The organism is Streptomyces sp. NPDC127106, assembly GCF_042677605.1.
Lineage (GTDB): Bacteria > Actinomycetota > Actinomycetes > Streptomycetales > Streptomycetaceae > Streptomyces.
The window spans coordinates 1-51,987 of the sequence record NZ_JBHXTC010000034.1 but is presented as its reverse complement, the minus strand read 5'-3'; the positions used below and the strand labels follow the sequence as shown (position 1 = coordinate 51,987).

General features: G+C 74.6%; 42 protein-coding genes. 24 read left to right on the top strand and 18 right to left on the bottom strand.

The genetic code is table 11. The features are described from left to right. Positions 1-120: 120 nt before the first annotated feature. The 3 genes from ACFVGY_RS25225 to ACFVGY_RS25215 all read right to left on the bottom strand — a co-directional run bounded on the left by ACFVGY_RS25225 (position 121) and on the right by ACFVGY_RS25215 (position 5,116). Entirely contained in the window at positions 121-1,404 is a 1,284-nt protein-coding gene (locus ACFVGY_RS25225; protein ID WP_385680998.1) for a hypothetical protein, read from the bottom strand. 354 nt (positions 1,405-1,758) lie between these two features. Continuing rightward, a complete protein-coding gene (locus ACFVGY_RS25220; protein WP_385680996.1) occupies positions 1,759-2,382 on the bottom strand; it encodes a DUF4291 domain-containing protein in 624 nt (207 codons plus the stop codon). Between the two features lie 187 nt (positions 2,383-2,569). Then, positions 2,570-5,116 carry a helicase C-terminal domain-containing protein gene (locus ACFVGY_RS25215; protein WP_385680994.1) on the bottom strand — a complete coding sequence of 849 codons (2,547 nt, stop codon included), beginning with the start codon at positions 5,114-5,116 and terminating at the stop codon, positions 2,570-2,572. A gap of 96 nt (positions 5,117-5,212) precedes the next feature. Between ACFVGY_RS25215 and ACFVGY_RS25210 the strand changes: the two genes are divergently transcribed. Together ACFVGY_RS25210 and ACFVGY_RS25205 are read left to right on the top strand one after the other, a co-directional pair. Beyond that, the gene (locus ACFVGY_RS25210) at positions 5,213-6,166 is read left to right on the top strand and encodes a hypothetical protein (RefSeq protein WP_385680992.1); all 954 of its coding nucleotides are present in this window, start codon (positions 5,213-5,215) and stop codon (positions 6,164-6,166) included. A 201-nt stretch (positions 6,167-6,367) separates the two neighbouring features. Further along, positions 6,368-7,045 (top strand): HAD family hydrolase, encoded by a 678-nt coding sequence (locus ACFVGY_RS25205; RefSeq protein WP_385680990.1) that lies wholly within the window; start codon positions 6,368-6,370, stop codon positions 7,043-7,045. A gap of 7 nt (positions 7,046-7,052) precedes the next feature. Here the strand turns inward: ACFVGY_RS25205 and ACFVGY_RS25200 are convergent, their stop codons facing one another. Further along, a complete protein-coding gene (locus ACFVGY_RS25200; protein WP_385680988.1) occupies positions 7,053-7,319 on the bottom strand; it encodes a hypothetical protein in 267 nt (88 codons plus the stop codon). Between the two features lie 187 nt (positions 7,320-7,506). On the opposite strand from ACFVGY_RS25200, the gene ACFVGY_RS25195 reads away from it, so the two are divergent. Beyond that, positions 7,507-7,890: a cold-shock protein gene (locus tag ACFVGY_RS25195; protein WP_046507938.1), complete on the top strand. Its 384-nt coding sequence runs from the start codon at positions 7,507-7,509 to the stop codon at positions 7,888-7,890. Positions 7,891-7,979: 89 nt separating this feature from the next. Here the strand turns inward: ACFVGY_RS25195 and ACFVGY_RS25190 are convergent, their stop codons facing one another. The 4 genes from ACFVGY_RS25190 to ACFVGY_RS25175 all read right to left on the bottom strand — a co-directional run bounded on the left by ACFVGY_RS25190 (position 7,980) and on the right by ACFVGY_RS25175 (position 11,631). Next, positions 7,980-8,861, bottom strand: coding sequence for a 1,4-dihydroxy-6-naphthoate synthase (locus tag ACFVGY_RS25190; protein WP_385680986.1), 882 nt, complete (start codon positions 8,859-8,861; stop codon positions 7,980-7,982). Continuing rightward, a complete protein-coding gene (locus ACFVGY_RS25185; RefSeq protein ID WP_385680984.1) occupies positions 8,827-9,573 on the bottom strand; it encodes a futalosine hydrolase in 747 nt (248 codons plus the stop codon). The genes ACFVGY_RS25190 and ACFVGY_RS25185 overlap by 35 nt, the downstream gene beginning before the upstream one ends. A gap of 16 nt (positions 9,574-9,589) precedes the next feature. Further along, on the bottom strand, positions 9,590-10,075 hold the full coding sequence (locus tag ACFVGY_RS25180) for a DUF2771 domain-containing protein (protein WP_385680983.1): 486 nt from the start codon (positions 10,073-10,075) through the stop codon (positions 9,590-9,592). A gap of 185 nt (positions 10,076-10,260) precedes the next feature. Next, entirely contained in the window at positions 10,261-11,631 is a 1,371-nt protein-coding gene (locus tag ACFVGY_RS25175; protein WP_385680981.1) for an MFS transporter, read from the bottom strand. Between the two features lie 381 nt (positions 11,632-12,012). On the opposite strand from ACFVGY_RS25175, the gene ACFVGY_RS25170 reads away from it, so the two are divergent. From ACFVGY_RS25170 to thpR, 4 genes are all read left to right on the top strand, one after another. Continuing rightward, positions 12,013-12,924, top strand: coding sequence for a DUF3027 domain-containing protein (locus ACFVGY_RS25170; RefSeq protein WP_385680979.1), 912 nt, complete (start codon positions 12,013-12,015; stop codon positions 12,922-12,924). A gap of 140 nt (positions 12,925-13,064) precedes the next feature. Next, entirely contained in the window at positions 13,065-13,268 is a 204-nt protein-coding gene (locus ACFVGY_RS25165; RefSeq protein WP_385681054.1) for a hypothetical protein, read from the top strand. Positions 13,269-13,406: 138 nt separating this feature from the next. Further along, positions 13,407-14,912: an SPFH domain-containing protein gene (locus tag ACFVGY_RS25160; protein ID WP_385680977.1), complete on the top strand. Its 1,506-nt coding sequence runs from the start codon at positions 13,407-13,409 to the stop codon at positions 14,910-14,912. Between the two features lie 190 nt (positions 14,913-15,102). Continuing rightward, complete coding sequence (thpR, locus tag ACFVGY_RS25155; protein ID WP_385680975.1) at positions 15,103-15,666, top strand: RNA 2',3'-cyclic phosphodiesterase; 564 nt, start codon at positions 15,103-15,105, stop codon at positions 15,664-15,666. 172 nt (positions 15,667-15,838) lie between these two features. Here thpR and ACFVGY_RS25150 read toward each other — a convergent pair whose 3' ends face one another. Next, positions 15,839-16,828, bottom strand: a complete 990-nt coding sequence (locus ACFVGY_RS25150; RefSeq protein ID WP_385680973.1) for an aldo/keto reductase — start codon at positions 16,826-16,828, stop codon at positions 15,839-15,841. A gap of 68 nt (positions 16,829-16,896) precedes the next feature. After that, on the bottom strand, positions 16,897-17,589 hold the full coding sequence (locus tag ACFVGY_RS25145) for a GDSL-type esterase/lipase family protein (protein ID WP_385680971.1): 693 nt from the start codon (positions 17,587-17,589) through the stop codon (positions 16,897-16,899). 76 nt (positions 17,590-17,665) lie between these two features. On the opposite strand from ACFVGY_RS25145, the gene ACFVGY_RS25140 reads away from it, so the two are divergent. Further along, positions 17,666-18,709: a WD40 repeat domain-containing protein gene (locus ACFVGY_RS25140; protein WP_385680969.1), complete on the top strand. Its 1,044-nt coding sequence runs from the start codon at positions 17,666-17,668 to the stop codon at positions 18,707-18,709. A gap of 332 nt (positions 18,710-19,041) precedes the next feature. Here ACFVGY_RS25140 and ACFVGY_RS25135 read toward each other — a convergent pair whose 3' ends face one another. Next, complete coding sequence (locus tag ACFVGY_RS25135) at positions 19,042-20,430, bottom strand: MFS transporter (RefSeq protein WP_385680967.1); 1,389 nt, start codon at positions 20,428-20,430, stop codon at positions 19,042-19,044. Between the two features lie 25 nt (positions 20,431-20,455). Continuing rightward, on the bottom strand, positions 20,456-20,893 hold the full coding sequence (locus ACFVGY_RS25130) for a MarR family winged helix-turn-helix transcriptional regulator (protein WP_385680965.1): 438 nt from the start codon (positions 20,891-20,893) through the stop codon (positions 20,456-20,458). Between the two features lie 174 nt (positions 20,894-21,067). On the opposite strand from ACFVGY_RS25130, the gene ACFVGY_RS25125 reads away from it, so the two are divergent. Next, positions 21,068-21,250 carry a ribbon-helix-helix protein, CopG family gene (locus ACFVGY_RS25125; protein WP_360634584.1) on the top strand — a complete coding sequence of 61 codons (183 nt, stop codon included), beginning with the start codon at positions 21,068-21,070 and terminating at the stop codon, positions 21,248-21,250. On the opposite strand, the gene ACFVGY_RS25120 is transcribed toward ACFVGY_RS25125, so the two are convergent. Further along, positions 21,243-22,703, bottom strand: coding sequence for an NCS2 family permease (locus ACFVGY_RS25120; RefSeq protein WP_385680963.1), 1,461 nt, complete (start codon positions 22,701-22,703; stop codon positions 21,243-21,245). The two genes, ACFVGY_RS25125 and ACFVGY_RS25120, sit on opposite strands and share 8 nt — an antisense overlap. Positions 22,704-22,851: 148 nt before the next feature. On the opposite strand from ACFVGY_RS25120, the gene ACFVGY_RS25115 reads away from it, so the two are divergent. Next, the gene (locus ACFVGY_RS25115; RefSeq protein ID WP_385680961.1) at positions 22,852-23,178 is read left to right on the top strand and encodes a DUF2530 domain-containing protein; all 327 of its coding nucleotides are present in this window, start codon (positions 22,852-22,854) and stop codon (positions 23,176-23,178) included. 150 nt (positions 23,179-23,328) lie between these two features. Further along, a complete protein-coding gene (locus ACFVGY_RS25110; RefSeq protein ID WP_385680959.1) occupies positions 23,329-25,761 on the top strand; it encodes an HAD-IC family P-type ATPase in 2,433 nt (810 codons plus the stop codon). Between the two features lie 45 nt (positions 25,762-25,806). On the opposite strand, the gene ACFVGY_RS25105 is transcribed toward ACFVGY_RS25110, so the two are convergent. Continuing rightward, positions 25,807-28,977, bottom strand: coding sequence for a sacsin N-terminal ATP-binding-like domain-containing protein (locus ACFVGY_RS25105; protein ID WP_385680957.1), 3,171 nt, complete (start codon positions 28,975-28,977; stop codon positions 25,807-25,809). A gap of 101 nt (positions 28,978-29,078) precedes the next feature. Next, positions 29,079-30,197: a phosphoserine transaminase gene (gene serC, locus ACFVGY_RS25100; protein WP_385680955.1), complete on the bottom strand. Its 1,119-nt coding sequence runs from the start codon at positions 30,195-30,197 to the stop codon at positions 29,079-29,081. Between the two features lie 84 nt (positions 30,198-30,281). On the opposite strand from serC, the gene ACFVGY_RS25095 reads away from it, so the two are divergent. Next, complete coding sequence (locus ACFVGY_RS25095) at positions 30,282-33,083, top strand: FAD-binding and (Fe-S)-binding domain-containing protein (protein ID WP_385680953.1); 2,802 nt, start codon at positions 30,282-30,284, stop codon at positions 33,081-33,083. 76 nt (positions 33,084-33,159) lie between these two features. After that, the gene (locus tag ACFVGY_RS25090; RefSeq protein ID WP_385680951.1) at positions 33,160-34,116 is read left to right on the top strand and encodes a DMT family transporter; all 957 of its coding nucleotides are present in this window, start codon (positions 33,160-33,162) and stop codon (positions 34,114-34,116) included. An 81-nt stretch (positions 34,117-34,197) separates the two neighbouring features. Here ACFVGY_RS25090 and ACFVGY_RS25085 read toward each other — a convergent pair whose 3' ends face one another. Beyond that, the gene (locus tag ACFVGY_RS25085) at positions 34,198-35,811 is read right to left on the bottom strand and encodes an alpha/beta fold hydrolase (protein WP_385680949.1); all 1,614 of its coding nucleotides are present in this window, start codon (positions 35,809-35,811) and stop codon (positions 34,198-34,200) included. Positions 35,812-36,152: 341 nt separating this feature from the next. On the opposite strand from ACFVGY_RS25085, the gene ACFVGY_RS25080 reads away from it, so the two are divergent. The 7 genes from ACFVGY_RS25080 to ACFVGY_RS25050 all read left to right on the top strand — a co-directional run bounded on the left by ACFVGY_RS25080 (position 36,153) and on the right by ACFVGY_RS25050 (position 45,239). After that, a complete protein-coding gene (locus ACFVGY_RS25080) occupies positions 36,153-36,956 on the top strand; it encodes a TIGR03084 family metal-binding protein (RefSeq protein ID WP_385680947.1) in 804 nt (267 codons plus the stop codon). Positions 36,957-37,087: 131 nt separating this feature from the next. Further along, on the top strand, positions 37,088-38,776 hold the full coding sequence (locus tag ACFVGY_RS25075) for an acyclic terpene utilization AtuA family protein (RefSeq protein WP_385681052.1): 1,689 nt from the start codon (positions 37,088-37,090) through the stop codon (positions 38,774-38,776). Further along, positions 38,773-40,371 carry an acyl-CoA carboxylase subunit beta gene (locus tag ACFVGY_RS25070; RefSeq protein ID WP_385680945.1) on the top strand — a complete coding sequence of 533 codons (1,599 nt, stop codon included), beginning with the start codon at positions 38,773-38,775 and terminating at the stop codon, positions 40,369-40,371. Before ACFVGY_RS25075 ends, ACFVGY_RS25070 begins: the two co-directional genes overlap by 4 nt. Before the next feature lie 125 nt (positions 40,372-40,496). Beyond that, positions 40,497-42,557, top strand: coding sequence for a biotin carboxylase N-terminal domain-containing protein (locus ACFVGY_RS25065; protein ID WP_385681050.1), 2,061 nt, complete (start codon positions 40,497-40,499; stop codon positions 42,555-42,557). Further along, a complete protein-coding gene (locus tag ACFVGY_RS25060; protein WP_385680943.1) occupies positions 42,554-43,726 on the top strand; it encodes an acyl-CoA dehydrogenase family protein in 1,173 nt (390 codons plus the stop codon). The genes ACFVGY_RS25065 and ACFVGY_RS25060 overlap by 4 nt, the downstream gene beginning before the upstream one ends. A 95-nt stretch (positions 43,727-43,821) precedes the next feature. Then, positions 43,822-44,559 (top strand): enoyl-CoA hydratase family protein, encoded by a 738-nt coding sequence (locus ACFVGY_RS25055; protein WP_385680941.1) that lies wholly within the window; start codon positions 43,822-43,824, stop codon positions 44,557-44,559. Then, the gene (locus ACFVGY_RS25050) at positions 44,547-45,239 is read left to right on the top strand and encodes a TetR/AcrR family transcriptional regulator (protein WP_385680939.1); all 693 of its coding nucleotides are present in this window, start codon (positions 44,547-44,549) and stop codon (positions 45,237-45,239) included. The genes ACFVGY_RS25055 and ACFVGY_RS25050 overlap by 13 nt, the downstream gene beginning before the upstream one ends. Positions 45,240-45,370: 131 nt before the next feature. Here the strand turns inward: ACFVGY_RS25050 and ACFVGY_RS25045 are convergent, their stop codons facing one another. Further along, positions 45,371-46,477, bottom strand: a complete 1,107-nt coding sequence (locus ACFVGY_RS25045) for a citrate synthase 2 (protein WP_385680937.1) — start codon at positions 46,475-46,477, stop codon at positions 45,371-45,373. A 203-nt stretch (positions 46,478-46,680) separates the two neighbouring features. Here ACFVGY_RS25045 and pdxH point away from each other — a divergent pair, with 203 nt between their 5' ends. Continuing rightward, on the top strand, positions 46,681-47,343 hold the full coding sequence (gene pdxH, locus ACFVGY_RS25040) for a pyridoxamine 5'-phosphate oxidase (RefSeq protein WP_385680935.1): 663 nt from the start codon (positions 46,681-46,683) through the stop codon (positions 47,341-47,343). Between the two features lie 363 nt (positions 47,344-47,706). Then, a complete protein-coding gene (locus ACFVGY_RS25035) occupies positions 47,707-49,026 on the top strand; it encodes a PAS domain-containing protein (protein ID WP_385680933.1) in 1,320 nt (439 codons plus the stop codon). A gap of 22 nt (positions 49,027-49,048) precedes the next feature. Here ACFVGY_RS25035 and ACFVGY_RS25030 read toward each other — a convergent pair whose 3' ends face one another. Next, positions 49,049-49,804, bottom strand: coding sequence for an SIS domain-containing protein (locus ACFVGY_RS25030; RefSeq protein WP_385680931.1), 756 nt, complete (start codon positions 49,802-49,804; stop codon positions 49,049-49,051). A 211-nt stretch (positions 49,805-50,015) separates the two neighbouring features. Here ACFVGY_RS25030 and ACFVGY_RS25025 point away from each other — a divergent pair, with 211 nt between their 5' ends. Both ACFVGY_RS25025 and ACFVGY_RS25020 read left to right on the top strand, forming a co-directional pair. Continuing rightward, positions 50,016-50,708: a metal-dependent transcriptional regulator gene (locus ACFVGY_RS25025; RefSeq protein ID WP_179176561.1), complete on the top strand. Its 693-nt coding sequence runs from the start codon at positions 50,016-50,018 to the stop codon at positions 50,706-50,708. 267 nt (positions 50,709-50,975) lie between these two features. Then, the gene (locus tag ACFVGY_RS25020) at positions 50,976-51,863 is read left to right on the top strand and encodes an alpha/beta fold hydrolase (protein WP_385680929.1); all 888 of its coding nucleotides are present in this window, start codon (positions 50,976-50,978) and stop codon (positions 51,861-51,863) included. Positions 51,864-51,987 lie beyond the last annotated feature (124 nt).

Sequence of the window (51,987 nt, the reverse complement as noted above, 5' to 3'; positions counted from 1 at the left end):
GGGGGGGTGTGTTGGTCCCGCGCCCCGGGGCGGGGGGGCGGCCGCCCGGGGGGGCGGGGGGGGCGGGCCCGGCAGGGGGGGCCGGCCCCCGCCCCCTCCGGGGTGTCGTTGCGGTGCCGGTCAGGCCTGGGAGCCGGAGACGGCCTTGCGGCGGCGGGCGCCGAGCCAGACCGCGGCGCCGCCCGTGGCGACCAGGGCCGCGGCCAGGGCGGAGTACAGGCCGGTGTGGGAGTTGGCGCCGGTGTTCGCGAGGGTGCCCGAGCCCGTGGTGGTGGTGCTGGTGGTGCCCCCGGCGGCCGCGGTCGTCGAGGCGGAGGCAGACGGCGAGGCGGACGCGGAAGCGGTCGTCGAGGCGGACGGCGACGGGGAGGCGGACGTGGTCGGCGACGGCGAGGGTGAGGACGAGGTGGCCGGGGCGAGCTCGATCTTCCCCGTGGCGGCGGCGATGACCTTGGGGTTGCCCTTGGTGAAGGCGACGTTCGCCTTCAGCTCGATCTGGGCGGCCATCGTCAGCTTCGTCTTGGGGACGAGCTTGACCTGGAGGCGGGTGGTGCGTTCGCCGGAGGCCGCGCCGAAGCCCTCCGAGATGACCGGCAGGTCGAAGGCGACGCTGTCGCTCTTGACGTCCTGCCACGTGCCGCCGACCTGCGCCCGCACCTGGAAGTCGGGCGTGCCGAAGCCGGCGGCCTTCAGCTCCAGCCGGGTGGCCAGCGGGGTGTGGAACGCGCCGTCGCCGTCGGCGAGGTACTTCACGTTCAGCTCCAGGCAGTCGGGCGCCGTGCTGCCCTGGCAGGCGCCGAAGCCGTCGAACCAGGTGTTGAGCTTGCCCGCCTTGAAGACCGAGTCCGTCTTCAAGGTGTGGGAGGCGGTGCCGTCCTTCGCCAGCTCGGGGGAGGGCAGCACGTCCAGCTTGAAGTCGCCGAGGTTGGTCGGGTAGTTCGCGCCGAGGCCGATGGTGACCTTCCAGGTCAGCGTGCGGTTCGCCGGCACCTCGTAGCCGTCGCCGGCCGGCTTGCCGGCCGCGTGGAACGTACCCTGCCAGCCGCCGTCCTTCTGCTCGATGAAGGAGGTCGTCGGCTGGCCGTCGGCCGCCACGACCTTGAAGGTCACGTCGTCCTTCTGTAGCGGGCTGGGGCCGGACGGGGTGCCGATGAGCTGCGGGTGGAAGACGGCGGCCTTGTCCGAGGTGTTGGTCACCGTCAGCTCGAAGGTCTCGGCCGCGCCGCCCCGCTTCAGCGGGCCGCTCGGGTCCGGGTCAGCCATCGTGACCTTCAGGACGCCGGTGCCGTCGCTCGGGGCGGCGTACGCCGACAGCGGCATGAGGGCGGTGCCGGCGACGGCGGCGACCACGGCGGTGGCGGCAGCGGCGCGGACGGTGCGGCGGGCGGCGGTGCGAGCGGGCATGTGCGGATTCCCCCCAAGGAACCAAACGGGCAGGCGCTCCGTGCGGAACGGGCGCCGGCGGGAAGGCGACGGCGAAGTGCGCGCAACGGCCGCGGCAAGAGTGCCGGGCCGGCCGGTGAGGCGGTGCGGATGGTGCAGGTGGTGCGGGTGGTACGCGGCCTCGCGCGCGGGCCGCTACTGCCAAGTACTGATCTTCACATAAGCCATACGGGCGATGCATCCCCCATGTGTCACCGCTGTGCAACAGGACCCCGGGAGCCATTCCCATACCTCCTGACCTGCGCTAACAGGTATGAGAGGCTCCGCTTCCGGCCCGGCCCGGCCCGATGGCCACCCGGCCGCCCGGCCGCCCGGCTACGCCCCGAGGTGCGCCAGCGAGCCCGCCGGATAAGGCGTTTCCGCAGGCAGCAGGGCGCGCGCCGCGGCCCCGTCGCCGGCCCGCACCAGGGCGTGGATCTCCCGTGCCAGCGGCGTGACATCGCGGATGGAGATCGTCCACTCGTCGGCGTACGCCCGCGAGGCCGGCCCCGACAGGCCCAGCTGGAGCGAGCGGTACGGCAGCGGGTTCAGGTGCAGGTCCCGCTCGGGGTCCCACTGGACGCGGGCCGGGGAGTCGCGCAGGGACCGCTGCCAGGCCTCGCGGTCGGCGTGCGTGCCCGGCTCGTAGTGCGACAGGCAGGCGCGGCGCAGGGCCTCGTCGAAGCCCTCGCGGGTGATCTCGACGGCCAGGACGGTTTCCTGGTCGGTCTTCGTGGCCCAGCCGCAGCGGTACATCATCCACAGGAACGACGGCTTGATCCAGGTCATCCGCTCCCGCTTCCAGGCGGCCGGGAACCGGCCGTCGCGGGCCGCCGGGAGCCCGAGGTGGGGCGCGTACGCCTGGTAGACGGTGATGGTGGTGTCGGTGTGGGCGGCGCGGACCTGCCGGTGGGGCGCCGTCTGCGCCTGCGCGGCCCGCGGGGGCGTGCGATCGGACATGGGGGTCAGCCTGGGCCGTGGACCCCCGCGTCGGCCAGCGGTTTTCGCCGCCCGCGACCGCTGGGCGCTCCGCGGGAAGTGTCGCGCCGGGCCGCGAGCGTCTGCGGGCCCGGTGCGGCCGGTCGCGCAGTTCCCCGCACCCTTCAGGATGCCGTCGAGCCGCAGCGGCCGGCGCCGCCACGGCGGCTCAGAGGTGCTCCTCCTCCAGCTCCGCGACCCCGGTGATCCGGTGCAGGGCGTACGTCCGCACCTCGTCGGCCGTGTGGTCGTAGCCGGTGACGAAACCGCCCTCCACCCGCACCGGGGCGATGACCCGCTGGCTCGCCGCCCCCTCCGCGTTCACGTAGCCGATCCACACCGACGACCCCGTCAGTGCGGCCGCCTGCACCGTGGCCAGGGTCTCCGCCGCGCTGGTGCGCGGGAGTTCGCCGGGCGCCGGCGCGGACCCCGCGGATCCGCCCGCGGACCCGCCGGCGCCCGCGCCCGCGCGCACCGGCTCCTTGCGGACCGCCGTCGCCGCGCGGTCGCCCGCCCGGATGGCCCGTACGGCCGCCCCCAGCAGGGTCTCGTCCGGCACCGGCGGCCCCTCCGGCACCGGTACGGGCTTCGCGCGCGCCGGAGTGCGGCGGGCGTCGGCCCGGGCCACGAGCACGTCGCCGGTGTGGGATTCGGCGGCCGGGGCGTAGCCCATCGCCCGCAGCCCGTCGAGCAGGGCGGTCGGGTCGGCCTGCGCGGCCAGCACGGTCGGGGCGAGGCGGCGCAGGCCCAGCCCGGCGGACCGCTTGTCGGCCAGGATCTCGTTCAGCATGCCGTCGTCGTCGCAGCGCACGTACGAGGAGGCGGCCCCCACCCGCAGGTGGCCGTGGCGCCGGGCCACGTCGTCGATCAGGTACGCCAGCGGCTGCGGGACCGGGGTGATGCTGTGCTCGCCGAGGAAGGCGTGCAGGTCGGACGCGGTCCGGCCGGCGTCCAGGGCCCGCCGGACCGAACCTGGCGTGAACCGGTAGACCGTCGCCCCGCCCTTCGACTCCACCTCCGCCAGCACCGCCAGCACCTCGCCGAGCGGCCGGCGCAGCGGCCCGGGCGCCACCGCCGTCAGGTCGGCCTGCAGCAGTACGTGGTCGACCGGCTCGGGCAGCAGCGGGGCCAGCAGCGGCGCCGGGTCGCGGTGCTCCAGCAGGGCGCGGCCGGGCCCGGAGAGCGCACCGCGGCCGGTGACGCCGAGCGCTTCGGCCTCGGTGAGCGTGAACCGGGCGAGGCGGGCCCGCAGTTCGCTGGTGCCGCGGACCGGCCGCTCCCAAGCGAGCCGGTCCAGGAGGACCTCCGGGTCGGGGGAGCCGCCTTCGGGGAGGGCGGCGAGGAGTTCCAGGACGCGGTGGCGCACCTCGGGCGCGCCGGAGCGGTCGAGTCCGGGGCCCAGGGCGGCGAGGGCGCGGCCCTTCGGGTCCTGTTCGCCGACCGTGCCGGCCGTGCGGGTGGCCGGCAGCCAGGCCTCGGCGAGGGCCGACCAGCGTTCGGCGGGCGGGAGTTCGAGCCAGTCGTCGAAGGCGGGGGTGGGCGCGTACCGCTCGTCGGCCTCGCCGTCGCTGGCCAGCAGCCCGGCAGCGTAGGCGAGTTCGACCCAGAACGCGGCGGTCGGCTCGTCGGTGTCCAAGGTGGCCGCGGTCCGCTTGAGGTCGCGTACGGACAGTCCGCCCGCGCGCAGCACCGGGGGGCCGGCGTGCTCCCAGGACTTCACCAGCTCCTCGACGGTGGCGAGGGCCGCCAGGGCCTGGCCGGCCGCGTTGGCGTCCACCAGTTGGGGACGGTGCTCGCGCTGCGCCGTCACCGGCGGTGCGAGCGGCTCCGGGGCGCGGTGCGCGAGACCGCCCCGCAGGTAGAGGGCCACCTCGCGCGGCAGCACCACCGTCCGCGGCGACGCCGGCAGCAGCAGGCCGCGGTCGCGCAGCCAGCGCACGGGCGGCGCCGGGTCCGGGGTGACCTCCCCGTAGGGCGGCCCCCACACCAGCCGGTCCAGCACCTGCCGGGCTTCCGGCGGGGCCGCTTCCAGCAGGGCCGCCATCCGCGCCGGGTCGGTGAACAGGTCGGTCAGTGCCGCCACCGCCGACACCGGGTCGTGGGTGGCGGGCAGCCCGGCCGCCGCGACGATCTCCTGGACCCGGGTCGGGGACATCCCGGCCGTGGCCTCGGCGACGGTCGGGCCCAGGCCGGTCGGCGAGGGGCGGGCGGCGGACGGCGCGAGGAGCTCGCGGGCGGTGCGGACCAGGCGCAGCCGGTCGTCGTCGCCCCAGACGAGGGCCTGGTCGCGCAGGGTGGCCAGGGCGCGGGGGAGCTCGGCGCGGGTGCCGTTGTCCGCGGCGACAGCGGGAGCCGCGGGGGCAGTGGGGGCTTCGGGGCCGCCGGGGGCGTGGGTGCCGGCGAGCAGCGACTCCAGCACCTCGTACGGGCACGGGTCCGGGGCCACCGCGAGGGCTTCCGCGGTCTGCAGCGCGAACCGGTCGAGCCGGTCCAGGGCGCGGACCACCGAAGCCCGGGTCCCGGCCCGGGTCGCCAGCTGTGTCACGTCCCCCGGCACCGGGCTCAGCAGGTCCGGGCGGGCGTGCAGCAGGGCGGTGAGCGCCGCGTCGTCGCGGGCGCGCAGCGCCTCGGCGAGGGAGCGCGGGGCGCTGCTGCTTGCTGTGGCGCTGCTCGGCTCAGGCACGGTCGCCTCCTGGTCGCGTCGGCCGGTCCCCATCCGGCCAACGTTATCCGCTGCGCCCTCGGAGGCTCCACGGGCCGCACGCGCTACCTTTCGGGAGGGTGGTACGGGGCGGTACGGGAGGAGCCGGGCATGGAGATCGAGAGCGACCACCTCGTCTATGCATATCTGAGCCGCGTCGGGGACTTGGCGCAGCAGCGGCAGATGCCGTCCGGTGACCGGATGCGGCTGGTGGCGGGGCTGCGGGACGAGATCGACCGGCGGCGCGCCAAGTACGAGCCGGAGACGCCGGACGCGGTGCGCGGCATCCTGGAGCGGATCGGCACCCCGGAGGACGTCCTGGACGGCGCCGGCGCGCCTCCGGCGGAGGTCGCGGAACCCCGGGCGGAACCCCGGGCCGGGGCGGGGGCGGTCCCGGCGCAGCGCGGCCCGGGCCGCAGCCGGCCCGCGAAGGGCGCGGCGGGCTCCGACGAACCCGACTGGTGGCGGATCCCCGCGAGCCCGTACGGCACGGGGCGGCAGGGCGGCGGGCCGCAGGTGGAGGGCTTCACGGGCGGGATCGAGATCCCGGAGCTGTTCGCCCGCCCGGAGGACCTCGACGCCGCGGAGGAGGGGGGCGAGGCGGCCGGGGCCGGGGCCGCCGCGAAGCCAACCCTCGCACGCTTCCTGCGGGACCGGTGGCGCGCGAGGAAGTCCGCCCCGGCGGCGGAGGAAGCCGCCGCCAAGGCCCCGGCGGCGGCCGCGGTGCCGCGTCCCAGGCCGCACGTCTTCCTCCTCTTGGCCGCGGGCGTCCTGGTGGCCGGAGCCGTGGTCGGTTCGTGGCTGCTGCTGATCGGCGGCTGGGTGCTGGCGTACGCGTCCCGGGTGCTGGGGCCGACCGAGCGGAAGGCGGTCGTCTTCGGGGTGCCGGGGGCGGTGTTCGCGGGGGCGGTGGTCTGGCTGTGGGGCCGGCTCGAAGGGCGCTGGGGTGCGCCGCTGACGGACGAGGGTCTGGGCGGCGTCTTCCAGGGCATGTGGCCCTGGCTGGCCCGGGCGGCGGCGCTCGCCTCGGCCGCGTACCTGGTGTGGCGCTCCCGCCGCCGTTGACTCCGTCCGGCGGCGGGGCCCGCTTCCGGGTCCCCTCCGCCGGCCGTCGGCTGCGGGGCGTGGTCGGCTGGTCGCGCAGTTCCCCGCGCCCCTGGGTGGCTCGGCCCGGACCGGCTTGCGGCGGACCGGGTGGGGGTGTTCGCACGGGGTTCGGGGCGGGGTCGCGGGGGGTTCAGGTCCGGCAGGGCCGCGGTCGGCACAATGGCCGGTATGACCTCCGAGACCTTCGGGCCCGCCCCGGGCTCCGCCGCCCCGCTGACCGTCGGGTTCGATCTCGATATGACGCTCATCGACTCCCGCCCCGGCATCAAGGCCGCCTACCAGGCGCTGTCGGCCGAGACGGGGACGTTCATCGACGCCGACGAGGCGGTGACCCGGCTCGGGCCGCCGCTCGACGAGGAGCTCGCCTACTGGTTCCCGCAGTCGGAGATCGAGGCCATGGCCGACCGGTACCGGGCGCTGTACCCCTCGTACGCCATCGAGCCGACGCCGGCGATGCCCGGTGCCCGGGAGGCGATCGAGGCCGTCCGGGAGCTCGGTGGCCGGGCGATCGTCGTGACGGCCAAGCACGAGCCGAACGCCCGCCTCCACCTCGACCACCTGGGCATCCGCCCGGACGCGGTCGTGGGCTGGCTGTGGGCCGAGGCCAAGGCGGAGGCGCTGCGCGCGTACGGGGCGCAGGTCTACGTCGGGGACCACGTGGGCGACGTGCGCGGCGCCCGGACCGCGGGCGCGCTGTCGGTCGCGGTGCCCACCGGCCCGTGCCCGGAGCCGCAGCTGCGGGAGGCGGGCGCGGACGTGGTGCTGCCGGACCTCAAGGCGCTGCCGGAGTGGCTCGCGCAGTACGTCCGTCAGCGTCGGGTGGGGACGCCGGTCTGAGCGGGGCTCAGCCCCCCGCGGGGCCCCCGGTGCTGGCGCGTGCGGCCTTCCGCTGGGCCGCCGCGGAGCGGAGCACGCCCGCTGCGGAGATCGCGAAGCCGACCCCCATCAGCATGCACATGGCCCACGCGTAGGACGGCAGCGGCTCGGTGTGGAGGAACAGCGGGGCCATCGTGGCCAGCGTGGCCACGGCGCCGAGGATGAAGACGATGCCACCGGCCCGCACGAGTCCGTCGCCGGGCCGCGGTTCGTCGGTGTGAGGAGTAACAGTCACCCGACCAGGGTAGTTCCCTGGCCTGAGCAGCCGACAGCGAAGAGCCGGCGAAGGACCGGGGATCGTCTTGTCACCTGCCCATCGCCCACTAGCCTGGAGTCGGCGGGTCACTCATGACCCGCTGCGCTGTTGTCCGGAGCCGCTGCGGCGGCCGCCCGGACCCGACGAGCAAGGACAGAGGACAGACGTGCCCACCGGCAAGGTCAAGTGGTTCAACAGTGAGAAGGGCTTCGGCTTTCTCTCCCGGGACGACGGGGGTGACGTCTTCGTCCACTCGTCGGTACTCCCGGCCGGGGTCGACGCACTCAAGCCCGGCCAGCGCGTAGAATTCGGCGTTGTCGCAGGTCAGCGTGGGGACCAGGCCCTGTCGGTGACGGTGCTGGACCCGACGCCCTCGGTGGCTGCCGCACAGCGGCGCAAGCCGGACGAGCTGGCCTCGATCGTGCAGGACCTGACCACCCTGCTGGAGAACATCACCCCGATGCTGGAGCGCGGCCGCTACCCCGACAAGGTCCACGGCGCGAAGATCGCCGGTCTGCTCCGTGCGGTTGCCGACCAGCTCGACGTCTGACGTCGTCTGACGTTCCCACACGTCCCACGGTGCCCCGCCGCTCTTGCGAGTGGCGGGGCACCGTCGTTTCCGGGCCGTTTCGGGGCCGGTTACGGGAAGGCCAGCGCGTCCGGTGCGATCGCCGGTACCAGACCCTCCGCCGCCGCCCGCGTGAGCAGCCCGCGCACCGCCGCGTAGCCCTCGTCACCGAGGCCGGCGGTGAACTCGTTCACGTACAGCCCGATGTGCTGGTCGGCGACGGCCGGGTCCAGTTCCTGCGCGTGCGCCCGCACGTACGGGCGGGAGGCCTCCGGGTCGTCCCAGGCCATCCGGACCGAGGTGCGGGCGGATTCGGCCAGCGCCCGCAGGGTCCCGGCGCCCAGCGACCGCTTGGCGATGATCGCGCCGAGCGGGATCGGCAGGCCGGTGGTGGTCTCCCAGTGCTCGCCCATGTCGGCCAGGCAGTGCAGCCCGTAGTCCTGGTAGGTGAACCGCGCCTCGTGGATGACGAGCCCCGCGTCCACCCGGCCGTCCCGCACGGCCGGCATGATCTCGTGGAACGGCAGCACGACGACCTCGCCGACGCCGTCCGGCAGCACGTCGGCGGCCCACAGCCGGAACAGCAGGTAGGCGGTGGAGCGCTCGCTCGGCACCGCGACCGTCCGCCCGGTCAGGTCCAGGCCCGGCTCCCGGGCGAGGACCAGTGGCCCGCAGCCCCGCCCCAGCGCCCCGCCGCACGGCAGCAGCGCGTACTCGTCGAGCACCCAGGGCAGGACGGCGTACGACACCTTCAGCACGTCCAGCTCGCCGCGCTCGGCCATGCCGTTGGTGAGGTCGATGTCGGCGAAGGTGACGTCGAGGGCGGGGGCGCCCGGCACCCGGCCGTGCGCCCACGCGTCGAAGACGAAGGTGTCGTTCGGGCAGGGCGAGTAGGCGATCGTGAGCGGGTGCTCCCCGTCAGGATGCGCGGCCGTGCTCAGGTCGGTGCTCATGGCGTTCTCCCCAGTGGACGAGTACGGGCCCCAGCGCGCGGAATCCCGCGGTCAGGGCGGCCAGTGCGTCCCCGATGCGCCAGGCGGCCCGGTCCCGCGGCCCGACGGCATTGGACACGGCGCGGATCTCCAGGACGGGCAGCCCGTGCGCCGCGGCGGCCTCGGCGACCCCGAAGCCCTCCATGGCCTCGGCCCCGGCCTGCGGGTGCCGGGCGGCGAGCTCGGCGGCGCGGGCGGCACTGCCGGTGACGGTGGAGACGGTCAGCACGGGCGCGAGCAGCGCTCCGGTGGCCTCGGCGGCGCGGGCGGCGAGCTCGGCCGGCGGCAGGTGTGCGCTGCGGCCAAAGCCGAGCTCCTGCACCGTCAGGAAGCCGTCCGGGGTATCGGCCCCGAGGTCGGCGGCGACGATCGCGTCGGCGACGACGAGCGAGCCGGGCGGGGCGGCGGGCTGGAAGCCCCCGCCGATGCCGGCGGAGACGACGAGCGTGTAGTCGGCCAGCGCGAGGGCGGTGGCCGTGGCGGCCGCGGCGGCGGCCGGGCCGACACCGGCGACGAGCACGTCGGCGGCGAGGCCGGGCAGATCGCGGCGGGCGAGGCGGTAGCCCCCCGGGAGCGCGCGCGGCTCCGGCGTGGCGGGGTCCGCGTGGGGTGTGAGTCCGGTGGCGACGGAGTCGGCCTCCGCCGCCACCGCGGTCACGATGAGCGCGCGCACGGTCGCCTGCGCGGGGTTACTTGAGCTTGACGTTGTAGGCCCAGACGGCGAGCGGCTTGCCGTCCGCGCTGATCTGGACGATGTTCAGCTTCTTCGAGGACGGGGCCTCGCCCTGGCCGCCGGTGGCGAAGATGTCGGCGCCGGGGAAGCTGCGGTAGGTGTTGGCGGACGGCTCGGTGATCGGCTGCCCGTCCAGGACCGCCTGCCAGCGGTTGCCGTCCTCGACGACCTCGGGCTCGACACCCAGCCGCAGGGTGTCACCGCGGCCGTACTCGATGGTCTTGGCGTCCTTCGCCTCGGTCAGGCACTCCTGGACCTTCTCGATGGACAGCTCCGCGCTGTCCTGGCAGACGGCTTCGGCGGACACCGACGAGGTGCCGACCGTCACGGTCGTCAGCGGCGTCGGCTTGTCGCAGGCGGAGAGGACGAGGAGGCCGGCGGACACGGCTCCGAGGGCCGCGACGCTGCGGCGGCCCTTACCCGAGATAAGCGGTGCGGTCATGAGCCGAAGGCTATCGGGCCCATGGGCTCCCCCGCCGCACGGGGTCCCGCCGACCTGCGGCGTGCCGCCACGGGCCCACCCGGCCAGGCCCGTCGGACCCACCCGGCGGCCGGGCCGGTCTGCGCGGCCGCCCGGTCTGCGCGGCGCCCGGTCTGCGCGGCGCCCGGTCTGCGCGGCCGGACCGGTCAGGCCACGCGGGGGCGCGGGGAGCCCGAGTGGTGGCGGGGGGCCGACAGCAGGCCGCGTACGGCCATCGTGGTGCCCGCGGCGACGATCGCGGCGGCCACCGCCATCCCCAGCGCCCCGTTCAACGGCAGCACGATGCCGATCGCGCCGCCCAGCACCCACGCCATCTGCAGCAGCGTCTCCGACCGGGCGAACGCCGAGGTCCGCACCGCCTCCGGCACGTCCCGCTGGATCGTCGCGTCCAGCGACAGCTTCGCCAACGCCTGGCAGAACCCGGCCGTGGCCCCCAGCACCGCCACCATCACCCCGCTGAAGAGCACCGCGGCGAGGATCGCGACCACGAGCGTCAGCGAGAGCACGGCCGCGATGATGCCCTCCGGGGCCCGCGCCTTCAGCCAGGCGCCGACCGCCGTTCCGCTTGCGTTCCCGATGCCCGCGCAGACGCCGACGATGCCCAGGGAGACCGCGGCGCTCTGCCCGGCGAGTGGCTGCTCGCGCAGCAGGAACGCCAGGAAGAAGATCAGGAACCCGGACAGGCCGCGCATCGACGCGTTGGCCAGCAGGCCGCACAGCACGGACCGGCTGACCGTGCGCAGCCCCGGCCGCTTCGAGTGCGGCTCGTGCGTGGACAGCCGGGCCCGCCGCTCGCCCTTGGCCTCGTCCACCTTGTGCGGCAGCGTGAACGCCGCGAACGCACCCCCGAGGAAGATCACGCAGGCGCCGTACAGGGGCCACTGCGGGCCGATCGTGTTCAGCCCGGCCGCGACCGGCGCCGCCGCGCCCGTCGCGAGCAGTCCCGCCAGCGTGACCCGCGAGTTGGCCTTGACCAGCGAGAACGCCGGTGGCAGCAGCCGTGGCACCACCGCGCTGCGGACCACCCCGTACGCCTTGGACGCCACCAGTACGCCCAGCGCCTCCGGATACAGTTCGAGGCCACCCGTCGCCACCGCGCCCGACATCAGCAGCGCGAGCGCCGCCCGCGCGAGCATCGCGGCGGCCATCGCGGCGCGCCGCCCGTGCGGCAGCCGGTCCAGCAGCGGCCCGATCACCGGCGCCAGCACCGCGAACGGCGCCATGGTGATGGCGAGGTAAAGGGCGACCCGGCCGCGTGCCTCGTCCGTGGGGACCGAGAAGAACACCGTGGACGCCAGCGCCACGGTGATCATCACATCGCCGGCGCCGTTGACGGCGTGCAGCTCGATCAGTTTGCCGAGGCCCGACTCGCCCGCCCCGTGCGCGTGCGTCGCCCGCCGGATCCCGCGCGCCGTACCGGTGACGGGAAGGTGCAGGGCACGCCCGACCGCCCGGACGGCCCGTCTGGCCGGTCCCGAGCCGTCACGCGACGACCGTGCGGGTGCCACACTCGACATAGTGCCCCACACGCCTGCCGCGGTCCCGTCCCGGCGCGCTCCGCAACCGCACCGGGCCGCCCGCGACAGGAGTCCGGAATCGCGTTCCGGTTATGGTCGCGTAGCAGGGTTGTCCGCGAATCGGACCTTGCATGTGGGCCACGGGCGTCGGAGGAGGTAGCGTGCGTAGCGCGCCACCGGCGGTTGCTCTTGGCCGCGCGCCTCTTCGCGATCCCGCAGAATGGATTGCAGGTGGGTGTGCCCGAGGCCGATCGGGCGCGGACGTCGACGCGGCCCTCAGGTCCGCTCCGCTCGCGCCACGTACGGACAGGACCGACGGGTCGTTGTGGACGACAGTACGGACGGCGCACTCGTGAGACGGCGTAGGAGAGAACGAGACCTGTGAGTGCTGCGACGACGCGAAGCCGGACCCCCGACCGCCTGTGCGCCGAGGCGGTGGACCTCGCCCGTACGGCGGCCGAGGAGATCGCCGCGCCCGGGGTCGTGGGCGAGCACGTGTCCGTGATCGCGGAAGGTGACCGGGTCGTCACGCACTTCTTCGAGTGCACGGACCCCGGCTACCGGGGCTGGCGGTGGGCCGTCACCGTCACCCGCGCTTCCCGCGCGAAGAACGTCACACTCGACGAAGCGGTGCTGTTGCCCGGCTCCGACGCCCTCCTCGCCCCCGAGTGGGTGCCGTGGAGCGAGCGGCTGCGCCCCGGCGACCTCGGCCCCGGTGACCTGCTGCCCACCGATGCCGACGACCTGCGGCTGGAGCCCGGCTACTCCGGCGAGGACGCCCCGCCGCCGAACTCCCCCGTCTCCCACGAGATGGCCGAACTGGTCGAGGCCGAGGACGCCGACGTCACCGACCGGCGCACCGTCGTCCCCGCCCGCGGCTCGATCACCGCGGTCGCGGAGGAACTCGGCATGCGGCGCGCCCGCGTCCTGTCCCGCTACGGCCTGCACACCGCCGCCGACCGCTGGGACGAGGGGTACGGCGCCAAGACCCCGATGGCCCAGGCGGCGCCCGCCTCCTGCGTCTCCTGCGGCTTCCTCGTCGCGATCGGCGGCTCCCTGGGCCAGGCCTTCGGCATCTGCGCCAACGAGTTCGGCCCCGCCGACGGGCACCTGGTCTCCCTCTCGTACGGCTGCGGCGGCCACTCCGAGGCCGCGGTCATGCCGAAGCCGCTGCGGCCCGCACCGCCCGTCCTCGACTCCATGGCCGCAGACGAGTTCCCGCTGCGCCCCGCCCCGGACACCGGCTCGGTGCCGACGGCGGACCTGCCGGCCGCGGACCTCGGGCACTCGTAACCCCCGCTCCGCCCGGGGCGCGCACCGCAGCCCTCACACCGCAGCCCTCTGGCGCGCCGGCCCGCACGGCGTACCCTCGGCGCATGGGGGACAGGGTGGGGGACGTGGTGGGGAACACGGCGGGGGACGAGGCGCGCGGCATGGTCGGGCGCGAGGGCCGCGTCACCGGCACGGTCGGGCCGGGCCTCGTGGGCGAGGTCATCGTACGGATCCGGGGCGGGGCCGAGCACTTCCTCGCGTACCCGGCCCCCGGGACGCGCCGGCTGCCGGTCGGGACGATGGTCACGGTGGTCGAGTACCAGCCGCCGCGCACGGTGTACGTGATGGCGGCATACGGAAGCTGAGTTGGCAACGGGGCAACGCCCTTTGTGACTCGGTACCAAGACGGCGACAACACCGGGCCGACGTCTTCTGCCCCGGGCCGGGGCGGGCGCACACTCGCACTCTCGTCAGTGCCGAACGGCACTGCGCCAAGGGGGGAGTTGCCGATGGACGTCGGCGTCATCGCGGGAGTCGTTCTCGTTGCGGTCCTTGCCCTGGTCGGCCTGTTCAAGCTCATGTGGCGGGTGGCCGAACCCAACGAGGCACTGGTCATCTCCGGTTCGGCGCACAAGACCGAAGGCCTGGGCGACGGCATGGGGTTCCGGATCGTCACCGGCCGCGGCACGCTGGTCGTTCCGGGCGTCCAGGCGGTGCGGAAGCTGTCGCTGGACCTGAACGAGACGCAGCTGTCGGTGGACTGCGTCACCCACCAGGGCATCCCGCTGCGCGTGAAAGGCGTGGTGATCTTCAAGATCGGTGACGACCTCGTGTCGATCGCCAACGCCGCACGCCGCTTTCTGGACCAGCAGAAGATCATGCCGGAGCGGGTCCACATCGTCTTCGCCGGCCATCTGCGCGCCATCGTCGGCGGATTGACGGTCGAGGACATGATCCGCGACCGGGAGAAGCTGACCGGGCAGACCCGGGCCGCCTGCGGTACGGAGATGGAGAAGCTCGGCCTGATCGTCGACTCGCTGCAGATCCACGAGATCGAGGACCCGACGGGCTACATAAAGAACCTTGCGATGCCGCACGCCGCGGCCGTGCAGCGGGACGCGCGCATCGCCCAGGCCGAGGCGAACCGGCTGGCGACGGAAGCCGAGCAGACCGCGTCCGCGCGGATGGCGGAAGCCACCCGTGACAGCGAGATCCTGCAGGCCGGCTACCAGGCCGAACGGGACAAGGCCGCGGCCACCGCCCGGCAGGCGGGCCCGCTGTCCGAGGCCGCGGCCCGGCAGGAGGTCGTCGTCCAGGAGACCCGGGTCGCGGAGTTGGTGGCGTACCGGCGGGAGCAGCAGCTCCAGGCCGACGTCCGCAAGCCGGCGGACGCGGCGGCGTACGAGATCCGGACCCGGGCCGAGGCGGAGCGCGACGCCCGGATCTCCGCGGCCCAGGCGCTGGCGCGGGAGACCGAGCTGGCGGCGGCCGCGGAGGCGACGCGGGTGACGACCGCGGCGACGGCGGACGCGGCCGCGACCGAGGCGCGCGGCATGGCGGCGGCGAAGGCGACCCGCGTCACCGGTGAGGCGGAGGCGGCCGCGACGGAGGCGAAGGGCCTCGCGGAGGCGGCGTCGGCCCGGGCGAAGGGCCTCGCCGAGGCGGAGGGGATCAAGGCGCGGGCCGCCGCGCTGGCGGAGAACCAGGAGGCGGTCGTCGCCCAGCAGCTCGCCGAGAACTGGCCGGCGATCGTGCGGGCGGGCGCCGGGGCGTTCGAGAAGGTGGACCACATGGTCCTGCTGAACGGGGCCGAGGGCATGTCGGAGATGTTCACGAAGGCCCTGACCATGGGCGGCGCGGGACTGGGCCTGGCCCGTCAACTCCTGACCACGATGTCTCCGCCGACCCCGGAGCCGGTCCCGGCCCCGGCGACTGCGGCCCCCGTCCCGGCCCCGGCGGTCCCGGAGCCGCCGACCGCTCCGACGCGCATCCCCATCGCGGACGCCTGACCGCCATCCGTCCCGGGGGCCGCCCCGCCGCCGATCGGCCGCGGGCCGCCGGTGGCTGTTCGCGCAGTTCCCCGCGCCCCTGAGCGGGACCCCTGCCCGCCGGGTGACCAGTTCGGGGAACTGTGCGCTCGGCGGGCCCCGGACCCCGGGTTCCGGGGCGGGGCGGCGGGGGAGTGTCTAGGCTCGGGGCATGAGGCTCTTCGCCGCCGTCATCCCGCCGCCCGCGGCCCTGGACGAACTCCGCCGGGCCGTGGACTCCGTCCGGGACCGCCGGCTCCGCTGGACCGCGGAGCCGGGCTGGCACTTCACCCTCGCCTTCATGGGCGAGGTCCACGACGAGGTCCTCCCGGACCTCCACGCCCGTCTGGCCCGCGCCGCCCACCGCACGGACCCGTTCCCCCTGCGCCTCCACGGCGTCGGCCATTTCGGCAACCGCGCCCTGTGGACCGGCGCGGCGGGCGGGATCGACACGATGCGGCTGCTCGCCGAGCGGGCCGACGCGGCGGCCCGCCGGGCGGGCGTGCCGATGGAGCAGCACCGCCGGTACACCGCCCACCTCACCCTGGCCCGCAGCCACGGCGGCACCCCGATGCGCCCGTACCTGGACGCCCTCGCCGGCTTCGAGGGCACGCCCTGGCAGGTCACGGAGCTCAGCCTGGTCCGCAGCAACCTGCCGGGCGGCGGTGTGGCCGGGGAGCGTCCCCGCTACGAGGTCGTCGGGGCCTGGCCCCTGGGTGGCGCCCCGGCCGGCTGACCCCGTCGGCCCGTCGCCCCCTCCGTGCGGGGAGCGGCGGCGTTCGCGTTAGGCTCGACGGGTGGATCCCAAGACCCGTAACCGTGTGATGGCCGGTGTGCTCGTGCTGATGTTCGTCGTCGTGGCCGTGGCCGCCGCCGTCGGGCAGTAGCCGGCAGCGGCCCCCGCCCCGCTACCAGGCGAAGGCCTCCGGTGACGTCCCCGGTCCCGGGAAGACCTCGTCGAGCCCGTCCAGGACCTCCTGCGCCAGCTCCAGCTCCACCGCCCGCACCGCGGACGCGAGCTGTTCCGGCGTACGCGGGCCCACGATCGGCCCCGTGACCCCGGGCCGGGTCAGCAGCCACGCCAGGGCCGTCTCGCCCGGCTCCAGCCCGTGCTTGTCCAGCAGGTCCTCGTACGCCTGCACCTGCGCCCGTACGGCCGTGTTGGCCAGCGCGTCCGCCGACCGCCCGGAGGCGCTGCGCCCGGACGAGGCCGCCTTGCGGATGGCACCGCCGAGCAGCCCGCCGTGCAGCGGCGACCACGGGATGACCCCGAGGCCGTACTCCTGCGCGGCCGGGATGACCTCCATCTCGGCACGCCGCTCGGCCAGGTTGTACAGGCACTGCTCGCTGACGAGGCCGAGCCGGCCGTGCCGGGCCGCGGTCTCGTTGGCCTGGGCGATCTTCCAGCCGGGGAAGTTCGAGGAGCCGGCGTAGAGGATCTTGCCCTGCTGGACGAGGACCTCGACCGCCTGCCAGATCTCCTCGAAGGGGGTCTGCCGGTCCACGTGGTGGAACTGGTAGAGGTCGATGTAGTCGGTGTTCAGGCGCTTGAGGCTCGCCTCGACGGCCCGCCGGATGTTCAGCGCCGACAGGCGGTCGTAGTTGGGCCACGACTCGCCCTCGGGGGCCATGCTCGCGAAGACCTTGGTGGCGAGGACGGTCTTCTCGCGGCGGCGGCCGCCCTGCGCGAACCAGGTGCCGATGATCTCCTCGGTGCGGCCCTTGTTCTCGCCCCACCCGTACACGTTGGCCGTGTCGAAGAAGTTGATGCCGGCGTCGTGCGCGGCGTCCATGATGGCGTGGCTCTCGGGTTCCCCGGTCTGGGGGCCGAAGTTCATCGTGCCGAGTACGAGTCGGCTGACCTTGAGTCCGGTGCGTCCGAGCTGTGTGTACTTCATGGGCACCAGCCAACTGGGTGGAGCGCACTCCAGGCAAGTGCCGTGTGCGAAGGGCGTGTTACGGGTCGTTACGCCGGACCGGCGGGGCGGTAGGGGCCGCCGATGCCCCAGGCCTGGTGCAGGACGGCCGCGAACTCCCCGGCCAGGCGGTGCTCGCCGGAGGCGTTGGGGTGGGTGCCGTCGTAGGTGTCGCGGTGGATGTCGTACGAGGCGGGGCGTGCGCCCAGCAGGACCGGCGAGGCGTCGGTGGACAGGTCGGCGACGGCCTTGGCGAGGAGCTCGTTGAACCGGGTGACCTCGGCGGCGAACAGCTCGTCCTCCTCGGCCCGGCTGTTCGGTATCACCGGCAGCAGGACCATCCGTATGCCGGGGCGGGCGGCGCGCGCCGCGGCGACGAAGCGGCGCATGTTGGCGGCGGTTTCCTCGGCGCCGGTGTAGAAGCCGAGGTCGATGAGGCCGAGGGAGACGAGCAGGACGTCGGCCCGGCCGGCGGCGACTGCGGGGCCGATGACGGGGGCCATGTGCTGCCAGCCCTCGCCCCAGCCGGCGAGGTGGCGGCGGGCGCGCTCGGGGAAGCCGGGGTCGGCGTACGCGTGGCTGGTCGGCGCGTCGGCGTGGGTGTCGTACAGCTCGCAGCGCGGACCGACGATCCGGTACGGGCCGCCGAGGGTGGCGTTGAGGTGCTGCCACATCCGGTAGCGCCAGGTGTAGTCGCCGGCGCGTCCGATGGTCATGGAATCGCCGACGAACATGAAACGCATCCGGTCATCATCGCGGATCACACGCCGGACGCCCCTGTGACGCCGGACACGCGGACCGCTTTGGCAGGCTGGGGTCATGCGCCTGCCGTTGCCGTCATCGTTCGCTTCCACCGCCGCCTGTGCCGCGGCCGCCGCCGCCCTCGCGGTGGCCCCGGCCCGGGCGGCCGCCGCGCCCGCGCCCACGCCCGCACCGGCGCCCGCACCGACCGGGTTCACCCTCACCGATCCGCGGATCAAGGAGTCGAGCGGGCTGGCGGCGAGCCGGAGCCATCCGGGCGTGTACTGGACGCACAACGACAGCGACGACGGCCCGTACGTGTACGCGGTGGACTCGGCGACCGGGAAGACCGTGGCGCGTCTGACGCTGACCGGCATCGGCAAGCCGCGCGACGTCGAGGCGGTGTCGGTGGGGCCGGACGGGAAGGTGTACGTCGGCGACATCGGCGACAACCGCAACGGCACCTGGGACCACGTGTGGATCTACCGCTTCCCGGAGCCGAAGCAGCTGTCCGACGCCACGGTCGAGGCGGAGCAGTTCACGGTGAAGTACGCCGACGGGCCGCGCAACGCGGAGGCGCTGATGGTGCATCCGGTGACGGGGCGGGTGTACGTCGTGAGCAAGAGCGAGGACAAGGGCGGGGTGTACGAGGGCCCGGAACGGCTGACCGGGTCGGGGACCAACGTGTTCCGGCGGGTGGCGGACGTGCCGTGGGTGACGGACGGGGCGTTCTCGCCGGACGGGAGCCGGCTCACGCTGCGCGGCTACTTCTTCGCACGGACGTACCCGTGGAAGGACGGCCGGCCGGAGGGCGAGGGCGAGCGGGTGGACGCGCCGTGGCAGGGCCAGGCGGAGTCGGTGACGTACTCGCCCGACGGGTCGACGCTGCTGTTCGGGGCGGAGGGGGAGGGCAGCCGGGTGGTGGCGGTGCCGGTGAAGCCGGCCGCGGGTGGCCCGGCCGGCTCCCCCGGCCCCGCGGCCCCGGCCTCGCCGGGGACCACGCCGGGCGCCGCGGCCCCGCAGGGCGAGGGCGGCTTCACCAAGGGAGCAGCGGTCCTCCTGCTGGGCACGCTCCTGGTCCTGGGCGCCAGGCGCCTGCTCCGCCGCCGCCCCACCTCCTGACCGCCCCAGCCGCGCCCCCGGGGGCCGCCCGCCGCCGCCGATCGGCCGCGGGCCGCCTGTGGTTGTTCGCGCAGTTCCCCGCGCCCCTGGTGGCCCTGCCCGGACAGCGGGCAGCAGCCCAGCCCGAGGCCCCCGGCCGCAACCCACCGGCCGGGGGCTTCGGCTGAGGGGCGCGGGGAACTGCGCGATCGACCGCGCACGGCCCGCGGTCGACCACCCCCCGCACCCCCGGAGGGGGCCCGGCTTTGCCGCAGCCCGCCGGTCCTGGGGCTTCGGCCCAGGGGCACGGCCCGCAGCCGGTCGGCGGCCGCCGGGCCGGGACCCTCCGTCGGCTAGGCCGCCCTGACCAGGACGCCGCCGGCGGACTTCGTCGGGACGAAGGTCACCCCGTGGCGGCTGACGCTCAGCCGGAGGTTGCCGACCCGGGACAGGACCACCGCGATGCCGGCCGCCGCGGCCAGCGACACGGCCCCGCCGGCGGCCATGCCGATCCGCGGGCCGTACGTGTCGGTGATCCAGCCGACCAGCGGTGCACCGATCGGGGCGCCGCCGGTGAACACCATCATGTACAGGGCCATCACCCGGCCCCGCATCTCGGGGGCGGTGGCCGTCTGGACGCTCGCGTTCGCGGTGACGTTGACCGTCAGCCCGAACATGCCGATCGGCACGAGCAGCGCGGCGAACAGCCAGAAGCCGGGCGCGAACGCGGCCACGACCTCCAGGGCGGAGAACAGGACGGCCGCCGTGACGAGCAGCCGCAGCCGCGAGGTCCCGCGGCGCGCCGCGAGCAGGGCTCCGGCGAGGGAGCCGGCCGCGAGCAGGGTGTTGAGGAACCCGTAGGTGCCCGCGTCCCCGTGGAAGACCTCCCCGACGAAGGCCGACAGCCAGATCGGGAAGTTGAAGCCGAAGGTCCCGATGAACCCGACGAGCACGATCGGCCAGACCAGCTCGGGGCGCCCGGCGACGTAGCGCAGGCCCTCCCGCAGCTGGCCCTTGGCGCGCGGCTGCGGCCGGACCGGGTGCAGCTCGGCCGTCCGCATGAGCAGCAGGCCGGCGACGGGGGCGGCGAAGGACAGCCCGTTCAGCAGGAAGGCCCAGCCGGAGCCGACGGCGGTGATCAGCACACCGGCGAGCGCCGGGCCGACCAGCCGCGCGGACTGGAAGTTCGCGGAGTTCAGGCTGACCGCGTTGGCGAGCTGCGCCGGGCCGACCATCTCGGAGACGAACGTCTGTCGGGCGGGGTTGTCCACGACCGTGATCAGGCCGAGCAGGAGCGCGGCCAGGTACACGTGCCAGACCTGGACGTGCCCCGCGAGGGTGAGCACGGCCAGTGCGACGCCGGTCAGGCCCATCAGGCTCTGGGTGGCGACCAGCAGCGGCCGCTTCGGCAGCCGGTCCGCGAGGACGCCCCCGTAGAGGCCGAGGACCAGCATCGGCAGGAACTGCAGCGCGATGGTGATGCCGACGGCGGAGGCCGAGCCGGTCAGGGACAGGACCAGCCAGTCCTGGGCGATGCGCTGCATCCAGGTGCCGGTGTTCGAGACGACCTGTCCCGTGGCGAAGAGCCGGTAGTTCCGGATCCTCAGCGAGCTGAACATCGAGTTCCTCGGGCCCCGTGGGGTTCTCGGGGCCCGGCCCGCGGTGCGAGCGGCGCTCGCGGTACGCGTGGTAGGGGTGGGTGTATGGCCGGGTGCGGAGGATGCTCCGTTTCCCGTACTCAAGGGCGTTCGCCTCCTGGTGTCGTTCCTACAGGTGGGCGAGCTTCTCCAGGACGGGCGCGGCTGCGCGCAGCTTGGCCCATTCGTCCTCGGTGAGCTCAGCCGCGAGCCCGGCCAGGAAGGCGTTGCGCTTGCGGCGGCTCTCTTCGAGCATCGCCTCGGCTTCCTCCGTCTGGCTGACCACCTTCTGGCGGCGGTCCTCGGGGTGCGGTTCCAGCTTGACCAGTCCCTTTGCCTCCAACAGTGCGACGATGCGCGTCATCGACGGCGGCTGGACGTGCTCACGGCGGGCGAGTTCGCCCGGGGTGGCCCGGCCGCACCGGGCGAGGGTGCCGAGGACCGACATCTCGGTCGGGCTCAGCGATTCGTCGACGCGCTGGTGCTTCAGGCGTCGGCCCAGCCGCATGACGGCGGAGCGCAGGTCGTTCACGGCGGCGGCGTCGTCGCCATGGTTGAGGTCAAGCATGTCTTTAGAATAACTCATTACTCTGGCTAAGTAACATCGGGTTTAGCGTCACGCCGTCGTCGCGCCCGCGTCACGCGCCCGTCACTCGTACGCGTCACCCGCGCGTCACTCGTACGGGTGAGGTGGCCGGGAAAAGCGACACGCGTCCGCACCCTGTGCCAGGACTCTGTCCGCATGGGGACACAGGTGCTCAGCATGCGCATAGACGGGGAGCTGCTCGACCGCCTCCGCATCCACGCCGCCAAACGCGGAATGAGCGTCCAGGACTATGTCGTCCGGACGCTCATTCGCGATGACTTCGACGAGCGCTTCAAGGCGGCCGTCGACGAGACGGAGAAGTTCTACGGGGTCACATGAGGCCGAGGGCGGGCATCGCGTAGGAGAAGACGAACACCGCCGAGACCGCGTACATCGCCACCGGGACCTCGCGGCCCCGGCCGGTCGCCAGCCGCAGCACGCTGAACGCGATGAAGCCGATGCCGATGCCGTTGGTGATCGAGTAGGTGAACGGCATCGTCACCATGGCCAGGAAGGCCGGGACGGCGATGGTGAAGTCGCTCCAGTCGATGTCCTTCACCGAGCCCGCGAGGATCAGGAAGCCGACCGCCACCAGGGCGGGCGTGGCCGCCTGGGACGGGACCATCGTGGCGAGCGGGGTGAGGAACAGGGCCACGGCGAAGAGGCCGCCCGTGACCACGTTGGCCAGGCCCGTGCGGGCGCCCTCGCCGACGCCGGCCGTGGACTCCACGAAGCAGGTGGTGGCGGAGGAGGAGGTCGCGCCGCCGGAGGCGACGGCCAGGCCGTCCACGAGCAGGACCTTGTTGATGCCGGGGAAGGTGCCGTCCTTCTTGATCAGCTTGGCCTCGTCGCCGACGCCGAGGATCGTGCCCATCGCGTCGAAGAAGCAGGACAGCAGCACGGTGAAGACGAACAGGCAGCCGGTCAGCAGGCCGACCTTGCCGAAGCCGCCGAACAGGCTGACCTGGCCGACGAGCCCGAAGTCGGGGGCGGCCACCGGGTTGCCGGGCCACTGCGGGACGGTCAGGCCCCAGCCGGCGGCGGGCAGCTGCACCACGGCCTGGACGACGGCGGCGACCACGGTCATCGCCACGATGGAGATCAGGATCGCGCCGGGCGTCTTGCGGATCAGCAGGGCGAGGGTCAGCAGCACGCCGACGACGAAGATCAGCACGGGCCAGCCGTGCAGCTGGCCGCCGGTGCCGAGCTGGAGCGGCACGGTGGTGTGCGCGGCGTCCGGGATGCGGGTGACGAAGCCCGAGTCGACGAAGCCGATCAGCATGATGAACAGGCCGATGCCGATCGCGATGCCCTTGCGCAGGCCGAGCGGGACGGCGTTCATGACCCGCTCGCGCAGGCCGGTCGCGACCAGCAGCATCACCACGAAGCCGGCCAGGACCACCATGCCCATGGCGTCGGGCCAGCTCATGCGCGGGGCCAGCTGGAGGGCGACGACGGTGTTGACGCCGAGACCGGCCGCGAGGGCGATCGGGACGTTGCCGATGACGCCCATGAGGAGGGTGGTGAAGGCGGCCGTCAGGACGGTGGCGGTCACCAGCTGGCCGCCGTCGAGCTGGTGGCCGTACATGTCCTTCGCGCTGCCCAGGATGATCGGGTTCAGCACGATGATGTAGGCCATCGCGAAGAAGGTGGCGAAGCCGCCGCGGACCTCGCGGGCGACGGTCGAGCCGCGCTGGGTGATCTTGAAGAAGCGGTCCAGGCCCGACTGGGGGCCGGGGGCCGGGGGCTGCGCGGCCGGCGCGGTGGCCGGGGCGGGGGCCGACGTGCTCATGCGGTCCTCGAAATGCGGGGGCATTGGGGTTCGTGTGATCGAATGATCAGAATGGGCCTGGCCCAGAACCGTTTCATATGAACACATGAACGAAAGCCCGTCCATCTCCGCGCGTAGACCTCGAATTCCGCCGCCTAGACTTGTGGGCATGGCGAAATGGACTGCGAAGCACGAGGCTCCCGAGCCCCTGGAGGGTCCGGTCGTCGCGACCATCACCGGCGGCACGGTCCTGTGGTTCGTCCTGTTCCTCGTCCAGCTCCCGTTCTACGGGTGGTTCGCCGACCGGGACCTGCTGTGGTGGGTGTGGTGCTGCGCCGCCGGCGGCGGCCTCGGCCTGATCGGCATCTGGTACGTCCGCGGCCGCGACGCCGCGCTCAAGCGGCACGCCGCCGAGGCGGCCGGGGGGCGGGCCGCGCGCGACGCCGGCCCGGCCGACGGGACGCACCCGGCCCGCGCGGCCCGCGACGCCGGATAGGGGACGCCGGACGGATGCCGACCCGCCGGACGGGGGATTCCGTCCGTCGGACGGCAGGTGCCGACCAGAGGACGATTTCCCTCATCCCGAAGTCGGATCTTCCTCCCTCTCGGCGGGTGAATGGCAGATTCCGCCTTTACCGTCGAAAACATGACGCAGCGGGCGAAGATCGATTCGAACGGTTCCGAGCCGGGCGCCGGGCAGACCCCCGTACCCCTGGCCCGCCCGCCCGCGCCCCCCTTCAAATCCGGCGGCCTGACCACCGCCGAGGTGGCCGAGCGCGTCGCCCGCGGAGCCGTCAACGACGTCCCCGTCCGCTCGTCCCGCTCGACCGTCGACATCGTCCGCGCGAACGTCTTCACCCGTTTCAATGCGATCATCGGCGTCCTGTGGGTCGTCATGCTGATCGTCGCGCCGCTCCAGGACAGCCTCTTCGGCTACGTGATCCTCGCGAACACCGGCATCGGCATCATCCAGGAGCTCCGCGCCAAGAAGACCCTCGACAGCCTCGCCGTGATCGGCGAGGCCAAACCCAGCGTCCGCCGCGACGGACGCACCGCCGAGGTCTCCACCTCCGAGATCGTCCTGGACGACGTCATCGAGCTCGGCCCGGGCGACAAGGTCGTGGTCGACGGGGTCGTCGGCGAGGCCGACGGCCTGGAGATCGACGAGTCCCTGCTCACCGGCGAGGCCGACCCGGTCCTCAAAAAGCCCGGCGACCCGGTCATGTCCGGGTCCTTCGTCGTCGCCGGCGGCGGCGCGTTCACCGCCACCAAGGTCGGCCGCGAGGCCTACGCCGCACAGCTCGCCGAGGAGGCCACCCGCTTCACGCTGGTCCACTCCGAGCTGCGCTCCGGCATCTCCACCATCCTCAAGTACGTCACCTGGATGATGATCCCGACCTCCATCGGCCTCATCGTCAGTCAGCTGGTCGTCAAGGACACCAACCTCAAGGACTCCATCGCCCGGACCGTCGGCGGCATCGTCCCGATGATCCCCGAGGGCCTGGTCCTGCTGACCTCCGTGGCCTTCGCGATCGGCGTCATCCGGCTCGGCCGCCAGCAGTGCCTGGTGCAGGAGCTGCCCGCCATCGAGGGCCTCGCCCGCGTCGACGTCGTCTGCCTCGACAAGACCGGCACCCTGACCGAGGGCGGCATGGACGTCACCGAGCTCCGCCCGCTCGGCGGCGCGGAGACCACGTACGTCAGACAGGTCCTCGGGGCCCTCGGCGAGTCCGATCCGCGCCCCAACGCCAGCCTCCAGGCGATCATCGACGCCTACCCGGACAGCGCGGACTGGCGCTGCACCGAATCGCTGCCGTTCTCCTCCGCCCGCAAGTACAGCGGGGCGAGCTTCAGCGAGGGCGACGGCGAGAGCTCCACCTGGCTGCTCGGCGCCCCCGACGTGCTGCTGCCGACCGACGACCCCGCCCTCGACGAGATCAACGAGCTGAACGAGCAGGGCCTGCGCGTCCTGCTCCTCGCCCGCGCCGCCCGCGAGCTCGACGACGACGCCGTCGCCCTCGGCGCCAGGCCGACCGCGCTGGTCGTCCTGGAGCAGCGGTTGCGCGCCGACGCCGCGGCGACCCTGCGCTACTTCGAGGACCAGAACGTCCGCGCGAAGGTGATCTCCGGCGACAACGCGGTGTCGGTCGGCGCGGTCGCCGGCAAGCTGGGCCTGCCCGACGCGGAGAACACCGTCGACGCGCGCAGGCTGCCCGCCGAGCAGGCCGCGATGGCCGAGGAACTCGACCGGAGCACCGTCTTCGGGCGGGTCACCCCGCAGCAGAAGCGGGACATGGTCGGTGCGCTGCAGTCCCGCGGCCACACGGTCGCCATGACCGGCGACGGCGTCAACGACGTGCTCGCCCTGAAGGACGCCGACATCGGCGTGAGCATGGGCTCGGGCTCCGAGGCCACCCGGGCCGTTGCCCAGATCGTCCTGCTCAACAACAGCTTCGCCACCCTGCCGTCGGTGGTCGCCGAGGGCCGCCGCGTCATCGGCAACATCACGCGCGTCGCGACCCTCTTCCTGACCAAGACCGTGTACTCGGTGCTGCTGGCGATCCTGGTCGTCTGCTGGCAGGTGGAGTACCCGTTCCTGCCCCGGCACCTGACGCTGCTGTCGACGCTCACCATCGGCGTCCCGGCGTTCTTCCTCGCCCTCGCCCCGAACAAGGAGCGCGCCAAGCCGCACTTCGTGAGACGCGTGATGCGGTACGCGATCCCGGGCGGGGTGATCGCGGCGGTGGCCACCTTCGTCACGTACCTGGTCGCCCGCCACCACTACACGGGCGCGGACGCCCTGGACGCCGAGACGAGCGCGGCGACGCTGACCCTGTTCCTGACCTCCATGTGGGTGCTGGCGATCGTCGCCCGCCCGTACACGTGGTGGCGGATCGCCCTGGTCGGGGCGATGGGCGGGGGCTTCCTGCTGGTCCTGGTCGTCCCCTGGCTACAGGACTTCTTCCAGCTCAAGCTCGTCGGTACGCAGATGCCGTGGACGGCGGTCGGCATCGCCGTGGCGGCGGCCGCCCTGATCGAAGTCGCCTTCCGCTGGGTGGACCGCCGCTTCCCGGCGTGACCGGGGCCGCAACGGCCCCGGCCCGACCGCGGGGTGCTTCGGGTGCTAGTCGAACCACCGGTCCCGCGCGAGTTCCGCCGTGCGGGACGGGTCCTCCAGGAGGGCCGCGACCTCGAAGCGGCGCGGCCACTGGCCCGCCGACCAGGCCAGGCCCGCCGCCACGCCCTCCAGGGTGGAGGCGTGCAGCACCCCGTCCCGGGTGAGCCGCCAGTCGAGCTCGACGCCGCCCGCCACCAGCTCCTCGTGCTCCAGGTACGTCTGCGGGGTCGCCGGGCCCAGCAGGACCCGTACCGCCTCCGGGACCTCGTGCTCCTCTCCCGGCGTGCTGACCTCCGCCGGGACCGTCTCCGACAGCCGGCGCACCTGTAGCAGGTCCGCCAGGTCGGCCGCGCGGGCCGGAGCCACCGGAAGCAGCGGCAGGCCGGCCGTCAGCGGCAGCAGGTCCGGGGCGTCCGCGATCACCGCGTCGGAGGCGTCCACGACGACCGGCTCCCCGTCGGCCACGGCGCGCAGCTCGTCCGGCAGGGTGACCTGATCGGGCTCCAGGTCGGCCAGCGCCCCGTACAGGGCGTGCAGCTGCCGGTCGGTGACGGGCCGCTCGGGGTCGGCGAGCCGGCCCAGCAGCTCGGCCGCACCGCCGGGCTCGTCGAGCAGGGCGGCCACGGAGGTGCGCACGCCGAGGGCCCGCAGGACCTGCTCGTCGTGGAAGCCGGTGGCGTCCGCCGAGGTGTACAGGCCGGCGAGCAGCGGGTCGGTGCCCGCCGCGCGCAGCCCGGCCGGGCGGCGGCCGTCGAGCACCGGGTGGCCGCGCAGCCACCAGGCGGTGTACGGGCGCACGGACCGGGTGGTGCCGTCGGGCAGCAGGATCCGCACCGGCTGGGTCAGGGCGTCCCGCAGCGGTGGCTGGGCCAGCATCGCCAGGGCCTGCGGCCAGCAGTCGTCGTCGACGAGGTCGAGGTCGCGGACGGCGACGATCTCGGTGGCGACGGGTGGCAGCGGGGTGTCCGGGAGCTGGTCCAGGACGTCCTCGCACCACACGTCGACCGCGTCGAGCAGGCCCACGTCGTCGGGCTCGGCGAAGTCGCCGTCGCGGGGTTCCAGTTCGTCCGGGTCGAGGACGACGTCGGTGGCGCGGACCAGCTGGAAGCCGGCGAGCACCCCGCAGGCGGTCAGCGGCTGGTCACCCCAGCGGGCGGCGAGCTCGGCGTCGACGTACGGCACCTCGTCCTCGCGGATGACCGCGGCCAGCGGGGATCCGGGCAGCAGGAGCTCGCCGGCCGGGGCGAGCTCCCCGTCCTCGTCGGGCAGGGCCAGCGCGCCCAGCCACGGTTCGTCGCCGGGGGCCAGGTCGGCGTCGCGGACCAGGCCCAGGACGACCTCGGCCAGCTCGTCGGCGTCCAGGGCGGCCTCGTCCTCGTCCCAGACCTCGCCGGCGTCGAGGGAGGCGGCCACCGCGGCCCGTACCTGCGGGGTCGTCAGGATCGCGCGGGGGGTGGCCGGGAGGGCGCCGAGCTTCTCCAGCAGCGGGTGCGCCGCGTCGGGGTGGGCCACCTTCAGGCCCAGCCGGGCCAGGTCCCCGGGGGTGTCGGCCTCGGGCAGCAGCACGTGGCGGGGGCCGATGGTGGTGCGGCCGTCGGCGAGCGGCACGGGCAGGCCGGAGAGCCGGTCCGGGTCGACGCCGGCCAGGCTGTCGTAGAGCCGGTGCCACCACTCGGGGGTGCGCTCGATGCCGGCGATCCGCTCGATGGCGTCGCCCAGCGGCAGCCGGCCCACCCCGAGGGTGCGCAGCTCGGGGCGGCGTTCCAGGCCGGCGGGCAGCAGGGTGGGGAGCACCTCGGCGAGGACGCGTACGGTGTCGGCGCCCGCGCCCTCGACGACCTCGGCCTCGAAGGGGCGCAGCGCGGCCCGCTCGCCGGGCTCGGCGGTGTCCCCGGCGGGGGCGGCGGGGGCGAGGAAGGCGGTGCGGGGGAGCCGCTGGAGGACGGCGGTGCGCAGGGCCCCGTCCAGCAGGCCCTTGCCGAGCGGTCCGGGTACCAGGTCCACGAGCTCGGGGGCCACGGGCTCCCAGGTGCCGAGCAGTTCGGCGTACGCGTCGGCCGCGCGCTCCACGAGGAAGTCGGTCAGCGGCCCGGGCGCGGGGTGCCGGCGGGCGGTGTCCAGCGGGAGGGTGGCGATGAGCAGGGCGGGGATGCCGAGGGGTTCGTCGGTCGGGGTCGGGGCGTGGACGACGGGCGCGGTGGCGGGGCGTACGGGTGCGCCCGCGGCGTCGACGGGCACGGCCCAGGACACGGTCCAGGAGGGGCGCAGCCGCTCCTCGACGGGCCGGTCGGCGAGCAGGGCCAGCTCGATGGGGCCGGTGTGGCGGACGGTGCGCCAGCGGCGGGTCTGCCCGGTGGTGCCGGCGGCGGTGGCGCCGGCCCCGTCTCGGGAGTCCTCGATGACGGTGTACGGGCCTTCGGCGGTGCGGCGCAGCGTACGGGTGCCCCCGGCCGGGGTGTCGACGGTGATCTCGTACAGGCCGGGCAGGGTGAGCAGCAGCGCGTCGTCGATGCCGGCCAGCAGCCGCTGCACCAGGTCCTCGGCGGCGGGGTCGCGCAGCGGGAGGACGACGACGGTGTCGTACCCTTCGGGCGCGGTGCCCTCGGCGGGCAGCGGCAGGCGCAGCAGGGGGACGTGGCCGTCGCGGCGGCGCAGTTCGTCGCCGAGGCCGGGGCTGAAGGCGGCGGCCTCGCGGGCCAGCTCGCGCGCCTCGGCGAGGGACCAGCGCACGCCGCCGTGCCGGCCGAGGACGGCGGGCTCGTCGGACACGGCGAGGACGGCGGCGAAGCCGACGCCGAAGCGGCCGACGGTGTCGCCGGAGGCGGTGGACTCCCGCTTGGCGGAGGCGCGCAGGGTGCTCAGCGATTCCACGCCGGTGGCGTCGAGCGGGGCGCCGGTGTTGGCGGCGGCGAGGACGGGCGGTTCGCCGTTCCCGGTGTACAGGGTGAGCCGGAGCCGGCCGGGCACGCCCGCGCGGGCGGCGGCGTCGGCGGCGTTCTGGGCGAGTTCGACGACGAGGCGGTCGCGGTAGCCGCCGAGGGCCAGATCCTCCTCGGCGTTGGCGTCCTCACGGAAGCGGGACGGGCCCGCCGCCCAGGAATCGATGACCCCGCGCCGCAGCCGGGCCGTGCCGAAGGGGTCCGTGCCGTCCTGGGCCGCCGTCACTCGCACGCTCACGCCGCTTCCTCCAAGAATTGCCGAGGTCTTGAAGGTATCGCGTGCGGCGCCCGCCCTCTCCCGACACCGGGGCGGGGCGGGCGCCGCACGGGATCAGAGGATCAGAGGTTCTCGATGACGTGGTCGATGCAGGCGGTGAGGGCCTGCACGTCCGCCGGGTCGACGGCCGGGAACATCGCGACGCGCAGCTGGTTGCGGCCGAGCTTGCGGTACGGCTCGGTGTCCACGATGCCGTTGGCGCGCAGCACCTTGGCGACGGCGGCCGCGTCGATGTCGTCCGAGAAGTCGATGGTGCCGATGACCGAGGACCGCTTGTCGGCGTCCACGACGAACGGGGTCGCGTACTTCGACGCCTCCGCCCAGCCGTACAGGGTGCGCGCGCTGGCCGCCGTACGGGCGGTCGCCCACTCCAGGCCGCCCTGGCCGTTGATCCACTCCAGCTGCTGGTTCAGCAGGAAGAGCGTCGACAGGGACGGGGTGTTGTACGTCTGGTTCTTCAGCGAGTTGTCGATCGCCGTCGGCAGCGAGAAGAACTCCGGGATGTGCCGGCCGGAGGCGTGGACGCGCGCCGCCCGCTCCAGGGCCGCCGGGGAGAACGCCGCGAGCCACAGGCCGCCTTCGGAGGCGAAGGACTTCTGCGGGGCGAAGTAGTAGACGTCGGTCTCGGTGATGTCCACGGGCAGGCCGCCGGCGCCGGAGGTCGCGTCCACCAGCACGAGCGAGCCGGCGTCGGCGCCCGCGACGCGCTTGATCGGCGCGGCGACACCCGTCGAGGTCTCGTTGTGGGTGTACGCGTACACGTCCACGCCCGCCTCGGCGACCGGGTCGGGGTGCGTGCCCGGCTCGGAGGAGATCACGGACGGCTCGTCCAGCCACGGGGCGAGCTTGGCGGCCTTGGCGAACTTGGACGAGAACTCGCCGAACGTGAGGTGCTGGGACTTCCGCTCGATGAGCCCGGCGGTCGCGATGTCCCAGAAGGCGGTGGAGCCGCCGTTGCCCAGGATCACCTCGTAGCCCTCGGGCAGCGAGAACAGGTCGCGGATGCCCTGGCGGACGGAGCCGACCAGGTTCTTGACCGGCGCCTGGCGGTGGGAGGTGCCGAGCAGGGAGGTACCGGTGGCGGCGAGGGCGTCCAGCGCCTCGATCCGCACCTTGGAGGGGCCCGCGCCGAAGCGTCCGTCGGCGGGCTTGATGTCAGCGGGAATCTGGATCTCAGCCACGAGCGGAGCGTATCGGGTCGGGGACCGTCAGCCCGAGGCGCGTCCACCCGATGAGATGGACGGGGCTGGTGGGAAGGTGTGCGGGTGAGTGACTCCGCGGAACTCGAACGGACATTGCGGGACGGACTGAGCGGGGACGTCGACTTCGGGGCCGCCGCGCGGGCCCTGGTGACGATGGACGCCTCCAACTACCGGCGCGTCCCGCTCGGTGTGGTCGCCCCGCGCGACACCGCCGACGTCGCGGCCGCGCTGCGGATCTGCGCAGCGGCCGGGGTACCGGTCGTGCCGCGCGGCGGGGGCACCTCCACCGCCGGCCAGGCCACGGGGACCGGGGTGGTGCTGGACCTGACCCGGCACATGGACGCCCTGGTGTCGGTGGACCCGGCGGCCCGCACGGCCGTCGTCCGGCCGGGCCTGGTGTTGGGGCGGCTGCGGGAGGCGGTGCGTCCGTACGGGTTGACCTTCGGGCCGGACCCCGCCACCCACGCGCGCTGCACCCTCGGCGGCATGATCGGCAACAACGCGTGCGGGGCCCACTCGGTGGCCTGGGGGACCACCGCGGACAACGTGGCCGAGCTGGAGGTGGTCGCCTACGGGGGAGCCGTGCACCGGATCGGCACCGGCTGGGCGGGGGCCCCGGCGGGGCTGCGCGAACTGGTCGCGGGGAACCTGGAGGTGCTGCGGACGGGCATGGCGGGCGGCGGGCCCGGCTTCACGCGGCGGATCTCCGGCTACGGGGGCCTCGACGCGCTGCTGCCCGAGCGCGGCGTGCAGCTCGCCCGGGCCTTCTGCGGGAGCGAGGGCACCCTCGGCGTCGTCACCGAAGCGGTGGTCCGCCTGGTGGAGCTGCCGCCCGCGCCCGCGCTCGCGGTCCTCGGCTACGCGGACGAGGGCGCGGCCGCCGACGCCGCGGCCGGGCTGCTGCCGCACCGGCCGCTGACCGTCGAGGGCATGGCCGAGGACCTGGTGCCCGCGGCCGCCGCGGCGGACCTGCCGCGGGGCCGGGCCTGGCTGTTCGCGGAGGCCCGGGACGAGGACGCCGCCCGGGCGCTCGTACGGGCGGCGGACGCGCTGGACGCGGCGGTCCTCACCGACCCGGCGGCGCAGCGGGCGCTGTGGCGGATCCGCGAGGACGCGGCCGGCACCGCGACCCGGATGCCCGGGGGCACCTCCCGGACGGAGTCCGGGGCGGGCGTGATGGCGTGGCCCGGCTGGGAGGACTGCGCGGTGCCGCCGGCCCGGCTGGGCGCGTACCTGCGGGAGTTCCGCGCCCTGCTCGCCGCGCACGGGCTGCGCGGCACCCCGTACGGGCACTTCGGCGAGGGCTGCGTGCACGTGCGGATCGACTTCGACCTGGTGACGCCGGCGGGCGTGGCACGCTTCCGCGCCTTCTCGCGCGAGCTCGCCGACCTGGTGGTCGCACACGGCGGCTCGCTGTCCGGGGAGCACGGGGACGGGCAGGCGCGGGCGGAACTGCTGCCGAGGATGTACGGGCCGCGGGTGATCGACCTGTTCGGCGCGTACAAGGACGTGTGGGACCCGCAGGGCGGGATGAACCCGGGGATCCTGGTGCGCCCCGCCCGCCTGGACGAGAACCTGCGCTTCGAGGTGCTGCCCCGCACCGGGCCGGCGGGGGAGTTCGCCGCGGAGGTCGCCCGCTGCGTGGGCGTCGCCAAGTGCCGTTCGGGGCAGACCGGCGGCCCGACGGTGATGTGCCCCTCGTACCGGGTCACCCGCGAGGAGCAGCACTCCACCCGCGGCCGGGCCCGGCTGCTGCACGAGATGCTCGCCGGGGAGCTGCTGACCGACGGCTGGCGCTCCGAGGAGGTCGCCGAGGCGCTGGACCTGTGCCTGGGCTGCAAGGGCTGCCGCAGCGACTGCCCGGTGGGCGTGGACATGGCTACGTACAAGGCGGAGTTCCTGCACCGCCACTGGGCGGGCCGCATCCGGCCCCTGGCCCACTACACGCTGGGCGGCCTGCCCGACTGGCTCCGACTGCTCGACCGGCTGCACCTGACCCGCGCGGCCGGTGCCCTGGCCCGGCTGCCCGGCGCGGGCCGCCTGGCCGGCCTGGACCCGCGCCGCCGCCTGCCGGCCCTGGCCGCGCAGCCGTTCACCCGCTGGTGGCGCGGGCGCCGGACCCCGGCCGGGCGGGAGGAGGGGGCGGGGGCCCGGGTGCTGCTGTGGCCCGACACGTTCACCGAGTACCTGGCGCCCGGGGCCGGGCGGGCGGCGGTGGAGGTGCTTCAGGCGGCGGGTCTGCGGGTGGACCTGGCCGGTACCGGGCGGGCCGGGCGGGTGTGCTGCGGGCTGACGTACCTGTCCACCGGCCGCCTCGACCGGGCCCGCGCCATACTGCGCCGCACCGTGGACTCGGTGGGCGACGTCGCGGAACCCCTCGTCGTCCTCGAACCCAGCTGCGCCGCGGCCCTGCGCACCGACCTGCCCGTCCTGCTGCCCGACGACCCCCGGGCGGCCCGCCTCGCCGCCGCCGTCCGCACCTTCGCCGAGGCCCTGGAGGAGTACGCCCCGCACTGGCGGCCGCCCCGTCTGGACCGGCCGGCAGTCGGGCAGACCCACTGCCACCAGCACGCGGTACTCGGCGACACGGCCGACCGGCGGCTGCGCGAGCGGGCCGGGCTGACCGGCGGGCTGAGCGGCGGCTGCTGCGGCCTGGCCGGGAACTTCGGCTTCGAGCCGGGCCACTACGAGGTGTCCGTGGCGTGCGCCGAGGAGCAGCTGCTGCCCTCGCTGCACCGGGCCCCGGAGCGGGCGGTGGTCCTGGCGGACGGGTTCTCGTGCCGGACGCAGATCGCGGAGCTGTCCGGACGCCGGGCCCGGCACCTGGCGGAAGTGCTGGCCGAGGCCCTGCGGGAGCGGCCGTAGCGCGCGTGAGGGACCCTAAGGGACGGTAAGGTGGCACAAGGTGCAACGGTCCTTACGTACGCCTTAGTCTGGACGAATGCCCGCACCATCCGCCAGCACCCCCACGTCCGCCCCCGAGTCCGCCGCGGCGGCGTCCGCGACGGCGCCCGCGCCGACGGCCCCGCCCACCGGAACGGTCGGCAGCCGTGCGCGCCTCGGCCCATTCGCGCTGGTGATCGCGGCGGGGATCTCGGTGCAGTTCGGGGCCGCCCTCGCAGTCATGATCATGCCGCGGGCGGGCGCGGCCGGCGTGGTCACGCTGCGGCTGGCGGCCGCCGCGGTCGTGCTGCTGTTGCTGTGCCGCCCCCGGATCCGCGGCTACTCGCGGAGCGACTGGGGCACCGTCCTGGCCTTCGGCGTGGCCATGGCCGGCATGAACGGGCTCTTCTACCAGGCCGTCGACCGGATCCCGCTCGGCCCGGCCGTGACCCTGGAGGTGCTCGGCCCGCTCGTGCTGTCGGTCGTCGCCTCACGCCGGCTGGTGAACCTGCTGTGGGCGGTCCTCGCCCTGGCCGGGGTCGCCCTGCTGGCCGGACACGGCGGGAGCGGCTTCGGCGGCCTCGACCCGCTGGGCGCGGCCTTCGCGCTCGGAGCGGGCGCGATGTGGGCGGCGTACATCGTCCTCAGCGCGCGGACCGGCCGCCGCTTCCCGCAGGCGGACGGGCTGGCCCTGGCCATGGCGGTCGCGGCGGTGATCTCGCTGCCGCTCGGCGTGGCCGAGGCGGGCCCCGCACTGCTGGTCCCCGGGACGCTGGCGCTCGGCGCGGCCGTGGCGGTCCTGTCCTCCGTGCTGCCGTACACCCTGGAACTGCTGGCGCTGCGCAGGCTCCCGGCGCCGACCTTCGCGATCCTGATGAGCCTGGAGCCGGCGCTCGCGGCCACGGCGGGCTTCCTCGTCCTCGGCCAGGCGCTGTCGGCGCAGGACGCGCTGGCCATCGCCCTGGTCATCGCAGCCAGCATGGGCGCGGTCCGCTCCCAGCCCAAGCCGACCTGACACCCCTGCCCGGTGCACGCCGGTCCCGGTCCGGGGTCCCGCCCGGCCGGGGGGTGGTCGGCGGGGGGGGGGTTCCGGGGGTCAGCCCAGGGGGAGGTACAGGCAGGACGGCGTGGCCTCCGGGGAGGTGAAGCCCAGCGTGGCCCGCGGCAGGTTGGCGTCTCCGTAGAACGGGTCCCGCCCGTCCACCACGAGCATCACCCGGTGCCCGCGCGGCACGTCGTACGCGGTCGCCTGCAGCTCGATGTCCGCGCCGACCAGGCTGTCCGGCGGCGAGGCGAGGTCGGTGTACGGGGCGTGCGTGATGATCCGTCCCGTCCCGTCGGGCGCCACGTCCAGCAGGTAGGCGACGAACGAGGACTTCGCGTTCGCCGCCCGGTACGTGACCTGCAGCCGCGGTACGCCGCGCAGCCGGGCCGTCTCCGGCTCCGGGTCCGCGACCCACACCGCGGCCACGGTGCGGTCGATGTTGCCGGTCCGGTAGGCCTTCGGGCGGCCCGCCATCTCGTCGTACCCGGACCGCACGATCTCGTCGGCGACGGTCGCCGGCGTGTCCACCCCGCACAGCACGCGCGTGCTCCAGCCGGCCTCGGGCGCGTCGGCCAGCTCGCCGCCGTCGACCAGGTACAGCCGGCGGACGTGTTCGGTGACCGACTGCCAGGTGGGGCGGGGTTCCAGGGTGCGGCTCCACATGACCTCGCCGAGGACCTGGCCCTCGTCGGCTATGCCGTTGTCGACGCCCCCGAGATGGTGGTCGAACCAGCGGTGGGCGGTGGTCCAGATCCGGTTGGGCAGGCCGGTCATGCCCGACGTCTCGGGGCCGGAGTGGTCGCCGACGGACAGGTCGAGCCGTTTGGGTCCGGCGAGCTCGTTGAACACCTTCAGCGTCTGGTTGGCCGGGAACAGCGTCTCGTGCCAGGCGTGCGAGAAGTACACCGGCACCTGCCGCCGGCTGAGCTCCTTGACGTGCGTGAACGGTGATCGCGGGCCGGCCCACCGCAGGGCGGCCTCGATGTCGCGGTTCGCCAGCACGTTCTCGAAGACGCTCTGCGTCTGCGGGCTCAGCCGCGCCCGGCCGGCGGCCCTGAGCAGCGCCTCGACGGCGGCGACGTGCCGGGTGCGGTTCTCGAGGAAGGCCTCCCCGAGGTCCCCCCAGGTGCTGAGCGCGACCACCGCGTCGACGCGGGCGTCGTGGGCGGCGACGAGCTGGCTGATGCCGGATCCGTAGCTGACCCCGAGGAAGCCGATCCGGGTCACCGGGCCGGCGGTCCGCTCGACGAGGTGGTCCAGGGCCCGGCTGCCGTCGGCGACGTCGAGCGGGCCCGCCACGTCGACCTCGCCCTCGGAGCCGGCGAACCCGCGGGCGCTGTAGGCGAGGACGTTGTAGCCGCGGGCCGCGAAGACGCTGCCCTGGACGGCGTACGGGAGCCAGCCGGAGTCCGTCCACGGCGAGGGCATCACGATCACCGGCCGCGGCTCGGGGCGGGTGTGCCGCCACAGCGCGGCGTCGATCAGGTCCCCTTCGGCGCCGGCGACCTTGGTGCGGGAGAACACGGCGACGGAGCGGGCGTCGGCGACCTGGGCGGCGCGGGCCGGGGCCAGGCGGCTGGTGTCGCCGCTCTCCAGGGCGGCGACGAAGGCGGTGAGGGCGTGCGCGTCGAGTTCGGGATAGAGGGAGAAGACGGCTGGGTCCACGGCAGTTCATCCTCTGCGTCGAGTGGTCTGAACGTCGGTGCAGTGCGGTGCCGGGGCCCGGCCGGGACCCGGAGCGGGGGGCCGAAGCGTTCAGTATCGGTGCGGCCCGCAGCGGCGTTCGCGGGTTCGCCGCGTACGGCCTGAACCGCGCGGTCACCGGCGGCGGGCCGTGCGGGTCCGTACCTGCCGGGTCGGCCGCCTCACCCCAAGTTCCTTGCCGCACAAGTGGGTTGGCGCATGTGGCGGGAAGGCGGCGTACCTCGGCCAAATGATGCAAGCATGCTTGATTGTTTTGGTCCGGGCTGCCACTCTTCCCCCCACGCCGAGAGGGGAGCCCCGCCGTGCTCGATCCGTCCGCCGTGTCCGCCGTCTTCCCCGACCTGCGGGAGGAGGGACAGGACCTCGAATCCCTGGTCGCCGAACTGCCCGCCCCCGCCTGGGCGAAGCCCACGCCCGCGCCCCGCTGGACCGTCGCCCACCAGATCGCCCACCTGCACTGGACGGACCGGGCGGCGCTGCTCGCCCTCACCGACGCCCCCGGGTTCGCCCGCATGGTGGAGGAGGCCGTCAAGGCCCCCGGTTCCTTCGTCGACGAGGGCGCCGAGCAGGGCGCGGCCCTGCCACCCGCCGAACTGATGGCCCGCTGGCGGGACGGCCGCGCGGCACTCGACGCCGCGCTCGCCGCGGCCGCACCCGACGCCAGGTTCCCCTGGTACGGGCCGCCGATGAAGGCCGCCTCCATGGCGAGCGCCCGGCTGATGGAGACCTGGGCGCACGGCCAGGACGTCGCCGACGCGCTGGGCGTGCGCCGCACCCCGACCGCCCGGCTGCGGCACGTGGCCCGGATCGGCGTGCGGGCCCGTGACTACGCGTTCGGGGTACGGGGGCTGCCCGCGCCCGCCGAAGGGTTCAGGGTCGAGCTGGAGCCCCCGGACGGCGGGGAGCCCTGGGCGTACGGGCCGCCGGACGCGCCCCAGCGGGTCACCGGACCGGCCCTCGACTTCTGCCTGCTGGTCACCCAGCGCGCGCACCGCGCCGACCTGGCCCTGACGGCGGCCGGCCCGGACGCCGACCGCTGGCTGGACGTCGCACAGGCCTTCGCGGGCCCGGCGGGTCCCGGCCGCGCCCCCGGGACCGCGCGGTGAGCGCCGACGGGCCGGGCGGAGCGGGCGGGGCGGGCGGAGCGGGCGGGGCGGGCGGGGCGGCGCCGCGCCGGCCGCTGCGGATCGGCAACGCGTCCGGTTTCTACGGGGACCGCTTCGACGCCGTCCGGGAGATGCTGGCCGGCGGCCCGCTGGACGTGCTGACCGGCGACTACCTGGCGGAGCTGACCATGCTGATCCTCGGCCGCGACCGGCTGAAGGACCCGTCCGCCGGGTACGCGAGGACCTTCCTGCGGCAGCTGGAGGACGGCCTCGGCCTCGCCCACGAGAAGGGCGTGCGGATCGTCGCGAACGCCGGCGGGCTGAACCCGGCGGGGCTGGCCGGCGCGATCCGCGAACTGGCCGCGAAGGCGGGCCTCCCGGTCTCGGTCGCCCACGTCGAGGGCGACGACCTGATGCCGTACGGCGACGGGGCGGCGGCCGGGGCCCTCACGGCGAACGCCTACCTCGGCGGCGCCGGCATCACGGCCTGTCTGCGGGCGGGCGCGGACGTGGTGGTCACCGGCCGGGTGACGGACGCGGCCCTGGTCAGCGGGCCGGCCGCCTGGTGGTTCGACTGGGCGCCCGACGACTGGGACCGGCTGGCGGGGGCCGTCGTCGCGGGCCACGTCCTGGAGTGCGGCGCCCAGGCCACCGGCGGCAACTACGCCTTCTTCACCGCGCACGACGTCCGCCGCCCCGGCTTCCCCCTGGCGGAGGTCGCGGAGGACGGCTCGTCGGTGATCACCAAGCATCCGGGGACGGGCGGCGTCGTCACCGTGGGCACGGTCACGGCCCAACTGCTGTACGAGACGCAGGGCGCCCGCTACCTCGGCCCCGACGTGACCGCCCGCCTGGACACCGTCCGGCTGGCCGACGCCGGGCCCGACCGGGTCGCCGTCAGCGGGGTCGTGGGCGAACCGCCGCCGGACACCCTCAAGGCGGGCGTCACCCGGATCGGCGGCTGGCGCAACGAGGTGGTGTTCGTCCTGACCGGCCTGGACATCGAGGCGAAGGCCGCCCTGGTGCGGGCACAGATGGCCGACGCCCTCGTCGGCGTGGCCGCCGCGGACTGGACCCTGGCCCGCACCGACCACGCGGACGCCGGCACGGAGGAGACGGCCAGTGCCCTGCTGCGGCTGGTGGTGCGCGACCCGTCCGCCGACCGGGTGGGCCGCGCCCTGACCGGGCAGGCCGTCGAACTCGCCCTCGCCAGCTATCCCGGCTTCCACGTGACCGCCCCGCCGGGCCCGGCCCAGCCCTACGGGGTCTTCGAGTCCGCGTCCGTACCGGCGGACGCGGTGTCCGCGGTGGCGGTCCTCCCGGACGGCACCCGCACCCCGGTCCCCCCGGGCGGCCCCACGGCCCCCACCCGGAACCGGGCCGCCGGTGCCGGAGGCCTTGCCCACCAGCACGAGCGAGCCGGCGTCGGCGAAGGCGGCGGGGCGATCGGCGGCCGTACCGGGCCCACCCGCCGGGCTCCGCTCGGCCTGGTGGCCGGGGCCCGGAGCGGCGACAAGGGCGGCGACGCCAACGTCGGCGTCTGGGCGGAGTCCGACGCGGCCTGGGACTGGCTGCACGCCACCCTCACCGTGGAGCGGTTCCGGGAGCTGCTCCCGGAGACCCGCGGCTTCCCCGTCGCCCGGCACGCGCTGGCGAACCTCCGCGCCCTCAACTTCACCGTCACCGGCATCCTCGGCGCCGGCGTCGCCTCCGCCCACCGCTTCGACCCCCAGGCCAAGGCCCTCGGCGAATGGCTGCGCGCCCGGCACCTCGACATCCCCGTCCACCTCCTGCCCGCCCCGGAGGAGACCGGCCCATGACCCGTCTCGGTACCGCCCTCGACCCCCGTTCCCCCGAGTACGCGGCCGCCCGCACGGCCGCCCTCGAACGCCTCACCGCCCTCGACGCGGAGCACGGCAAGGCCCTCCTCGGCGGCGGCGAGAAGTACACCGCCCGCCACCGCGCCCGCGGCAAACTCCTGGCCCGCGAACGGGTCGAGCTGCTCCTCGACCCGGACACCCCGTTCCTGGAGCTGTCCCCGCTCGCCGCCTGGGGCAGCGACTACCCGGTCGGCGCGTCCATCGTCACCGGCATCGGCACCGTCGAGGGCGTCGAGTGCGTGATCACCGCCAACGACCCGACCGTCCGCGGCGGCGCCTCCAACCCCTGGACCCTGAGGAAGGCCCTGCGGGCCAACGAGATCGCCCGGCAGAACCGCCTGCCCGTCATCAGCCTCGTCGAGTCCGGCGGCGCCGACCTGCCCTCGCAGAAGGAGATCTTCATCCCGGGCGGCGCGATCTTCCGCGACCTCACCCGGCTCTCGGCCGCCGGCATCCCGACGGTCGCCGTCGTTTTCGGCAACTCCACCGCCGGAGGCGCGTACATCCCCGGGATGTCCGACCACACCGTCATGATCAAGGACCGTTCGAAGGTGTTCCTCGGCGGCCCGCCGCTGGTCAAGATGGCCACCGGGGAGGAGAGCGACGACGAGTCCCTCGGCGGGGCCGACATGCACGCCCGCACCTCCGGCCTCGCCGACCACCACGCCGTCGACGAGCACGACGCCATCCGCCAGGCCCGCCGGATCGTGGCCCGCCTGGGCCACCGCCGCGCCCACCCCGCCCCGCCCCGCGCGCCCGAGCCCCTGTACGACCCGGAGGAGCTCCTCGGCATCGTCCCGGCGGACCTCAAGACCCCCTTCGACCCGCGCGAGGTCATCGCCCGCATCGTCGACGGCTCCGACTTCGACGAGTTCAAGCCCCTCTACGGGCCCAGCCTGGTCACCGGCTGGGCGGCCCTGCACGGTCACCCGGTCGGCATCCTCGCCAACGCCCAGGGCGTGCTGTTCAGCGCCGAGTCGCAGAAGGCCGCCCAGTTCATCCAACTCGCCAACCAGCGCGACATCCCGCTGCTGTTCCTGCACAACACCACCGGCTACATGGTCGGCAAGGAGTACGAGCAGGGCGGCATCGTCAAACACGGCTCGATGATGATCAACGCGGTCTCCAACTCCCGCGTCCCGCACCTGTCCGTCCTCATCGGCGCCAGCTACGGGGCCGGCCACTACGGCATGTGCGGCCGCGCCTACGAACCCCGGTTCCTGTTCGCCTGGCCCAGCGCCAAGTCCGCCGTCATGGGCCCCCAGCAGCTGGCCGGCGTGCTGTCGATCGTGGCCCGCCAGTCCGCCGCCGCGAAGGGGAAGCCGTACGACGAGGAGGCGGACGCCGGGATGCGCGCCTTCGTCGAGGCGCAGATCGAGTCCGAATCCCTGCCGATGTTCCTGTCCGGGCGGCTGTACGACGACGGGGTCATCGACCCCCGCGACACCCGCACCGTCCTCGGCCTGTGCCTCTCGGCCGTCCACAACGCCCCCGTCGAGGGCGCCCGCGGCGGCTTCGGCGTCTTCCGGATGTGAGCCCGCCCATGACCTCGACCACTCCCACCACGACGGCCACCGCCGCCACCGCCGCCACCGCCGTCACCACGTCCGCGGCCGCCGCGGGTCCCGCCGCTGCGGACTCCGCCGACCTCTCGGCCCCCCTGATCACCTCGGTCCTCGTGGCCAACCGCGGCGAGATCGCCGTCCGCGTCTTCCGCACCGCCCGCGCCCTGGGCCTGGCCACCGTCGCCGTCCACTCCGACCCCGACGCCGACGCCCTGCACGTCCGCGAGGCCGACGCGGCCGTACGCCTGCCCGGCGCGGCCCCCGCCGACACGTACCTGCGCGGCGACCTCGTCATCGAGGCCGCCCTGGCCGCCGGCGCCGACGCGGTCCACCCCGGCTACGGCTTCCTCTCCGAGAACGCCGGCTTCGCCCGGGCCGTCCTCGCCGCAGGCCTGGTCTGGATCGGGCCGCCGCCCGAGGCCATCGAGGCCATGGCCTCCAAGACCCGCGCCAAGGAACTGATGCGGGCCGCCGGGGTGCCGCTCCTCGACCCCGTCGACCCGGCCGGCGCCACCCGCGCCGACCTGCCGCTGCTCCTGAAGGCCGCCGCGGGCGGCGGCGGGCGCGGCATGCGCGTGGTCCGCGACCTGCACGAGTTGAAGGCCGAACTCGACGCCGCGGCCGCCGAGGCCCGGTCCGCGTTCGGCGACGGCGAGGTCTTCGCCGAGCCCTACGTCGAACGCGGCCGCCACATCGAGGTGCAGGTCCTCGCCGACGGACACGGCACCGTGTGGGCGCTCGGCACCCGGGACTGTTCCCTCCAGCGCCGCCACCAGAAGGTCATCGAGGAGGCCCCGGCCCCAGGCCTGCCCGACTCCCTGCGCACCGCCCTCCACGAGGCCGCGGTCGCCGCCGCCCGGGCCGTCTCCTACCGGGGCGCGGGCACCGTCGAGTTCCTCGTCACCGCCGACGGCCGCCCGTACTTCCTGGAGATGAACACCCGCCTCCAGGTGGAACACCCCGTCACCGAGGCCGTCTTCAGCCTCGACCTCGTCGCCCTCCAGATCCGTGTCGCCGAGGGCGCGGCCCTGCCCCCGGAGCCCCCGGAGCCCGCCGGGCACGCCGTGGAGGCCCGCCTGTACGCCGAGGACCCCGCCGAGGACTGGCGCCCGCAGACCGGCACCCTGGCCACCTTCCGCATCCCGGCGCCCCCCGCCGTCCCGCCCGCGCCCGCCGCGGTCCGCGTCGACACCGGGTACGCCGACGGCGACCCCGTCGGCATCCACTACGACCCCATGCTCGCCAAGGTCATCGCGCACGCCCCCACCCGCGCCGAGGCCGTCCGCGCCCTCGTCCGCGCCCTGTCCGCGGCGCGCATCCACGGCGTCGCCACCAACCGCGAGCTCCTCGTACGTTCCCTCACGCACCCGGAGTTCACCGCCGCCCGGACCGACACCGGGTTCTACGAGCGCCACCTCGGCGCCCTCACCGAGCCCGCCCCGGACGCCGGTCGGGCGGCCTCGCTGGCCGCGGCCGCCGCCGCGCTGGCCGCCGCCGCGCCCGCCGCGGACGCCCCGCTCACCGCCCGCCTCGGCGGCTGGCGCAACGTCCGCTCCGCCCCGCAGTCCCGCAGCTACCGGGTGACCGGCGGCGGCCGCGGCACCGATACCGGCACCGATACCGGCACCGGCACCGACACCGACAGCGTGTACGAGGTGCGCTACCTGCCCTCCCACAGCGGGCCGCCCCAGCTCGTGGACCACCCCGGCGTCCGCGTCCTGGCCGCCGAGCCGCACCGCGTCGTCCTCGAAGCCGACGGCATCCGGCGCGTGTTCCACGTGAAACAAAAATCGAACAACAGGGATGCGGTAGCAGCCGAGGAGGTCTACGTCGACACCGCGCCCACCCCCGCCCACCCCGCCCCGAACGCCCACACCCTCATCCCGGTCCCCCGGTTCACCGACCCTCAGGACCGCACCCTTCCCGGCTCCCTGCTCGCCCCCATGCCCGGCACCGTCGTCCGCATCGCCGAGGGCCTCGCCCCCGGCAGCACCGTCACCGCCGGGCAGCCGCTGCTCTGGCTGGAGGCCATGAAGATGGAGCACCGCATCGTCTCGCCCGCCTCCGGCACGCTCACCGCGCTCCACGCCGGCCTCGGCCACCAGGTCGAATTCGGCGCCCTGCTCGCCGTAGTCCAGGAGGCACCGCAGCCATGAGCCCCGCCACCGCAACCCCCCTCGAAACCGAGGAACACCAGGCCCTGCGCGCCGCCGTCGCCGCCCTCGGGCAGCGCTACGGCCGCGACTACTACGCCCGCATCACCCGCGAGGGCGGCCACCCCGACGAACTGTGGGCCGACGCCGCCAAACTCGGCTACCTCGGCGTCAACCTGCCCGAGGAGTACGGCGGCGGGGGCGGCGGCATCGCCGAACTCTCCATCGTCCTGGAGGAACTCGGCGCCGCCGGCTGCCCGCTGCTGATGATGGTCGTCTCGCCCGCCATCTGCGGCACCGTCATCGCCCGCTTCGGCACCGACGCCCAGAAGCGGGCCTGGCTCCCCGGCCTCGCCGACGGCTCCCGCACCATGGCCTTCGGCATCACCGAGCCCGACGCCGGATCCAACTCCCACCGCATCACCACCACCGCCCGCCGCGACGGCGACACGTGGGTCCTGACGGGCCGCAAGGTGTTCATCTCCGGCGTGGACATCGCCGACGCGACCCTGATCGTCGGCCGCACCGAGGACGCCCGCACCGGCACGCTCAAGCCCTGCCTGTTCATCGTCCCCCGCGACACCCCCGGCTTCGGCCGCTCACCCCTCGACATGGAACTCCAGGCCGCCGAGAAGCAGTTCGAGCTGGTCCTGGACGAGGTACGGCTGCCCGCCGACGCGCTGGTCGGCGACGAGGACGCGGGCCTGCTCCAGCTGTTCGCTGGCCTGAACCCCGAGCGCATCATGACCGCCGCCTTCGCGATCGGCATGGGCCGATTCGCCCTCGCCCGGGCTGTCGACTACGCCCGGACCCGGCAGGTCTGGAAGGAGCCGATCGGCGCCCACCAGGCCATCGCCCACCCCCTCGCCGCGGCCCACATCGACCTGGAACTGGCCCGCCTGATGATGCAGAAGGCGGCCCGCCTCTACGACCTGGGCGACGACCTGGCCGCGGGAGAAGCCGCCAACATGGCCAAGTACGCTGCTGCCGAGGCCTGCGTGAAGGCGGTGGACCAGGCGGTCCACACCCTGGGCGGCAACGGCCTCACCCGCGAGTACGGACTGGCTTCCCTCGTCACCGCCTCCCGGGTGTCCCGCATCGCCCCCGTCAGCCGCGAGATGATCCTCAACTTCGTCTCGCACCAGACCCTGGGCCTGCCCAAGTCGTACTAGCCGCACCAGCCGGCCGGGCCGGTACGGCGACCGCCCCCAGTGCGGCCGCCCCCGGCCCCGCCGGAGCCGGACCGGACCCGCTGAGAAGGAGCGGCATGGAGCCCCTCGTCAAAGCCGCGCACGCGCACGGCATCACCACCCTCACGCTCGACTCCCCGGCCAACCGCAACGCGCTCTCCGCGGCCCTCGTCGGCGAGCTGCGCGCGGCCCTCGCCGCGGCGGACGCCGACCCCGCGGTCCGGGCCGTGCTCATCACCCACACCGGCGGCACCTTCTGCGCCGGGGCCGACCTGAAGAACCCCTTCGACCCGGCCGACTTCCTCGCCCTGCTGCACGAGATCGCCGCACTGTCCCGCCCGGTCGTCGCCCGGGTCACCGGCCACGTCCGGGCGGGCGGCCTGGGCCTGCTCGGCGTCTGCGACATCGCCGCCGCCGGGCCGCAGTCCACGTACGCCTTCACCGAGACCCACCTCGGCGTGGTCCCCGCCGTGATCTCCGCCCCGTTGCTGCCCCGCCTGGACCCGCGCGCCGCGTCCCGCTACCTGCTGACCGCGGAGGCCTTCGACGCCGCAGAGGCAGCCCGGATCGGTCTGCTCACCCTGCACGGCGAGGACGTGGACCAGGCCCTGGCCCCCGTCCTGGCCGGGTTGCGCAAGGCCGGTCCGGAGGCCCTCGCCGCCACCAAGCGGCTGGTCAGCGCCCCCGTAAGGGCCGCCCTGGCGCAGGACGGCGAGGCACTGACCCGGCTGTCGGCCCACCACTTCGGCTCCGCCGAAGCCCGCGAGGGCATCGCCGCCCGCTTCGAGCGCCGGAATCCGTCGTGGGCGCTGTGACCCGCCCGACGGCGGCAGCGGCCGCTGCCCAGGCGGCGGACGGCCCGGCGGCGGCCGGCCCGCCGGCCGAGGGCCAGCCGGGGAACCTGCCCAAGCAGGCCCGCAGCCGCGTCACCCGCCGCCACCTGCTGGACGCTGCCATCACCTGCCTCGCCGAACACGGCTGGGCGGGCTCCACCGTCGCGGTCGTCGCCGAACGCGCCGGGGTTTCCCGGGGCGCCGCCCAGCACCACTTCCGCACCCGGGAGGACCTGTTCACCGCGGCCGTGGAGTTCATGGCCGAGGAGCGCTCGGCAGCGTTGCCCGAGCTCCTCCGCGACAGCACCGGCGCCGGCGCGGCGGCCGGCAGTGGCCGCGCCGCGGTCGTCGAGGCCCTGGTCGACCTGTACACCGGGCCGATGTTCCGGGCCGCCCTCCAGCTCTGGGTCGCCGCCTCGCACGAGGAGCAGCTGCGCCCCCGCGTCGCCGAGCTGGAGGCCCGCCTGGGCCGCGAGACCCACCGGATGGCCGTGCAGCTGCTGGGCGCGGACGAGTCGGTGCCCGGGGTGCGGGAGACCGTGCAGGGCTTCCTCGACATGGCCCGCGGTCTGGGCCTGGCCAACGTCCTGACCGACGACACGGCCCGTCGGGCCCGCGTGGTCGCCGAGTGGACCCGCATCCTCGACGCGACCCTGGGCTGACCCCCGGGCCGACCCCGGGCCGCCGGGGCCACGCCACGCCGGGCCCGCAGGGCCCCGTACACGCGCCGGGGGCGCCGCGTCCGTCTCCGGATGCGGCGCCCCCGGCGGTCGGCCCCTCGACCGTCGGCCGGTCAGGCCGTCCTGGCGATGTCCGCGTAGCCGTCGATCTCCTGCGGGTTGCGCTTGCCCGGCCCGATGTAGCGCGCCGACGGGCGCACCAGGCGGCCCGTCCGCTTCTGCTCCAGGATGTGCGCCGACCAGCCGGCGGTACGGGCACAGGTGAACATCGAGGTGAACATGTGTGCCGGGACCTCCGCGAAGTCCAGCATGATCGCGGCCCAGAACTCCACGTTCGTGGCGAGCACCCGGTCGGGGCGGCGGGCGTGCAGCTCCTCCAGCGCGGCCTTCTCCAGCGCGGCGGCCACCTCGTAGCGCGGCGCGTCCAGCTCCTTGGCGGTGCGGCGCAGTACGCGGGCGCGCGGGTCTTCGGCCCGGTAGACCCGGTGTCCGAAGCCCATCAGCCGTTCGCCCTTGTCCAGGGCCTTCTTCACGTACGCCACCGCGTCGCCGGTGCGCTCGATCTCCTCGATCATGCCGAGGACGCGGGACGGCGCGCCGCCGTGCAGCGGTCCGGACATGGCGCCCACCGCTCCGGACAGGGCGGCGGCGACGTCGGCGCCCGTGGAGGCGATCACGCGGGCGGTGAAGGTGGAGGCGTTCATGCCGTGCTCGGCGGCCGAGGTCCAGTACGCGTCGACGGCCTTGACGTGCCGGGGGTCCGGCTCGCCCCGCCAGCGGATCATGAACCGCTCGACGACGGACTCCGCCTTGTCGATCTCCCGCTGCGGGACCATCGGCAGGCCCTGTCCGCGGGCGGACTGGGCGACGTACGACAGCGCCATCACGGCCGCGCGCGCCAGGTCGTCGCGGGCGGTCTGCTCGTCGATGTCGAGCAGCGGTTTCAGGCCCCACACGGGGGCGAGCATGGCGAGGGCGGACTGGACGTCGACGCGGATGTCACCGGAGTGGACAGGGATCGGGAAGGGCTCGGCGGCGGGCAGGCCGGGGTTGAACGCCCCGTCGACCAGCAGGCCCCACACGTTCCCGAACGAGACGTGGCCGACCAGGTCCTCGATGTCGACTCCGCGGTAGCGGAGCGCTCCGCCTTCCTTGTCGGGTTCGGCGATCTCCGTCTCGAACGCGACGACTCCTTCGAGCCCGGGTACGAAGTCGGACATCAGGCGGCTCCCTCAGATAGTGCGAACACGCGCGGTTACCGGCGTGACTCGCGGCGGTCCGGCGCGGTCATCCCCGTTGATGCCCGGTACGGCCGGAGGCCACCCGTGCGGGGGCTCCTGACCGGCCCCAAGATTTTGGCGGTTGGGGATGCCAGGCGGAAGCGTGACATACGGCACACTCGCAGGAGCACTCCTGCGGCAGGATGGCACGCGTGACCGACATGGATCTTGATCCCTCCACCATGCGCAAGCAGTACCGCTCGGAGATCGTCCGCGAGGACAGTCTCGACGGGGACCCGATGCGACAGTTCGCCGTGTGGTTCGGGCAGGCCGCCGACTCGCACCTCTTCGAGCCCAACGCGATGGTCGTATCCACCGCGACGCCCGACGGCCGGCCCAGCTCCCGCACGGTGCTGCTGAAGGCCTTCGACGAGCGGGGCTTCGTCTTCTACACCAATTACGGCTCCCGCAAGGGCCGCGAGCTCGACGCCAACCCGCACGTCGCCCTGCTGTTCCCCTGGCACCCCATCGCCCGCCAGGTCATCGTCATGGGTACGGCCGAGCGGATCGGCCGCGACGAGACGGCCGCGTACTTCCGCTCCCGCCCGCACGGCTCCCAGCTGGGCGCCTGGGCCAGCGAGCAGTCCCGGGTGATCGCCTCGCGCGCCGAGCTCGACCAGCGGTACGCGGAGCTCGCGGCGCGGCATCCGGAGGGCGAGCAGGTCCCGGTGCCGCCGGAGTGGGGAGGCATCCGCGTCGTCCCGTACGAGGTGGAGTTCTGGCAGGGCCACGAGAACCGGCTCCACGACCGGCTCCACTACGTCCTCGACGGGGAGAAGTGGCGCATCGAGCGCCTGTGTCCGTAGCCGCGGACAGCAGACGACCCGCGGGCTCGGGTTCTCTCCTGCAGGTAAGAGAAGCCGGCCGGACGTGCCGGCGAGCCCGCGGGTCGGGTGACTGCTTGGGATTGGCGCCGGGCGGCTTCCGCCGGGCACCGCACTGGGTGCGTTGCGACGACGGGCCCTTAGCCCGCAGTCACCTCACGCGTCCGGTAGTCGTACATTTCCGGAACCACCTCCCTTCTCGTGTACCGCAGACATTAGGACGCTTCCGTGGCCGTCTCAAGTTATTTATTTCGGGACGATTCGGGGAATGCGGTGTGGGCTGCGTCACGTTCCAGTTCAATGATCTGACGTGCCGCACACGCGAACACCTGCAGGGGGTGCCAGGTGAGTGCTTCCGGACGTGGACAACCCACCGACGATCTGCTCGCAGCGCTGCTGGACGGGATGGACGCGGCCCTGTGCGCGTTCGACTCCGACGGGGTGATCACCCACTGGAACCGCGAGGCCGAGCGGATCCTGGGCTGGACCGCCGCCGAGGCGGTGGGCCGCAAGGGGTTCGCCGGGTGGGCGGCCCGGGCCGCGGACGCGGCGGACGTGGAGGACCGGCTCATGGGCGTCCAGGACGTCCCTGGCCGCCAGGTGCACGAGTTCGCCCTGCTCACCAAGGACGGCGGCCGCGTCCTGGTGCGCACCCAGTCCGCCGGGGTGCCGGGCACGGACGGCAGGCCGGCCGGCGTGTACTGCGCCTTCACCGAGGTCCACGCCCAGATCGACCTGGAGCGGTCCATCGCGCTGAGCGAGGCGCTGATGGACGACGCCTCCTGGGGCGTGGTGCTCGTCGACGTGGACCTGCGCCCGGCCGTCGTGAACGCGCACGCCGCGCGCGCCTTCGGCTCCGCGCGCACCGCCCTGCTCGGTCGCCCGCTCGGCGACCTGCTGACCCAGGGCGCCGAGGAGCTGGAGGGCGCCCTCCAGCACGTGCTGGCCGAGGGCTCCGCGCAGGCGCCGCTGGAGCTGTGGGTGTCCGTGCGCACCCCGGAGGGGCTGCGGCGGCGCTGCTGGCGGTGCGGGTTCCTGCGGTTGGGCTCCCCGCTCGCCGAGGAGCCGGTCCCGCTCGGGGTCGGCTGGCTCTTCCAGGACATCACCGAGGCCCGCCGGACGGCGCTGGACACGGCGCAGCTGCGGTTCCGCGCCGGCCAGCTGTACCGGGCCGGGCGGTCCGCCGCCGAGTGCGAGGACCCGGGGGAGGCGGCCGCCGTGCGGTTGGACTTCGCCCTCGCCGGCTTCGCCGACCACGCGCTGCTCGACGTGCTGGAGCCGTCGGCCGACCCGGACCGCCCGCCGCGGCTCGTCCGGCACGCCGTGTCGCCGCCGCCGCTGTCGGGACAGGGCGGGATCCTCGTCCGGTACGAGCCGGGGCATCCGGCGCTGCAGGCGCTGGACCGGATCGGCTCGGTGCGGGCGACCGCACCGCGCGGGGAGGCGGCCGAGGTGTGGGCGCGGGACCGGCAGTGGCCCGACAACGCGGCGCACGTGCTGTGCACGGTGCTGCGGAGCCGGGGCCGGACCCTGGGCGTGCTGACGTTCGTACGGGCGTCCTCGCGGGCCGTGTTCGAGCGGGCGGACGCGGAGTACGCGGAGGAGGTCGCGGCCCGGGTCGCCGCCGACCTGGACCTGGCCCGGTCCGCGCCCGACAAGCCGTAGCCGGGCGGGGCCCGGCCCGGGGTCAGTGGCGGAAAAAGATCCGGTCGCCGTACTCCTGCATGACGCGGCCGTTCCACTCGTGGCCGCCGTCGACGTTGCCCGAGCGCAGCAGCGGCGGCTCGATGCCGCGTGCGGCGAGCCCACCGGCCGCCGCCGCCATCACCGCCTGCATGATCGCGCTGGTCACCACGGTGGAGGCGGGCGCGAAGGGGGCGGCGATCCCGTCGAGGGTCAGCTCGGCGTCACCAACGGCGATCTTGCTGTCGAGGACGATGTCGCAGTGGTCCTTGAGGAAGGTGCCGGAGACGTGCCGCGACCGGGTCTCCCGCGCGTACGCCACGGAGGTCACCCCGATGACGGTGAGGCCGAGGGCGCGGGCGTTCATGGCCATCTCCACGGGCAGGGCGTTCCGCCCGGACAGGGAGATGATCACCAGTACGTCGCCGGCGGTGGCGGGGCTGCTGTCCAGGACGGCCCCGGCGAGGCCGTCGACCCGTTCCAGGGCGCTGCCGAGGGTGGCGGGCATGACGTCGACGCCGGCGGTGCCGGGGACGGCGAGGAAGTTCATCAGGGCGAGCCCGCCGGCCCGGTAGACCACGTCCTGGGCGGGGAGCGAGGAGTGGCCGGCGCCGAAGGCGAAGAGCCGGTTCCCGGCCGCGACGGCGTCGGCGACGGCGGTCCCGGCCTCGGCGATGCGCCCGCCCTCCTCGTCCCGCACCCGTTGCAGCAGGCCGATCGCGGCATCGAAGAACTGACCGGCCAGCTTGCTCTCGCTCATTGCCGAGGCCCTTCCAGAGAGGCGGTGGGGACGGGGTGTCCGGGTCCGCCGCTCACCGTGCGGTCCGGACCAAGGGCGTGTCAATACGGGCGTCAACCCGGGCCCCGCGGCCCCGCTGCGGGGTCGGGGCTTGGCGAAGGCGCGGGACGGTTGTCCGTCCGATGCGTCAGAATTGGGGACAGGGCCAGCGCACGATATCCGAGGGGCACGAATGTCCGGACTGATCGACACCACGGAGATGTATCTCCGCACCATCCTCGAGCTGGAAGAGGAAGGCGTGGTCCCCATGCGCGCCCGGATCGCCGAACGGCTCGACCAGAGCGGGCCGACGGTGAGCCAGACGGTGGCGCGGATGGAGCGCGACGGTCTGGTGGCCGTGGCGAGCGACCGGCACCTGGAGTTGACGGATGAGGGCCGCCGGTTGGCCACGCGCGTGATGCGCAAGCACCGGCTCGCGGAGTGCCTGCTGGTCGATGTCATCGGCCTGGAATGGGAGCAGGTGCACGCGGAGGCCTGCCGCTGGGAGCACGTGATGAGCGAGGCGGTGGAGCGACGCGTGCTGGAGCTGCTGCGCCACCCCACCGAGTCGCCGTACGGGAACCCGATCCCGGGCCTGGAGGAGCTGGGTGAGAAGGCCGAGGCCGACCCGTTCATCGAGGACGGCATGGTCAGCCTGTCGGACCTGGAGCCGGGCACCGAGGGCAAGACGGTGGTCGTGCGCCGGATCGGCGAGCCCATCCAGACGGACGCCCAGCTGATGTACACGCTGCGCCGGGCGGGGGTGCAGCCCGGTTCGGTCGTGAGCGTGACCGAGTCGCCCGGCGGTGTGCTGGTCGGCAGCGGCGGCGAGGCCGCCGAGCTGGAGGCGGAGATCGCCTCGCACGTGTTCGTCGCGAAGGCCTGACCGGAGGCCGGAGAAGCGAGTGGTCCCGGCGCCTCGCGGCGCCGGGACCTTCCTCCCCTGTGCTGACCCGGAGCCCCGAGCTCTCAAGGTCATCCCCTTCGGACCGTCTTCCCCGAGCGGCCCGCCTCCCTGTTCAAAGGATCTCCATCGGCAGGGGTCGCCAATCCTTGAGCAAGGTCACTCGAAAGAGCGGTGTTGACCGCGAGAAGCCGATTTTCGAATGCGGGTTCGATAGTGTGGCGGCGAAGCGAAGGGGGTGCCTCCTCGGTGGTACGGCGCATCGATGTGACAGCGGCCGACGGCGTCTGCCTGGCCGCCTGGGAGTTCGGAGAACCGGACGCCGCCCCGCCGCCGGACCTCCCGGCGCCCCGGGTGCTGTTACTCCACGGCCTGATGGGCCGTGCCCTCCACTGGGCCGGCACCGCCCGCTGGCTCGCCCGCGGCCGCCGCGTCGTGGCCCTCGACCAGCGCGGCCACGGTGAGAGCGACCGCCCGGCCGCCGGCCCGGAGGTCCCGACCTCCCTCGGCCGCGAGGCCTTCGTCGCCGATGCCGAGGCGGCCGTCGAGCAGCTCGGTCTCGCCCCCGTCACCCTCGTCGGCCACTCCATGGGCGCCCTCACCGGCTGGCAGCTGGCCGCCCGCCGTCCGGACCTCGTCGAGGCCCTGGTCATCTGTGACATGCGCGCCTCGGCCCTCGGCGAGGCCTCCCAGCGCGAATGGGCGGAGTGGTTCCATCACTGGCCCCTGCCGTTCCCCACGCAGGACGCCGCCCGCCGCTGGTTCGGCGAGGACGACCCCCGCGTACAGCGGCCCGACCCCGGCCGCGGCGCCTTCTTCGCCGAGGTCATGCACCGCACCCCCGACGGCTGGCGCCCCCTGTTCTCCCGAAGCGACATGCTGACGGCCCGGGAGACCTGGGTCCACGACGCGCACTGGGAGGAGCTGGCCCAGGTCAGCTGTCCCACCCTGGTCGTCCGCGGCCTGGACGGCGAGCTCGGCCGCGCCGAGGCCCAGGAGATGGTCCGCGTCCTGCCCGAAGGCCGGTACGCCGAGATCCCCGACGCCGGCCACTACCTCCACTACGACCATCCGACCGCCTGGCGGGGCGTCCTGGAGCCCTTCCTCGACAGCCTCCGCCCGCAGGTGCCCCACTGACCCGGCCCCGAACGAACGCCCCGAGCGCGGGGCCCCGGACGCAGGGCCCCGCTCACGCGGAACAGGACCCCGAACACCGGGAACCGGGGCCGGGGGCGCGCCCGCCGCGCCGCCGCGCCCCCCC

Bases quoted from the DNA above. Each gene is read 5' to 3' on its own strand.
- ACFVGY_RS25225 (WP_385680998.1), bottom strand. From the start codon at position 1,404: ATGCCCGCTCGCACCGCCGCCCGCCGCACCGTCCGCGCCGCTGCCGCC.
- ACFVGY_RS25220 (WP_385680996.1), bottom strand. From the start codon at position 2,382: ATGTCCGATCGCACGCCCCCGCGGGCCGCGCAGGCGCAGACGGCGCCC.
- ACFVGY_RS25215 (WP_385680994.1), bottom strand. From the start codon at position 5,116: ATGGGGACCGGCCGACGCGACCAGGAGGCGACCGTGCCTGAGCCGAGC.
- ACFVGY_RS25210 (WP_385680992.1), top strand. From the start codon at position 5,213: ATGGAGATCGAGAGCGACCACCTCGTCTATGCATATCTGAGCCGCGTC.
- ACFVGY_RS25205 (WP_385680990.1), top strand. From the start codon at position 6,368: ATGGCCGGTATGACCTCCGAGACCTTCGGGCCCGCCCCGGGCTCCGCC.
- ACFVGY_RS25190 (WP_385680986.1), bottom strand. From the start codon at position 8,861: ATGAGCACCGACCTGAGCACGGCCGCGCATCCTGACGGGGAGCACCCG.
- ACFVGY_RS25180 (WP_385680983.1), bottom strand. From the start codon at position 10,075: ATGACCGCACCGCTTATCTCGGGTAAGGGCCGCCGCAGCGTCGCGGCC.
- ACFVGY_RS25175 (WP_385680981.1), bottom strand. From the start codon at position 11,631: ATGTCGAGTGTGGCACCCGCACGGTCGTCGCGTGACGGCTCGGGACCG.
- ACFVGY_RS25165 (WP_385681054.1), top strand. From the start codon at position 13,065: ATGGTCGGGCGCGAGGGCCGCGTCACCGGCACGGTCGGGCCGGGCCTC.
- thpR (WP_385680975.1), top strand. From the start codon at position 15,103: ATGAGGCTCTTCGCCGCCGTCATCCCGCCGCCCGCGGCCCTGGACGAA.
- ACFVGY_RS25150 (WP_385680973.1), bottom strand. From the start codon at position 16,828: ATGAAGTACACACAGCTCGGACGCACCGGACTCAAGGTCAGCCGACTC.
- ACFVGY_RS25145 (WP_385680971.1), bottom strand. From the start codon at position 17,589: ATGCGTTTCATGTTCGTCGGCGATTCCATGACCATCGGACGCGCCGGC.
- ACFVGY_RS25140 (WP_385680969.1), top strand. From the start codon at position 17,666: ATGCGCCTGCCGTTGCCGTCATCGTTCGCTTCCACCGCCGCCTGTGCC.
- ACFVGY_RS25130 (WP_385680965.1), bottom strand. From the start codon at position 20,893: ATGCTTGACCTCAACCATGGCGACGACGCCGCCGCCGTGAACGACCTG.
- ACFVGY_RS25125 (WP_360634584.1), top strand. From the start codon at position 21,068: ATGGGGACACAGGTGCTCAGCATGCGCATAGACGGGGAGCTGCTCGAC.
- ACFVGY_RS25120 (WP_385680963.1), bottom strand. From the start codon at position 22,703: ATGAGCACGTCGGCCCCCGCCCCGGCCACCGCGCCGGCCGCGCAGCCC.
- ACFVGY_RS25115 (WP_385680961.1), top strand. From the start codon at position 22,852: ATGGCGAAATGGACTGCGAAGCACGAGGCTCCCGAGCCCCTGGAGGGT.
- ACFVGY_RS25110 (WP_385680959.1), top strand. From the start codon at position 23,329: ATGACGCAGCGGGCGAAGATCGATTCGAACGGTTCCGAGCCGGGCGCC.
- ACFVGY_RS25090 (WP_385680951.1), top strand. From the start codon at position 33,160: ATGCCCGCACCATCCGCCAGCACCCCCACGTCCGCCCCCGAGTCCGCC.
- ACFVGY_RS25075 (WP_385681052.1), top strand. From the start codon at position 37,088: ATGCTGGCCGGCGGCCCGCTGGACGTGCTGACCGGCGACTACCTGGCG.
- ACFVGY_RS25070 (WP_385680945.1), top strand. From the start codon at position 38,773: ATGACCCGTCTCGGTACCGCCCTCGACCCCCGTTCCCCCGAGTACGCG.
- ACFVGY_RS25060 (WP_385680943.1), top strand. From the start codon at position 42,554: ATGAGCCCCGCCACCGCAACCCCCCTCGAAACCGAGGAACACCAGGCC.
- ACFVGY_RS25055 (WP_385680941.1), top strand. From the start codon at position 43,822: ATGGAGCCCCTCGTCAAAGCCGCGCACGCGCACGGCATCACCACCCTC.
- ACFVGY_RS25045 (WP_385680937.1), bottom strand. From the start codon at position 46,477: ATGTCCGACTTCGTACCCGGGCTCGAAGGAGTCGTCGCGTTCGAGACG.
- pdxH (WP_385680935.1), top strand. From the start codon at position 46,681: ATGGCACGCGTGACCGACATGGATCTTGATCCCTCCACCATGCGCAAG.
- ACFVGY_RS25030 (WP_385680931.1), bottom strand. From the start codon at position 49,804: ATGAGCGAGAGCAAGCTGGCCGGTCAGTTCTTCGATGCCGCGATCGGC.
- ACFVGY_RS25025 (WP_179176561.1), top strand. From the start codon at position 50,016: ATGTCCGGACTGATCGACACCACGGAGATGTATCTCCGCACCATCCTC.